At 40.4% G+C, this 41,570-nt stretch carries 49 protein-coding genes, 2 pseudogenes and 1 riboswitch; of the genes and pseudogenes, 10 read left to right on the plus strand and 41 right to left on the minus strand.

What is annotated here, in order from left to right; translation table 11 throughout:
* Positions 1-56: 56 nt before the first annotated feature.
* The gene (locus ACTNBF_RS12865) at positions 57-1,355 is read right to left on the minus strand and encodes an amidohydrolase family protein (RefSeq protein ID WP_427819936.1); all 1,299 of its coding nucleotides are present in this window, start codon (positions 1,353-1,355) and stop codon (positions 57-59) included.
* A 45-nt stretch (positions 1,356-1,400) separates the two neighbouring features.
* A riboswitch (purine riboswitch) is annotated at positions 1,401-1,496 on the minus strand.
* A 93-nt stretch (positions 1,497-1,589) separates the two neighbouring features.
* Here ACTNBF_RS12865 and ACTNBF_RS12870 point away from each other — a divergent pair.
* Positions 1,590-2,828, plus strand: coding sequence for a chloride channel protein (locus ACTNBF_RS12870; RefSeq protein WP_441018831.1), 1,239 nt, complete (start codon positions 1,590-1,592; stop codon positions 2,826-2,828).
* Positions 2,829-2,891: 63 nt separating this feature from the next.
* Here ACTNBF_RS12870 and ACTNBF_RS12875 read toward each other — a convergent pair whose 3' ends face one another.
* Positions 2,892-4,502, minus strand: a complete 1,611-nt coding sequence (locus tag ACTNBF_RS12875) for a PucR family transcriptional regulator (RefSeq protein ID WP_441089410.1) — start codon at positions 4,500-4,502, stop codon at positions 2,892-2,894.
* Between the two features lie 267 nt (positions 4,503-4,769).
* On the opposite strand from ACTNBF_RS12875, the gene ACTNBF_RS12880 reads away from it, so the two are divergent.
* Genes ACTNBF_RS12880 through ACTNBF_RS12890 form a run of 3 tightly spaced genes read left to right on the plus strand, consistent with a single transcriptional unit; the run spans position 4,770 to position 7,392 of the window.
* Complete coding sequence (locus tag ACTNBF_RS12880) at positions 4,770-5,480, plus strand: DUF5058 family protein (RefSeq protein WP_427819933.1); 711 nt, start codon at positions 4,770-4,772, stop codon at positions 5,478-5,480.
* A 24-nt stretch (positions 5,481-5,504) separates the two neighbouring features.
* The gene (locus ACTNBF_RS12885; RefSeq protein WP_427806921.1) at positions 5,505-6,188 is read left to right on the plus strand and encodes a hypothetical protein; all 684 of its coding nucleotides are present in this window, start codon (positions 5,505-5,507) and stop codon (positions 6,186-6,188) included.
* Between the two features lie 28 nt (positions 6,189-6,216).
* Positions 6,217-7,392 carry a M20 metallopeptidase family protein gene (locus ACTNBF_RS12890; RefSeq protein WP_427806936.1) on the plus strand — a complete coding sequence of 392 codons (1,176 nt, stop codon included), beginning with the start codon at positions 6,217-6,219 and terminating at the stop codon, positions 7,390-7,392.
* 31 nt (positions 7,393-7,423) lie between these two features.
* Here the strand turns inward: ACTNBF_RS12890 and ACTNBF_RS12895 are convergent, their stop codons facing one another.
* From ACTNBF_RS12895 to ACTNBF_RS13000, 22 genes and pseudogenes are all read right to left on the minus strand, one after another.
* On the minus strand, positions 7,424-7,774 hold the full coding sequence (locus ACTNBF_RS12895) for a hypothetical protein (RefSeq protein ID WP_441089411.1): 351 nt from the start codon (positions 7,772-7,774) through the stop codon (positions 7,424-7,426).
* Complete coding sequence (locus ACTNBF_RS12900; protein ID WP_427806924.1) at positions 7,764-8,375, minus strand: hypothetical protein; 612 nt, start codon at positions 8,373-8,375, stop codon at positions 7,764-7,766. Before ACTNBF_RS12900 ends, ACTNBF_RS12895 begins: the two co-directional genes overlap by 11 nt.
* An 11-nt stretch (positions 8,376-8,386) precedes the next feature.
* The gene (locus ACTNBF_RS12905; protein WP_441089412.1) at positions 8,387-8,863 is read right to left on the minus strand and encodes a hypothetical protein; all 477 of its coding nucleotides are present in this window, start codon (positions 8,861-8,863) and stop codon (positions 8,387-8,389) included.
* Between the two features lies 1 nt (position 8,864).
* Complete coding sequence (locus tag ACTNBF_RS12910; protein ID WP_441089413.1) at positions 8,865-11,375, minus strand: LPXTG cell wall anchor domain-containing protein; 2,511 nt, start codon at positions 11,373-11,375, stop codon at positions 8,865-8,867.
* Positions 11,329-12,447: a hypothetical protein gene (locus tag ACTNBF_RS12915; RefSeq protein WP_441089414.1), complete on the minus strand. Its 1,119-nt coding sequence runs from the start codon at positions 12,445-12,447 to the stop codon at positions 11,329-11,331. Before ACTNBF_RS12915 ends, ACTNBF_RS12910 begins: the two co-directional genes overlap by 47 nt.
* Positions 12,448-12,489: 42 nt before the next feature.
* Positions 12,490-13,854 (minus strand): hypothetical protein, encoded by a 1,365-nt coding sequence (locus tag ACTNBF_RS12920; RefSeq protein ID WP_441089415.1) that lies wholly within the window; start codon positions 13,852-13,854, stop codon positions 12,490-12,492.
* 76 nt (positions 13,855-13,930) lie between these two features.
* A pseudogene (locus ACTNBF_RS12925) lies at positions 13,931-14,120 on the minus strand (hypothetical protein); the annotation flags it as partial.
* A complete protein-coding gene (locus ACTNBF_RS12930) occupies positions 14,107-15,324 on the minus strand; it encodes a hypothetical protein (RefSeq protein WP_441089416.1) in 1,218 nt (405 codons plus the stop codon). The pseudogene ACTNBF_RS12925 and the gene ACTNBF_RS12930, both read right to left, overlap by 14 nt.
* 125 nt (positions 15,325-15,449) lie before the next feature.
* Entirely contained in the window at positions 15,450-15,584 is a 135-nt protein-coding gene (locus ACTNBF_RS12935; RefSeq protein WP_441089417.1) for a hypothetical protein, read from the minus strand.
* 290 nt (positions 15,585-15,874) lie between these two features.
* Positions 15,875-16,462, minus strand: coding sequence for an SOS response-associated peptidase (locus ACTNBF_RS12940; RefSeq protein ID WP_441089418.1), 588 nt, complete (start codon positions 16,460-16,462; stop codon positions 15,875-15,877).
* A gap of 29 nt (positions 16,463-16,491) precedes the next feature.
* Positions 16,492-17,226, minus strand: coding sequence for an 8-oxo-dGTP diphosphatase (locus tag ACTNBF_RS12945; RefSeq protein WP_441089419.1), 735 nt, complete (start codon positions 17,224-17,226; stop codon positions 16,492-16,494).
* Positions 17,227-17,469: 243 nt separating this feature from the next.
* Positions 17,470-17,649 (minus strand): hypothetical protein, encoded by a 180-nt coding sequence (locus tag ACTNBF_RS12950; RefSeq protein WP_441089420.1) that lies wholly within the window; start codon positions 17,647-17,649, stop codon positions 17,470-17,472.
* Position 17,650: 1 nt separating this feature from the next.
* Positions 17,651-17,791 (minus strand): hypothetical protein, encoded by a 141-nt coding sequence (locus ACTNBF_RS12955; protein WP_427819926.1) that lies wholly within the window; start codon positions 17,789-17,791, stop codon positions 17,651-17,653.
* Between the two features lie 185 nt (positions 17,792-17,976).
* Complete coding sequence (locus tag ACTNBF_RS12960) at positions 17,977-18,399, minus strand: transcriptional repressor (RefSeq protein ID WP_441026668.1); 423 nt, start codon at positions 18,397-18,399, stop codon at positions 17,977-17,979.
* Positions 18,386-18,532 (minus strand): FeoB-associated Cys-rich membrane protein, encoded by a 147-nt coding sequence (locus ACTNBF_RS12965; protein ID WP_441026670.1) that lies wholly within the window; start codon positions 18,530-18,532, stop codon positions 18,386-18,388. Before ACTNBF_RS12965 ends, ACTNBF_RS12960 begins: the two co-directional genes overlap by 14 nt.
* 41 nt (positions 18,533-18,573) lie before the next feature.
* Positions 18,574-20,748 carry a ferrous iron transport protein B gene (feoB, locus tag ACTNBF_RS12970; protein WP_441089421.1) on the minus strand — a complete coding sequence of 725 codons (2,175 nt, stop codon included), beginning with the start codon at positions 20,746-20,748 and terminating at the stop codon, positions 18,574-18,576.
* Positions 20,749-20,821: 73 nt separating this feature from the next.
* The gene (locus ACTNBF_RS12975) at positions 20,822-21,043 is read right to left on the minus strand and encodes a FeoA family protein (protein WP_427819924.1); all 222 of its coding nucleotides are present in this window, start codon (positions 21,041-21,043) and stop codon (positions 20,822-20,824) included.
* Positions 21,044-21,056: 13 nt separating this feature from the next.
* Positions 21,057-21,269 (minus strand): FeoA family protein, encoded by a 213-nt coding sequence (locus tag ACTNBF_RS12980; protein ID WP_427819923.1) that lies wholly within the window; start codon positions 21,267-21,269, stop codon positions 21,057-21,059.
* A gap of 347 nt (positions 21,270-21,616) precedes the next feature.
* Positions 21,617-22,081, minus strand: coding sequence for a hypothetical protein (locus ACTNBF_RS12985; protein ID WP_441089422.1), 465 nt, complete (start codon positions 22,079-22,081; stop codon positions 21,617-21,619).
* Positions 22,082-22,119: 38 nt separating this feature from the next.
* Positions 22,120-22,422 carry a hypothetical protein gene (locus ACTNBF_RS12990; RefSeq protein WP_441089423.1) on the minus strand — a complete coding sequence of 101 codons (303 nt, stop codon included), beginning with the start codon at positions 22,420-22,422 and terminating at the stop codon, positions 22,120-22,122.
* Positions 22,423-23,066: 644 nt separating this feature from the next.
* Entirely contained in the window at positions 23,067-23,777 is a 711-nt protein-coding gene (locus tag ACTNBF_RS12995) for a response regulator (protein WP_441089424.1), read from the minus strand.
* Positions 23,770-24,075, minus strand: a complete 306-nt coding sequence (locus ACTNBF_RS13000) for a sensor histidine kinase (protein WP_441089425.1) — start codon at positions 24,073-24,075, stop codon at positions 23,770-23,772. Before ACTNBF_RS13000 ends, ACTNBF_RS12995 begins: the two co-directional genes overlap by 8 nt.
* Between ACTNBF_RS13000 and ACTNBF_RS13005 the strand changes: the two are divergent.
* Positions 24,068-24,301: pseudogene (locus ACTNBF_RS13005) on the plus strand (Hsp20 family protein); the annotation flags it as partial. The gene ACTNBF_RS13000 and the pseudogene ACTNBF_RS13005 sit on opposite strands and share 8 nt — an antisense overlap.
* A 50-nt stretch (positions 24,302-24,351) precedes the next feature.
* Entirely contained in the window at positions 24,352-24,768 is a 417-nt protein-coding gene (locus ACTNBF_RS13010; protein ID WP_441089436.1) for an HdeD family acid-resistance protein, read from the plus strand.
* Positions 24,769-24,910: 142 nt separating this feature from the next.
* Here ACTNBF_RS13010 and ACTNBF_RS13015 read toward each other — a convergent pair whose 3' ends face one another.
* From ACTNBF_RS13015 to ACTNBF_RS13025, 3 genes are all read right to left on the minus strand, one after another.
* A complete protein-coding gene (locus ACTNBF_RS13015; protein ID WP_427806933.1) occupies positions 24,911-25,780 on the minus strand; it encodes a CorA family divalent cation transporter in 870 nt (289 codons plus the stop codon).
* Between the two features lie 282 nt (positions 25,781-26,062).
* Entirely contained in the window at positions 26,063-26,251 is a 189-nt protein-coding gene (locus ACTNBF_RS13020) for a helix-turn-helix domain-containing protein (RefSeq protein ID WP_427806934.1), read from the minus strand.
* Entirely contained in the window at positions 26,251-26,484 is a 234-nt protein-coding gene (locus tag ACTNBF_RS13025) for a hypothetical protein (RefSeq protein WP_427806935.1), read from the minus strand. Before ACTNBF_RS13025 ends, ACTNBF_RS13020 begins: the two co-directional genes overlap by 1 nt.
* 256 nt (positions 26,485-26,740) lie before the next feature.
* Between ACTNBF_RS13025 and ACTNBF_RS13030 the strand changes: the two genes are divergently transcribed.
* Together ACTNBF_RS13030 and ACTNBF_RS13035 are read left to right on the plus strand one after the other, a co-directional pair.
* Positions 26,741-26,935 carry a DUF3173 domain-containing protein gene (locus tag ACTNBF_RS13030; RefSeq protein WP_427819918.1) on the plus strand — a complete coding sequence of 65 codons (195 nt, stop codon included), beginning with the start codon at positions 26,741-26,743 and terminating at the stop codon, positions 26,933-26,935.
* Positions 26,936-26,967: 32 nt separating this feature from the next.
* Positions 26,968-28,014: an Arm DNA-binding domain-containing protein gene (locus ACTNBF_RS13035; protein ID WP_441089426.1), complete on the plus strand. Its 1,047-nt coding sequence runs from the start codon at positions 26,968-26,970 to the stop codon at positions 28,012-28,014.
* Positions 28,015-28,163: 149 nt separating this feature from the next.
* On the opposite strand, the gene ACTNBF_RS13040 is transcribed toward ACTNBF_RS13035, so the two are convergent.
* The 8 genes from ACTNBF_RS13040 to ACTNBF_RS13075 form a co-directional block, all read right to left on the minus strand.
* Entirely contained in the window at positions 28,164-28,751 is a 588-nt protein-coding gene (locus ACTNBF_RS13040) for an SGNH/GDSL hydrolase family protein (RefSeq protein ID WP_441089427.1), read from the minus strand.
* Positions 28,752-28,794: 43 nt separating this feature from the next.
* A complete protein-coding gene (gene nagA / locus ACTNBF_RS13045; RefSeq protein ID WP_118327269.1) occupies positions 28,795-29,946 on the minus strand; it encodes an N-acetylglucosamine-6-phosphate deacetylase in 1,152 nt (383 codons plus the stop codon).
* Between the two features lie 47 nt (positions 29,947-29,993).
* A complete protein-coding gene (locus ACTNBF_RS13050) occupies positions 29,994-30,830 on the minus strand; it encodes a MurR/RpiR family transcriptional regulator (RefSeq protein ID WP_441089428.1) in 837 nt (278 codons plus the stop codon).
* 38 nt (positions 30,831-30,868) lie between these two features.
* Positions 30,869-31,750: an ROK family protein gene (locus tag ACTNBF_RS13055; RefSeq protein ID WP_055157330.1), complete on the minus strand. Its 882-nt coding sequence runs from the start codon at positions 31,748-31,750 to the stop codon at positions 30,869-30,871.
* 93 nt (positions 31,751-31,843) lie between these two features.
* Positions 31,844-32,293: a YhcH/YjgK/YiaL family protein gene (locus ACTNBF_RS13060; protein ID WP_055284298.1), complete on the minus strand. Its 450-nt coding sequence runs from the start codon at positions 32,291-32,293 to the stop codon at positions 31,844-31,846.
* Positions 32,294-32,311: 18 nt separating this feature from the next.
* Complete coding sequence (locus ACTNBF_RS13065; protein WP_441089429.1) at positions 32,312-33,817, minus strand: sodium:solute symporter; 1,506 nt, start codon at positions 33,815-33,817, stop codon at positions 32,312-32,314.
* Between the two features lie 49 nt (positions 33,818-33,866).
* A complete protein-coding gene (locus tag ACTNBF_RS13070) occupies positions 33,867-34,784 on the minus strand; it encodes a dihydrodipicolinate synthase family protein (RefSeq protein ID WP_006427785.1) in 918 nt (305 codons plus the stop codon).
* Positions 34,785-34,846: 62 nt separating this feature from the next.
* Complete coding sequence (locus ACTNBF_RS13075) at positions 34,847-35,536, minus strand: N-acetylmannosamine-6-phosphate 2-epimerase (protein ID WP_441089430.1); 690 nt, start codon at positions 35,534-35,536, stop codon at positions 34,847-34,849.
* Between the two features lie 278 nt (positions 35,537-35,814).
* Between ACTNBF_RS13075 and nagB the strand changes: the two genes are divergently transcribed.
* Positions 35,815-36,546 (plus strand): glucosamine-6-phosphate deaminase, encoded by a 732-nt coding sequence (gene nagB / locus ACTNBF_RS13080; RefSeq protein WP_117685531.1) that lies wholly within the window; start codon positions 35,815-35,817, stop codon positions 36,544-36,546.
* 91 nt (positions 36,547-36,637) lie between these two features.
* Here the strand turns inward: nagB and lgt are convergent, their stop codons facing one another.
* Positions 36,638-37,555 (minus strand): prolipoprotein diacylglyceryl transferase, encoded by a 918-nt coding sequence (gene lgt / locus ACTNBF_RS13085; RefSeq protein WP_441089431.1) that lies wholly within the window; start codon positions 37,553-37,555, stop codon positions 36,638-36,640.
* A gap of 190 nt (positions 37,556-37,745) precedes the next feature.
* Here lgt and ACTNBF_RS13090 point away from each other — a divergent pair, with 190 nt between their 5' ends.
* Positions 37,746-38,330 (plus strand): hypothetical protein, encoded by a 585-nt coding sequence (locus ACTNBF_RS13090; RefSeq protein ID WP_291809291.1) that lies wholly within the window; start codon positions 37,746-37,748, stop codon positions 38,328-38,330.
* Positions 38,331-38,426: 96 nt separating this feature from the next.
* Here ACTNBF_RS13090 and ACTNBF_RS13095 read toward each other — a convergent pair whose 3' ends face one another.
* From ACTNBF_RS13095 to ACTNBF_RS13115, 5 genes are all read right to left on the minus strand, one after another.
* A complete protein-coding gene (locus ACTNBF_RS13095; protein WP_441089432.1) occupies positions 38,427-39,023 on the minus strand; it encodes a leucine-rich repeat domain-containing protein in 597 nt (198 codons plus the stop codon).
* On the minus strand, positions 38,906-40,009 hold the full coding sequence (locus ACTNBF_RS13100; protein ID WP_441089433.1) for a hypothetical protein: 1,104 nt from the start codon (positions 40,007-40,009) through the stop codon (positions 38,906-38,908). The genes ACTNBF_RS13095 and ACTNBF_RS13100 overlap by 118 nt, the downstream gene beginning before the upstream one ends.
* 35 nt (positions 40,010-40,044) lie before the next feature.
* Entirely contained in the window at positions 40,045-40,206 is a 162-nt protein-coding gene (locus ACTNBF_RS13105) for a hypothetical protein (protein WP_291809285.1), read from the minus strand.
* Positions 40,207-40,326: 120 nt separating this feature from the next.
* Complete coding sequence (locus tag ACTNBF_RS13110; protein ID WP_441089434.1) at positions 40,327-40,869, minus strand: hypothetical protein; 543 nt, start codon at positions 40,867-40,869, stop codon at positions 40,327-40,329.
* Between the two features lie 19 nt (positions 40,870-40,888).
* On the minus strand, positions 40,889-41,570 hold a 682-nt coding region (locus tag ACTNBF_RS13115; RefSeq protein WP_441089435.1), incomplete at its 5' end, for an Arm DNA-binding domain-containing protein.

A 41,570-nucleotide genomic window follows, 5' to 3' on the forward strand; every position in this document is an offset into this window, starting at 1 on the left:
AGTAAATATGAAGGAAAGTCCAGGTCAGGGTTGTTTCACGAAGTATTTTGAAACTACTAAGACCTCCACATTTTTTGGCAAGAAACACTTTTCCCTCTTATATATTTTTCCTTAATTTCTCTGTCATCCGCTAAATAAATCAGCCGTTCCAGCCTTTTTCCCACATCTAGTTTCTGCGGATGCTCCAGGCGGCTGTCATCCAGGACAACCGCATCAAATTCATATCCCGGTTCAAAACTTCCTACTCTTCCAAAGAATGCTCCGCCTCCTTTTGTGGCCATATAGAATACTTCATCAATTGTGAGTGGTTTTAAGGAAGAATCCAGCATTCTCCATCTGAGCTTGGAGACCTGAATTGCCTGTGTCATGGCATAAAAAATATTTTCTGATGAACCGGCAGCCACGTCACTCCCCAGCCCAACATGAATTCCTTCCTCCAGGAAACGACGCACAGGTGCTGCTCCCGATGCCAGATTTGCGTTAGATTCCGGACAATGAGCGACAAAAACGCCCCGCTCTTTTATCATTTTTATTTCTTTCTCATTACTATAAACACAATGCGCCATTATTGTAGGACATTCTCCACCAAACAAATCGAATCTGGCATATGCATCTGCATATACTTCTGCCCAGGGACATAATTCTTTCACCCATTCTCCTTCACTCGGATTTTCCGAAAGATGAGACTGTACTGGAAGCCTATAAAGCTTTTGTATCTTATTCAATTCATTCATAAGCTCATCTGTACAGCTTGGAGTAAAGCGTGGCGTAAGAATCGGAAGTGTATTTTGATATTTCCGGTTCTCCACTTGCATCAGCCATTTTACAGTTTCTTCCGCCGATACCCTGTAAGACTCCTCACGCAGATAATCCGGTGCATTCCTATCCATATTTACTTTACCCACCATAGTTACTAATCCACTTTCTTCCAACCGATCCATCAAAAGCATCGTTGCATCACGATGAACCGTCGCAAACACACACGCCCTTGTCGTTGCACTCTTTTTAAGATTATCGGTAAAAATTCTGTAAGCTTTATCTGCATATTCTAAGTCCTTAAATTTGGCTTCTTCCGGGAACGTATTTGTTTCCAGCCAATCCAAAAGTTCCAAGTCCATTCCAAGGCCACGGAATGAATACTGGGGTGCATGGATATGCAGATCCGTCAGCCCTGGAATAATGATGTGATCTCCATAGTCAATAACCGGCAGATTCTCATATGCATCCGGGATTTCTTTGAATACACCTTCGCTTCTACCTTCCACACAAATTACATATTGATTTTCTGCCACTTCAATATTATCACTCTTCCGGCTGTAGCAAATATTCCCTTTAAGAATAAAATCGGTTCCCATTTTATTTCTCCTCTCTCTGAACGTAGAAATTCCCACTGCTTTGATATAAAAGCAGCGGGAACTTATAGTCAACTATTATGGTAGTTTGTAGAAACGTTCAACCAATCTTGAACATATATAAGTTTTTTTGTTTTTATTTTACCATTTTTTCTTTATCATTTCAATAGGGGACAAACCGCCCAATTTATTATATAATTTACACACAACACTAATTATATTAACGGCGGTATACATATGGAAAAAACAAAGATTACAAACAAATTAAAACTGATTCTGTTTTGCGCCATCCTTGGTTCAGTCTCAGGTGCAGTTCTATGGCTCTTTCTGAGATTAGTTCACTTCGGAACGGAGTTTTTATGGAGCAAACTTCCGTCTGCTGTGGGAAGCCCTATCTGGTATCCTATTGTAGCCTGTACTGTGGGCGGTGCCATCATCGGCATATTTCGGAAATGCTTCGGTGACTATCCGCAATCGATGGTAACTGTCATCGGTACAGTAAAGAAAACCGGCACCTATCCTTATCGCAAAATTATAATCCTTCTGATTGCCGCAGCTCTTCCGCTTATTTTCGGAAGCAGTGTTGGTCCGGAAGCCGGAATGGTAGGTGTAATGGTAGCTCTGGGATGCTGGGTAAATGAAAATGTTAAATTTGCGAAAGACAATACGGATTTTTACTCCAAAGTCAGCGTGGCGGTTTCACTGTCTGCCCTCTTTTATTCCCCACTTTTCGGCTTCTTCTCCGCTGTAGAAAATGAGGATGTCTCCCAGACGGAAGAGAAAGAAAATATAGACTCTAATTCAAAGCTTCTGGTTTATGGGGTTTCCATTGCCTCTTCGCTTGGGATTCTGACCTTACTCAACCAGCTTTTCGGCAAAGTTTCCGAAGGTTTTCCTAGTTTTGAAAATGCCCAGCCCGACAAATGGGACATAGCAATGCTGCTCGTATATCTGATTTGCGGAATATTGCTTGGCCTTTTCTTCGAGAAATCAGAAATGTGGTTCGAAAAACTTGCCGAAAAAACTCCTCCGATCTTAAGTGAGCTTCTGGCCGGACTGGTTCTTGGCTGCGTAGTTGCTTATCTTCCGGTTATTCAATTTTCCGGGGAAAGTCAGATGGCAGTGCTTATGAACGATTACGCCAAATATGCACCTTTAGCAATGATTGGAATTGCTTTTTTGAAAATATTGATAACAAATATGTGCATCCAGATGGGCCTCAAAGGAGGGCATTTCTTTCCGGTGATTTTCTCGGCTGTCTGCCTGGGATACGGGATCTCCCTTTTTGTATTTCCACTAAGTGCTGCCCACGCAACCTTTGCAGCTGCAATAACCACGGCAGCCACTCTAAGCGTATCCATGAGAAAGCCTCTGGCAGTTACATGCCTTCTGTTTCTTTGCTTTCCCGTCAAGATGGGATTATGGATATTCCTTGCCGCTGTTCTGGCAGGCCAGGTGACAAAAAATAAATTATAGCTTCTAACGGGGTGCTCGCTTGATTGGCACCCCGCATCAACACACATACAGCTGCAATCTCTGCTAAAGAGTATTTCTTCTCATCTGATAAAGCTTCATAGCCAGTTCAACCTCTGTATGTAAAGTAACATCTTTCAAATCCATATCCAGTATTTCGCAAATTTTCTGAAATCTATACTTTGCGGAATTGTAATGAATAAACAATTTCTGTGATGCTTCTTTGATATTCCATCCACATTCTATAATCATGTCGAGAGTTTTCAGCAAATCCGCATGGTTTTTTGTATCATACAATTCCAGGGGCTCCATATATTTCTTGCAGAACACAACCGTTTCACTCTGATCGGAAATCGAAAAAAGCAACCTGTAAATCCCCATTTCATCATAAAACATGATGCAATCAAATTTTTCCATTTGATAGCCTAATTCCACTACCCGCTTCGCTTGCTCATAGCTTTTGTGAATATTAATGATTCTGTCAACATATTCCCCGACCGCCATTGTAATCGTGAACGGCACCACATTTGAAAGATACTTCTGTATCTGATGAAATGCTTCTTTCAATTTTCCTTTAACAGACGGAGTATAATCATCAGAAATTAAAAATGCAACCGTATCACTCTGCTTATAATATTTTGAATTAGGAAAAAACTGCTGCATATATTGAATGGACGCACGAAATATACAGTCTGTATAATTCTGTAATTTTGAATTCTCCTCCGGATCCAATTTCGTCAAATAATTCTTTTTGATATTATTGATGTCTACAAGAACCGCAAAACCTCCTTCTTTAAAATCCCATCCATACAGCTGAGCTCTTGTCCGAATTTCTTCTATCGTTTTAACATTATTGAAAAAAAGATCCTCCACAAACGAAGTTTTGTATTTTTCTTCAATCATTGTATTGCTGATTCTCATCTGCATCCTCAGAATGATAACAATGCTTGCATATTCGATAGCAGTTTTATAGATATTTATTTCCCAATCATTTTTCCCTGCCATTTTATTTCTTTCTGTGAGATCTACAAGATACCCATATTGTCTTTTTTTATCTTCCACAACAAAATATTCATATTCATCTGTATAATCCGAAATATTCTCACAATAATCTTCATACTTTTCATTTTCATCGGAAAAATAGTTTTTTTCAAACACCTTATCTATAAATAGCACAGGAGATTTAATCAAATCACTCAATGTATATAGAATCTCAGGTATACTGCTTCCTTTAATTGCCAATTCTATAAAACTTTTATGAATATGGCTGGATTCCTCCAATTCTGACGCCTGCACAGATATAATATTAGAAAGTACCGGGTTGATAATATCACAAAAGGCAAATTCTCCCGGACACGATATAAGCGGAAAATGTTCCTTATTAGCCAGTCCTATTGCTTCCTCCGGAATTTCTTTCAGATAACGATCTAATTTCACAACTAATGCACTGATTCCCTTATGAATTACTTCCTTTGTAAATTCAATAAATGTTTCCTCTTTATCACTTACCGCATATGCTGTAGTGATCACAACTTCATTTCCCCGAAGCCAGTTCAATCCGTCCGGAGTATCTATAACAGTAACTGATGATATTTTTCTGTCTAATCCTGATTCTCCTGCAATCACTTTCAAATTATTCTTCAATGAGGGAACCTGCAGCAACTCATATACTGTCATCCTATTCTCCTTTCTTCTGAAGTCTAAGGTTTTCTGGTATCTAACATTGATAGTATAATATTTTATTACAAAAACGTCTTTGTATCTTATGTATAAATAAGCATATATTATTTTGTATGTCAAACACAATTTTTGTTATTTCAATTCTGTTTTTTATTTCTTTTTTTGTACTTCAAACACATGTTTTTTTCATTTACAGAATGCTATACTTCTTAACATAACAAGTGTTAACACGAAAACAATCAAATGATTATAAGGAGTGAGATTATGGATTATGTAAAAATTTCAAATTCAGGCGTTCTTTGGCTGTTGTGTGGTGTTACGGTAATCATTTCTTTTGTTCAGGCACTTTTATATATGCGCATGGCAAAAAAAACTGCAGTAAAAGCAAATATTTCTAACGAAATTCCCAAAACCGCTTTTCGTGTCGGATTAATATCCGCTATCGGACCGGCTCTTGGTGTTTTCATTGTTATGGTCGGTTTAATGTCTTCGATCGGAGGTCCACTGGCATGGCTTAGGCTCTCCATCATCGGCGCAGCTCCCACTGAACTAACAGCAGCAACGCTCGGTGCGGAAGCTTGCGGTGTGGAGCTTGGCGGCGCAGGATTTACGTTAACTGTAATGGCTGTCAGTTGGTTTACAATGACATTAAATGGTGCCGGATGGCTCGTATCTACAGGCGTGATCACACCTGCTCTCGAAAAAGTCCGAAACAAAATAAGCGGCGGTGACGGAAAATGGCTGATTATTCTAAGTGGTGCCTGTTCTCTTGGTATCTTCGGTTATTTAAATGTAAATGAAATTTCCAAAGGATTTGGAAATACAGCTGCCGTATTAGGCGGAATTTTCAGTATGATGTTCCTTTCAAAATTTGTAGTACCAAAATTTCCAAAACTGCGTGAATATACTTTAGGTATTACCATGATAATCGGAATGGCCTGTGCAATTATTTTTGATTTGGCTGTCGGTTTATAGTGAGTTTACAGGAGGTAATAGAATATGGACAATAATCAACTTTTAAAAGAATGGAAACGAAATAGTATTCGAATCGGAAGCCCTACCAATCTTCTAGCAGCCATCACTTCATTCATCCCGGTTATCTGGCTCTGCACGAAATATAATTGCTGGCCAGATCCAAAACTGATTTTTTCTGCATGGGGAATGGTTGCCCTGTCTTTCGGTGCTTTCTATATAGTGGAGCCGGTTTCCTATTATGCTTCACTGGGTCTGACTGGTACATATCTAAGTTTCCTTTCAGGAAACATAGGAAACATGCGTGTTCCCAGCGCAACAATGGCTCTGGAAACAACAGGAAGTAAACCCGGAACTCTTCAGGCTGAAGTTGCATCTACCATGGCAATCTGCGGTTCCATCGTAACAAACCTGATTGCCACAACCAGTGCTGTATTAGTTGGTTCAGCTGTTGTATCTGTCCTTCCTGAATTTATTACAGCAGCCCTTACCAAATATGCTGCTGCCGCCATTTTCGGAGGAACATTCGGAACATATGCAGCCAAATACCCTAAAATAGCTGTATTTGGCATTGGACTTCCATTACTTTTAAAATTCACAATTGCTCCACCGACATGGATGCTTATCATCGTATCTGTATTCGGCAGCCTCGGATTTGGTAGATTTTTATATGTAAAAGAAAACAAAAGCACTGCATCAAAGAATGCATAAAAGAATAATAGGAGATGTTAAAATGAGCATGTGGGAAGAATGTAAAGAACTTCAAAATGACCTTGTAAAAATGAGAAGAGACCTTCATCAGATTCCGGAACTTGGCAAGATTCTTCCAAGGACCCAGGAATACATACTAAATGAATTAGAAAAGCTTGGAATTCCTTATAAATGTTCAAAAACAGATAGCAGCATTATTGCTGATATCGTAGGGGGAACTCCCGGCAAAACGATTGCGCTTCGAGCTGATATGGATGCGCTCCCGATCAAGGAGCTGAATGCTGTAGATTACGTTTCTAAAAATGAAGGGTGTATGCATGCCTGTGGACATGATACACATATGACTATGCTTCTTGGCGCTGCAAAAGTATTAAGTCAACATAAAAATGAATTAAAGGGTACTGTGCGTCTTCTGTTTCAGACCGCTGAAGAATTGTCCAAAGGGGCACAGATCATGATAGCTGACGGCGCTATGGCAGGTGTCGATGCTGTATTCGGGCAGCATATCGGAACAATTCTCAACAAAGACATCCCTGCCGGCAAATTCATCCTCACCCCAGGCTGTTGTATGGCTTCATTTGATCGATTCGTTATCAAAGTAGAGGGACATGGGTGTCATGGCTCTACTCCCGAAAAAGGTATTGATCCTATTAATATCGCTTCACATATTGTCATTTCTCTTCAAGAAGTAATTGCAAGAGAAATTTCCGCCACCAAACCGGCTGTTCTCACAATAGGTTCAATCCATGGTGGTAATGCATACAATGCGATTCCGGACACAGTTATGATTGAGGGTACCATACGTGCTCTTGAGGAACCTATAAGACGTAAATTAGCTCAGAGAATTGAAGAAATTGCAAATGGTGTCGCCTCTACCTTTGGCGGAACCATTGAATTTGAAATGGATTGGGGTGCGCCTCCGGTCATCAACAACGATGCTATGGCCCACCTCGCGATCGATGCGATTACGAAAGTAGCCGGCTCTGAAAATGTGATTACACAAGTACCTGCTCCAAACATGGGCGGTGAAGATTTTGCTTACTTTTTAAATGAAGTTCCGGGGGCATTTTTCTTTTTAAGTTCTTCTAATAAAGAAAAACATACGGATGTCGCACACCATAATCCGTTATTTAATATAGACGAAGATGTTTTATATCTTGGATCTGCTGCATTTGTTTCAATAGTAGAAGAGTTTTTGAAATAAACAAAGGGGGCCGTGCCCCCTTTTGTTCACTCTATTCTTTTTTTTCTAAACTTCTCCTGACCTCACACAGGAGTCCGGTTCCTGACAGTAGCAATATCATGATCCAGAATACTGCCTGACTCTGATCTCCTGTTTCCACCTTTGTTTCACTGCCATCCGGTGGCTGATCCTCATCTTTTGCATCATTCTCCGGAACATCTTCCGAAGCTGCTATCACATAGGCTTTGACTTTTGTGCTCCCGGCATAGTCCGGATCTTTCGCCTCCTCAGCCAGAGCTGTCTTGGAAAAACCCAGGAAGCAGATACAGCTAAGAAGAGCCAGGACCATAACTCTTCGTATCAAATTTCTCTTTGTAGAGATATGTTCTTTTCTACTGTGCATTCACGTTTACAATTCTTGTATAGAAGTTCAAAGTTCCGGAATATGCGCCACCCCAAACATCCAGATCTTTGCCATATAACTGGTTGCAGTTTAATCTCAACTGATTCGTGTGCTCCTGAACTGCACCGGTGAATGTTATAAACAGAAATCCATTCTGATACCACGTTCCATCCTGAACGTTCGAATTTTGGTCATACATCTCATATGTGAGGGAACAATCTGAATTTTCTCCCAGCAGTTTAAATGGATCATTCATTGATTCTGCAGTTTCATCTTTCACCAGAACAGCAATGCCCTGACCAGCTGCTAAGCCTTCAGCTTTTATACATTTGACTGTAATATCTACAGAAGAATAGGCATCTGCATCTGTTGTAGGCTGTTGCAGCGTTCCAAAGTCAACACTTTGCGGAATGGTAATAAGATAGTCAGGTTTATTATCATTATCCGTAACATTGGCGTGTACTTCCGTATCTCCCCTTTGCCTGGTCTCTTCTGACGGATCAAGCTCAATATCTGCTGCCAGAACGCCCATTGTGCAAGATACCAGCATTGCTGCTGTACATAACCCTGCCATCATTTTTTTCATTACTGCTTTTTTCATCTGAATTCCTCCTACTTCACATACAATTGAAACTCTGTGCTTCCGCCATTTAACGGACTGTTGTCCTCGATGGCGTAGCATTTATATTCTATAACCGCCTGATACTCTCCTGTTTCAAGTTCCTGTTCGATGGAAATTTCCTCCAGACCTTCTCCTGGTTTTAACTCCTCAGACTCAAAGAGTTTCGTTCCGTCTGCAAGCTTCAGTACGATTATAAAATTACATGTATTATCTGCCGGATTGCCGATACTTACGGTCTGCTCTTTCGTATTCGCTTTCATGACCATACTTGTATATCCCGGTATCATAATCTGTTTTCCCTCAGCGGGCTTTTCCGGTTCGATATCCACATCCCATGCAACGACCTGGGCAGATGTATGTTTTGCTTCTTCTTTCTTATGATTCATCATAAACCAGAAGATTCCTGGGGGTGCTATGGCAGCCCCAATAAAGATAATGATTATGATTGTTTTCGTTTTTCTTTTCATTTTATTTACTTGCTTTCTTTCTTCTCCAGTAAAGGATACCTGCCGATGCAGAACCTGCCAGGATGAAAATTCCTAACCAAAGGAGCAGATTACTGGTATCTCCTGTTTTTACCACCTGAGACAAGATGCTCTTTTTCGCCAATACGGCAAAAGGAGCAAGTTCTTCTACTTCTTTGGAAGCAATCATCTGCTGATTGATTGCCAGTTCTTCTACTTTATCGTTTCGGTAAACAAGGACTTTATAATCTTTTCCGCGGTATTTTGACAGATCCAGTTTCAGCTTCAGTGTTTCTTCATAGGCAGCCGGCTGTCCGTCTTCGTATACCAACGCCGGTTCTCCACAATAGAGGATCTGTCTGTCTGAATTCTCCACATACTTCTGGAAAGCCTTGTAAATTTCATTTTTCTTATCCAGTTCCGTCAGCTGAAGCTTGGTATCTTTGTGCATAAGGCCTTTTACCGTAAGTCCTTTCGATGCATTGATTAATTCTGTTTCCACTACCAGAGAAGATAAAATCTTCGGATAAGCAGAATTCTTGGAATCTGACCTTGTCCATCTGCAAAGTCCCTCTTTTCCTTCCGTCAGAGTATTCAGTTCATCCTTGAAAGCATCCGATCTCATCTCTTCTTTTGCCTTTGCTGTTCCCTGTTCTTCTCCTCCGAATAATGTATTCAGGTAGAACGTATCTGAGATTGCTCCTTCGCCACTTCGGGCAGACGCCGTTTCATTTTGCCCACAGACAGCCCCAACGGTCTTAGCTTCTATTGATGCAGAAGCACAGTATGCTATATGAATGATTCCGTTTCCTGTCAGTGTTCCGGTTATTCCGCCTGCGATTCCGTTTTCACCCGTTTTCAGTTTTCCCATACTCAGACAGTTTTCTATGGTTCCACTATTGATTACAGCAACTCCGCCGGCAATTCCGTCCGAAGAAGCTGCCGTAGCCTCTGCATAGTTTGCGGTATTTCGTATCACACCTTTATTTTCAACAACAACACCGCCCGCCATGGACTTACCTTTTACAAAGGTTGTTGTTTCGGATAACGGAAGGCTTTCTCCTGATAATTTGTCTACAAAACTTCCGGAAAGATTTGATCCGCTGATACATTCATCGATCAATCCATAATTGGTAAGGGCAATTCCTGCTGCCTTCTCTCCTTCAACAGTCTGGTAAAAGATACCGAGGTTCTTGACGGTTCCCATGGAACCAATGGTGTCAAAAAGTGCTGCGTCCCCATCAGTCGGCTTCATATCAAACCGATAGACGTAATATCCTTGTCCATCAAATGTACCATTGTATGGCAATTCCGCTGATCCGATCAATTCTGTTAATGTTTCACCATTTCCGAAAATGGTATTCATCAGTTTGAAATCAGCTCTGTTATTCTTCTTGACAATTTCCGGAATCTTCTTGAAATCTTCAAACGTGTAGATCTCATATGTTTCTTTCTCAGGCTCGGTATCATAGTTTGAATAGGTTCCGTCGCTCAAACGGTATACAGTACCATGCGTATTGTCAAGTACCGGGTAATCATCCGGTGTTTTTCCATTATCAATATTCTGATACCATACCTGTGTTCCATCAATCACTTCCCGGTTCAGAAGATATGCTTCCTCACCACTCTTAAACTCGCCTACCGTCTTCGCCAGTGCAAGTGTATTGTCATTTACAATATCCGAATCTCCCAAAAACGGCTTGCTTCCTATTGTGTCAAGATAATAGCAGTTCTCAATTCCATCTTTCTTCGCATGAATGGTTCCGGAGATTGTACCATAATAATCCATTCTCTGTGTAGAAACCTGTCCATAGTTATAACAATCCGACAGAATGATGTCTTTTCCGCTCATATTAATCAGACCGGCAATACCGCCTGAACATCCGGATCCGCCCACGTTTTCGGCCGTATAATAGTCAATTTCCCCATAGTTCGCACAGTTTTTAATGATTGTGCAGCCCGGATAGGAATCATCCTGATATACAACACCAACGATTCCACCTGCACCATAAAAGTCCATATTCAGAACAATACGTCCGGAATATGTACACTCCTGTATCGATGTCTGTGCATTGATCTGTCCTGCAATTCCACCTGCGCCATACAGCATTCCGGATATGATATTAACATGAGAATTTACTCTCTTGATCACACCGCCGGAAGTTGTTCCCACAACACCGCCTACAGCACTGCTTGTACTGCCCGTTGTAGTTAGATTTCCTTTCAAGGTAAAATTCTTCAGCGTCGCTTTTTCTGATTCCTCACTCACTTCCGGTGCCGTGACAAGGCTCTGGAAAAATCCGGTATCCGAATTCGCCTTAGTCATTCTATAATCAGAAATGGTATGTCCCTGTCCGTCAAAGTATCCTCTGAATTCTACGATTGCTTTCCATTCGTATTTCTCATCTGCCGGATTTTTAAGCGAAATATCGGATACAAGAACACCATGTGCATCCGGTCTGGCTTCCTCAATAATTGCCCGTTGATTTGTTATAAACTGCCGGCTGATACTCACCACAGGTCATACAGAATCCGTTGTCATAAGGATGATCCACACATACTGCTTCATAGTATAATGTGATATCATGTCCCGGCATTACAAAGCTTCCCTTTCTGTCGCCTTCATAATTTGTTTTTAACTGGATTTCCTTATAGGTGTCACCCTCATAATAGCCAACACTCTCCACGTTGTCCCTCACATAAAAAACAACGGTCTCTCCTTCTTTAAAAACATTGCTGTAAGAATCTAGCGTGATTGCATCATCAAATATCTGATTTGTGCCCTCCGTATACACTTTAAAGCCTTCGCATGTATTCAGCACAAACGTTGCGTTGGAGTAAGGAGCCGGATATGTATACGTAATATATCCGTCTGCATCCGGAATCAGATTGTTGATCTGCTCTTTTTTCAGGATGGTTTCCTCAGAGGTTACTTTCGTCGGATTATCGTAATCATTATGTCTTTGCAGTGTAAGGGATTCAAATGTCGTACGTTCTCCTATTTTAAATTTTAATGTTACTTCCTGCCCGGCAGAAACCGTAACCGCTTCACTTGTAGTAGTTCCATCTTCTGACAGCAATGCGATTTCTGCAATTCCCGACCCTGCTACAGCGGTATCGATTTTTGTTTTGTAGTATCCATCACCGTCACTTTCTCTGTCCTGCTTCAGGATGACCGAATATGCCGTTGTATCGTATAATCCATTTTCCCTATCCGGCTGAATATCACTTGCATTCAATTGCGTAATCTCAAGATCCGTTCCGGGGTGCTGACTTTTCGTATCTGCCAGATAGAAAATCGGATAGTCTGTGCCAAATGCGCCGCCAAGACTCATATCATACTGCGGGAAAACAAAATATGTTTTCGCATCGTCTGCCTGTAACAGATATTCCTGCAAATAGTTTGCCGGTATGCTGCCCAAAGCGCTGAATACCGGTGTCGCAAATAAACTGTGACAATCCGAATTCATCACTACACAACTGAAGTTCTGCAGACCGTCACTGTAGCTTCCTCTTGTTAAATTAAAGAAATCGCAGCTCGGCACATGGACATCCTTTGACGCAGCATAATCTTCTTTATGATCCATATTAATCAATCGCAGATTCTCCGGAACAGGGTCACCTGAAGTTCATGATGAATTGCCGTTTTGTGAAAGATCAAAAACATAGTAAATATCCATTCCTGACGGATTTGCTTCTGTTTTTTGAACGGGAACCGCTATCCTGTTAAATTTCATGTATGAACCGGTTACATTGGAAGATGATGAAACATCATCAAATAAGTTTGTATTATTCCCATCTGCCAAACCATAAGCGTCGCTTATAGTTTGCTCTGCCACATAGTCATCAGAAGTAAATTCACTTATGTAATCTTCGTTCTCCAGATTAACCGTTGCGAAATCTCCGGATTTAACAAACTCCTCCAGCTTAAGACGAATCGATCCGGCTGCGGATTCACTGAATACAACCTCCCTGTCCAACATGGAATTCATAGCTTTGGCAACATCATCATTCAGAGTATTTAGATCCTTAGCCCAATTCGCGTAATTGTTCCAGATCTCATCATCATCATCGTATTTCTCTTCAAAATAATCTCCACGCTGTGACAGGAACTCTTCATACATCAATTCCAGCTTAATGATTTCCATAAATTGTTTGTCAATGCTTGTAATAATGTAATTATACTGATCATCCGAAAATCCGTAAGCCTTGTATGCAAATTGTGCCGCGGCATCCGCGTAATTCTTCTCATTTCCAAGAGCATCGGTCATCTTCCTAATAACTGATTTGAATACTCCGTCAATCGTACGATCCCCGAATATGATTTCGCGAATCTCCTCTTCTTCTTCGTCTCCAAAGGCATATGCTTTCGCTTGATAAACCTCACTGAAAGCTTGATACAGGTCTTCTTTACTCTTATTCACCTCTTCAATCGCTATCGTACCATCATTATAGGCCTTTGCTTTTTCCATATACGCCATATAAGCTTCTAATGCACTATCGACATTATATAAAGATTCATATATTTCAACATCCTGGCGCCACTGCTGATTGAGTGCATTCTTTGCCGCTGTATAATCAGAATTCGCAAGCGTCTGTTCTATTTCCGCATTATAATCCGTAAGATGCTGGTCTATGACCTTTACCTCATTCAAGATCTCGTTGCAAAGTGCCTGAATCTCAGCCAGTGTCTGTCCGGTACTGCTTCCTCCGAAAACCCACGTATTCAGCATCGAAGCTACCTTCTTAAAATCTTCATCTCCGGTTGCGTTGGCCACTTTAACAAGCACCGTACCGCAAAGAGAAAGTCCGGTAGAGTATAGTTTATTAATACCAAAAGTGGTTCCCGTCTTTGCAAATACATTTTCCTTGACCGCCGGCGCACTCGCGGTATCTTCCGCGTCTTCGGCAATTGCTGAGAGAGGCATCGCTGAAAATGCAAGGCTCAGGCTCAGCAAAGCCGCCGTCATTTTTTTCAGAAATCTTTTTTTCATAACCGCTTCCTCCTCGTTATATAGGGGTAAATAACCGAATTGAACAAATAATCCTCAATCAAACACTTTTTTCAGCATCTCTAAAACTTCTTATCTGCCGCGTCACCTCTATCCCGTTCATATCGGGCAGTCGCCAGTCGATAATATACGCATGGAACGCGTCGTTTACCTCGATTGCCTGTTTTGCACGCAGAACCGCCTCTTTACCTGAGACAGTCCATTCCGACATGTATTAACATTTTTGTAACACTATCACAAGTATAAAACTGACTGCGATGATCTCATATTCAAATCCTTCGTAAATTCCGGAAACAGCAGGTGTAGCAAACACCATAATCTGTGGCTGACCGTAGGCAGGGAACCGCGGTTAAATGGTCGAAATCCCTCTTCAACTCCTTCAACACCGGATTTCAGATATTCCTTTAGCTTCGTTCCATCCATTTCACACTGGTATGCCTCCAGCGAATTCGGCATAATCATGTTGCCAACCATCTTCTCGGTATAATCCGCTTTGAATAAAGAGCCTGTAAAGCTGTACGCAGGTGCAATCAGTACATCGCTGCCATAAAATCCGCGCAAAGTATTTGCCATAGCGGAATAGGATTCATTGCCACCTTTTTTGTGGAATATGCGGGAATAACTTCGATTGATGGACAATACCGTCTCGGCAGTATCCTCCTTCGGCTGCTTCAGCTGTGCATCAAACGCCTCATAAGCCTGCTTTGCGTCATATTCCCCCTCTATCATCTTTGATACAACATCCTCTCCATTTGCAAAATGATTCTGACCTTCTTCTGAAAGCATAACCTCCAGCACCTGCATTGCTTTTTTCTGCCGTTTCGTATCCTTCTCCAGATCCGTAGGAAGAATGTTCACATCCTTTATAAATTGTTCCATACTCTCAAACGCTCCCGGCCATACATCTTGATCCAGTCCCACCGAATCTTCTGACGGATTTTCGTAATCGCTGCGCCACATACGCCCTTCCATAGATGTGATCTCCGGGATTGACAACCCCTGAAACACTTCCATACAGGTATAATCATAAGCAAAGTCCGCAACAAATCCACGGATCCCTTTCTCTTCAAATGACTGACAGGCAGAAACCATGCTGTCATAATCCGTTGGCAGCGGGATATCATATTCCTCAAATAGAGCCCGGTTGGCTACAAGACTGTCTACCGTACCACAGATTGTAAGCCAGTTGACCGTTCCGTCCGAATTGGTAAAATTGTCGATATAGGATTCATAGATCGCGCCTGCCTCCTCGGTCGTGGACAGATCCAACAGTTGATCCTTCAAGTCCGCCGCATCATGTAAGGAAAAGCGGTGGCAGGTGATGATATCGGGCAATTCTCCATTTTCATTCATAAATTTATAAAAATCCAGATCATTATTGCCCACAATAAATTCGATGTTCACATCCGGCAGCTGCGACTGGATATAGGGTGCGAAACGATCGTTTAACATATTCCCCCAGTCTCTCTATTTCTTTCCTCCAGATTCCAGCCCCAAAACTCTTCGAACAGGCTGTTCAAAGGCAATCATATCAATCGGCTCCACCAATCCCATCCGCGTTTTCGATAACCTCTTTTTCATTCAGTACCGGATTTCCCGCAGGCAGCTAAACTTAATACCATAACCGTTGCCAAAAACAGACTTATAAACTTCTTTGCTTTCATAGCTTTTTTCTCCTTCAAATAACTCTCATCTTTCGTTATCAGTAACACTGCACTTAGAATTATCACAAATTCCGAAAAACGCCGCGTTTAAACGACTTAAAAAACATAGATATTGATGTTCAGATCCGACAGGAACGTGAAATGCTTTCATTGACACGGGAAAGATTGACCGAAATATAAAATGACATAATAATCCATTTCATCAACACTCAACGTATTGTTTCATTATACTATTTTTTTGCGGAAAACAAGGCGTATTATCTATTTTTCTTAAATATACGATTGTTGTCACAGGAAATGTCACTATTTCATTTTTGTCACTTGAAATTACACTTTTTTTACATAAAACATAAACTCTGTTGTTCATATTCCTGCCTGCGCATTAGCGGCGGCATCGTCTTATGCAGGGCAAATTCCAGAAACGTATTTTCATATACCCAGTCTTCCAATTCAGATCTGTCCAGTATCAAAGGCATCCGATGATGCACAGGACTAACCGATTCATTTGCCTGAGTGGTTAAGATAATGAAATGATCTTCATCCTGAAATCGATTGTAAAATCCAGCCATGAATAAGACAGGCTGGTTTTCTCTAAGGAATGTCACTTTATTCTTATCCGGATCCCATTCATAGAACTGTTTTGCCGGAATGATGCAGCGTCTGTGCAGCACACTATCCCGGAACGTCTTTCTTTCCAAAACAGTCTCCGCTCTTGCATTGATCAGCAGCCCTTTTTTCTGATATTGCGGGAAGCCCCATGACATTTCTTCTGCCGTAAGATATGGCTTTCTTCCAATGATTACCGTGGCCAAGTGAGAGGGATAAATATCACCGGTCAGTTCTCTTCTAAGCTTCTCATCTACCTCCCGGACCACCTTTTCTATTTCTTTAGCTGTATCATTATCCACATAATATCGTCCACACATTATCTTTTTCCTCGTTATTAATGCACATCCTAATACAAAGTTCCCATATATTTCTCATCTTTCAGATGCATATAGCACTCATTGATCTGTTCAGACTCCATCATCTGCAGGACATAGTCCATTCCTGTGGCAAGTTCCTTTTCTTTGAACGCTTCTATCGGAATCCAGTAAACGCTTCCTTCCTCAGAGCTATGTAATGTTCCTGAATACCGATTCGTTTTATACAGGAATATCACATGATGAGTATTTGATTTATCCCAATGATATATGCCACAGAATATGGGATTTTCAATCGTAAGTCCAGTCTCTTCGAATATTTCACGAATAACAGCATCTGTAAAGCTTTCTCCTTGTTCTACATGCCCACCCGGGAACGTCGTTCCTGTATAACTGTCGTTTACTTTATCCAGCGCAAGTACATTTCCTTGCCCATCCTGCACCATACACATATTCATGAAGCAGACTGTTTCCGTTTTCTTCTCCTCATATTGGTTAAGGTCGCGTCTCACACGTTTATTAATATCAGACCTCTTTTTCTTATAGTGTTTTGCAACTTCGCCATATGGGATCCAGATATCCGCTTCTACGATCCGATCGTATACTTTGAAGATGACTTCCTCGATGTGCTTATCTCCGGGAAATGTATAATTCTTTTCGTAATATGCTTTTGTCTCCAGATACATCCATTCGGCTATTTTTTCTTTCTGTTTCAGCTTCAGATGCGAATATTTTTTATCCGTCTGAAGAAGTTTTCCATCAATCATCTCATGATTTTTCCGAGACAACGGTACCATCCCCTTCTATTCTTCCATCTTTTTTATAATTCCCTAAACACCTGATTTTATTTTACATTTTTTTGGTTCTCTTGCATACCATTATTTACCCCATAGAAATTCCACCCGGTACCCCGATTTTGGGGCTTTGCATTAAAAAAGGGGACTTGAATTCACAAGCACCCCAATCTGGTGTAAATCAATCCATTTTATAAAGAAAATTTTCGTAATCTTTTACGTAATATCTGATATTTTTTCGGCCTTTTTGAATAATGATATGTCCCTATCCATTTTCTCCTCAAAGTAATGCATCAATCTTATGTTAAAATCCCACTTGTTCTGAGGATATGATCCATATCTTTTCTTCACATCACTCATTCTCTTGTTGGTAACATAGATTATTCCTTCCTTCATTTTATGTTTGTATGTCTGTTTCAATGGCTTCCAGACCGGAAAGCCCATCCGCACAGTGATCCACCTCATAATTTTCAAGGCGCAGGATCTGACATAATGCCTGCGCCATCCTTTTTTCATCTTCAACAAGCAATATTTTCATACTGGTACACCTCCACTATTATTTGATTATAACATAAAAGTTTAAAGAAACATTGAAAAAACTCTCTCTGCTATTTCGTATGGTTTTAGCTGACTATTTGCATAAAAAATACGCGTCGAGAAAACATAATTATATGCTTTCGCAACGCGCATTTGATCAGAGTATTTCATTTCGATTGACTGGAATCACAAATTATCCTCCGCCTGCACCCACGTGATTCCTACTACTTTTTTCCCATTGGAAAGACCGCTGTTTTTCATTCCGCTCTTAATGATCTTTTCCATGGAGTTGCAATCCAGCTTAATCGTAGAACTGTCTTCCAGTTCTACCAGACAGCATTGGCATCCCCTGTTTTCATGATCACACAACTGATATGCGGCTCCACGTTTCAGAGCCCCGATTCTTTCAAGCGCATCAACCGTCCGATAGACTGTTGCGATCCCGATTCCCGGATCTTTCTTCGCGGCGAGAATATATACTTCTTTACAGCAGCTGCAGCATTCGTTCAGAATAATATCAATTAATATTTTCCTTTGCTTTGTAATCCGAAACCCCTGTTTTCTGAGACACTCTATCGCATAGTCTTTTTTTATTTTATGATCTTCCATGGCAATGTCCGCTGCAGTGATTGCAATTTTGTCCGCACTGTAAGGATTTCCCGGCTTTTTTATCCTTAATCATGCTTCGTATAATCATTCCTACTACTCCCACAAGTAAAACAAATACGACTGCTGTTCCCATAAACTCTGTGCCTCCTTATTATTTATTGCAAATGATTCCTGTTATGCTCTTACTTTACCGGCTACGCTTTTCGGCACAGTAAGATTCTGGCTTTCCTTATAAGGACGGAACAACAGATACAAAAAGCAGGCAATGATGATAAATGCCACAACTGTCCCGATTCCAAATGTACCTGCCGTGATTAAAGTTCCAACCTGGTATACACACAGGGATGCTGCATACGCGAGAATCGTCTGATATCCTATGGCAAACCAGAACCATTTTACATTGTTCATCTCTCTTTTGATTGCTCCCATCGCAGCAAAACAAGGTGCACACAGCAGATTAAAGATCAGGAATGAATACGCTGCCACTGCTGTCATAGATCCGGCAAGGCTTCCCCAGATCTCTGCTCCGTCTTCTGCCACTTCTCCAAATCCGTACAGAATACCGAATGTTCCGACTACATTTTCCTTCGCTACAAGTCCTGTAATTGCAGCCACTGCCGCTTTCCAGTCGCCCCATCCGAGCGGCGTAAAGATCCATGCAATGGCTGAGCCAAGGGCTGCCAGAATACTGTGATTCATATCCTCTACCATACCAAAGCTTCCGCTTTCGAATCCGAAGCTCTGCGCAAACCAGATAACAATCGTAGAGAGAAGAATAATCGTTCCTGCTTTTTTAATAAAGGACCAGCCACGCTCCCACGTACTTCTAAGTACATTCCCTACCGTCGGCAAATGATAAGCCGGAAGTTCCATCACAAACGGTGCCGGGTCCCCTGCGAACATTTTCGTTTTCTTCAAAATAATACCGGAACAGATAATCGCAGCAATTCCAACAAAATATGCACTTGGTGCCACCCATGCAGCTCCGTCAAACAATGCACCTGCGATCAAAGCAATGATCGGGAGTTTTGCACCGCACGGAATAAAGGTAGTTGTCATAATTGTCATTTTACGATCTCTGTCATTTTCAATGGTTCTGGAAGCCATAACACCCGGAACGCCACATCCCGTACCGATCAGCATCGGAATGAAGGATTTGCCGGATAAACCAAATTTTCTAAAAATCCTGTCCATAATAAATGCGATACGTGCCATATATCCACAGCCTTCCAGGAATGCAAGGAAAAGGAATAATACAAGCATCTGAGGAACAAATCCAAGCACCGCTCCAACGCCACTGACAATACCGTCGACTAAAAGACCTGTTAACCAGTCCGCACAGCCGATGGATTCCAGACCAGTCTGTGCCGCAGGGATGATCCATTCGCCAAACAACGTATCATTGGTCCAGTCTGTCAAAATGGTTCCCACGGTAGTAACAGACACATAATAAACAATAAACATCACAGCTGCAAAAATCGGAAGTGCAAAGAAACGATTGGTTACGACGCTGTCGATTTTATCTGACACCGACATCTGTTTTTTTACACGTTTTTTATAACAATCTTCAATCATACTTCCAATGTAGTTATAACGTTCTCCGGTAATGATACTTTCCGCATCATCCTCCATCTCTTTTTCGCAGCTTACAATGTCTTCTTCGATATGATCGAGAAGTTCTTTCGCAAGATTCAGGCTTTCGCGCACTTTTTCATCCCGTTCAAACAATTTCACAGCATACCAGCGTTCCATACTTTCATCTACATGTCCCGAGATCACTTCTTCAATATGCGCAATTGCATGTTCTACGCATCCCTCAAACTTATGCGCCGGCTGTACATTTTTCCCGCTTTTCGCAATTGCAACCGCCCTGCGAATCAGTTGGTCGATTCCTTCACCCTTAAGTGCGGAAATCTCAACGACCTTACAGCCGGTGTCTTTGGAAAGACGGTCGATGTCCAGTTCTTCTCCATTCTTTCTTACCAGATCCATCATATTTACAGCAATAATTACCGGGATTCCAATTTCCGTAAGCTGTGTGGTCAGATACAGGTTTCTCTCCAGATTCGTTCCATCGATGATATTGATGATCGCATCCGGTTTTTCACCGATCAGGAAATTTCTGGATACCACTTCTTCCAGCGTGTACGGTGACAAAGAATAGATACCCGGAAGATCCACCAGTATGGCTTCCTCGCCTTTCGTTGTATATCCTTTGATTTTTCCTTCTTTTTTCTCTACCGTTACTCCCGGCCAGTTACCTACAAACTGGTTTGAGCCGGTAAGTGCATTGAACAGCGTCGTTTTTCCACTGTTCGGGTTCCCTGCAAGTGCAATTTTGACTCTCATATTCTTCCCCTTTCCGATTATACACCGCAAATTATTTTTAGTTTTCCCTAACCTCTTCTCAAAAAAATAAGCACTATTGTACCTCTACCATTTCTGCATCCGCTTTTCTCAAGGACAGCTCATATCCCCGGACAGTAACCTCGATCGGATCTCCAAGCGGTGCCACTTTTCTTATGTAGATTTCCACATTCTTCGTAATTCCCATATCCATGATTCTGCGCTTCAGGGCACCCTCACCATGAATTTTCACGACCTTTACGGTCTGACCGCACTTTGCTTCTCTTAATGTAGCCACGTCTCATTCCCTCCTATATCATAATCTTCTTCGCCATTTCCCTGCTGATTGCCACCCTCGAATCTTTCACTTTCACAATCAGATTTCCATTAATCTCTGATATAACGGTGACGAATCCGCCCATCACAAATCCCAGACTTTCCAAAAAACGTCTTGTCTCATCCTTTCCTCCGATTTTTCTGATCCGGATCTCCCGACCGGTTTCAGCCATTGTTAACGGCATCATAATCCACCCGCTTTCACTGTCTAATAATAATTATCAGTTATCCCTTACGCAAGTTAGTATATGCTTACTCAGTTTTCATGTCAATACCTTTAATTGATAATTATTTTCATTTATGGATAGTGCCTTTTCCATTCTGAACTTCCTTGACAAAAAAGTATGGATGATTATAAGTGCCCTATACCATCACATTGGGAATCCCACAAAAACCACATCATACCATCGTTACAAGATATTACCCCAGACGAAAGAAAATACATCATAAGATTTGCTTTCTTTCTGGTTGCGAAGCGTTTTTGAGCGGCAATTGCTGATTTATCTCTCTGCTCAACCACCTACCAAACTAGAAGTTATCGCTCAACTCGCACTTGTTTTGCAATTATTATATACTCACCGCCCTCCACATTCTGAACGAAAGCAGCATAATCATCAATATTCTTACTGAAGTCGCCTAATACATCAAAGCAATTCAGCATATCATGTTCATCGTCTTCATCATAGTTGTAATCGCCTTCTAACAGAAACACTTCTTTTCGTCTATCAAAAATTCCTCTCGTGATAGATTCAATGAATCCTTTATCTCTAATACAGTACAATCCAAAGGCTTCAGCACCTATCATGCAGTCGAACAAATTGATTCTGAAATCAATTGCTGCAACATTACTAAAGTGAATTTTTACGGAAATTTTCTCTCCGTTCTCTTCATCATACATCTTTGATGAGAATACCACTTTTGAGTCAGTGTTCTTCGGCTTAATTTCTATTTTAGGAATTCTGGCATCGAAGTTTGCCAGAATCAGTTCTGCTTTTTTCACACTCTATGTTCTCCTTAAATTCCGATTATATAGTTCTGTCAATATCCCCAGGTCATCAATTTCCACTGACCACCATCCGTACGAGCCAGCCACCACTGCCAGTCGCTGTACTCTTCATCTGCATTCCACGCTCCGCCACCTTTTTTTGGTGAATGAAAATCACTTTTGAACATGATACATTGTGTAAATGTTGCCTTCGCATCATTAGCTTCTTCCAACTCGTTCATCCATGCAATGTTGGATTCACTACATTCATCATCGGATGAATAGGAAATACTATGCAGTTCGCAACCATCCCAAGTATTGAATTCCTTTTTAATCAGTTCTATAGCTGCATTCATATCCTCTTCTGTATAAATAGAAGAATTCCATCATACTGAAATTTTCCTGCTTCTGTATTATCAGCAAAAAAATCGGATAAGGCTTTTTCATATTTCAATCTCCGCCCTTCAAGTATGCTGTCGGCATTTCTCTACAGCTAATCTTCTATGGATTCTACTTTCCACATTGTTTTCGTTTTACCCATCTCATTTTAATGAGATGGGTGTACCTTTTGACACCCTAATCATTTTAATATAATTATTCAATTTTTCCACCTAACGACACCGAGCCGCCTGATAAATCAGACGGCTCCTTATGCAGAGCAAATTCCTAAAATGCATTTTTACAGTGCTACAGCACATGTCTTTCTTTTATCCCAATTATAAACATCCTTCCAACGGAAAACACCTTACTGGATTGCCCAGATATCTGGTTTATCCTATATACTACAAACTTTTCAATGAATGTATGCGTGCCGTAGAAAACAAAAGCTCTGTTCATTATGCTCCCAAAAACAAACGGAAAAACAAGTAAAAATCCATGTAAAACACGCAAAAAGCAGGAACCTAATTTCCCCGCGAAAAGCAATTGTTCCTGCTCTTTTTTCTACATACTTCCTCCATACTTCAAAATTAATTAACCAACTCTATCACGATTAGTGCAGTCAATTATTTTTTATCTGCTTTACCATACAATAGCCAATCCCTATATGTGTCTGGATACATTTATTAGAGCTATCTTTCTTTTCTATTTTCTTTCTTACAGTTGCCACATGAACCCTGAGTGAAGCAATGTCTCCTTCCAAAGAACTTCCCCATATTTCCTTCGCGATGTGGGTATGAGTCAGCACTCTTCCAAGGTTTTTCGCCAACAGGCATAAGATTTTATATTCAATTGGAGTTGCATGAATTTCTTCCTCTTTCACATATACTGTCTGCATTTGATAATCAATGGTCAAACTGCCATTATGAAAGACAGGATCTCCCCCCTGCTGATTATTTTGTATGTACTGAATTCTCCTATAGTTTCTTCTGATTCTTGCAAGAAGTTCCGCTGTTGAAAATGGCTTGGTAATATAATCATCAGCACCGGCATCCAAGGCATCAATCTTATCTTTATCTTCACTTCTGGCACTTATCACAGTAATTGGAACAGTTGACCAGGTACGTATTTTTCTTATTACATCAACCCCATCTATGTCAGGAAGTCCCAGATCCAACAGGATCAGTTCCGGTGTCTGTGTTGCAGCTTCCATAATCGCCTGATTCCCATTTTTTGCCACATGATATTTATAGTTTTCTGTCTCAAGGGCGGTTGTGATAAGACTGCGAATGGCAGCATCATCTTCTACCACTAATATATTTGAATTATTCATGAATCTCTACCTCCTCAGCAGGCACCGTAAAATCAAAAATGGCACCTTTCGGTTCATTATCATAAACCATTATTTTCCCACCATGTGCATTGATAATTGATTTACAAAGAGCAAGCCCAAGACCCAGACTCCGTTTCGAATCCGTTATTTCATTATTTGCCGTATAAAACATTTCAAAAATATGCGGTTTATCTTCATCCGGAATTCCCTTTCCATTATCTGCGATCTGCACATGTACAAAACTTTTTTCTTTCTTTGTAGATATCACGATCTCTCCGCCTGGAGGCGTATACTTCACCGCATTATCTGCAAAAGGTCTGGATAAAGATGAAAAAGATAAAGAAGGGAAATATATCCGCCGCGAGCGTTATGCCGGAAATGTAAGCAGGAGCTTTTATGTGGGAAATAACGTTCAGAGAGAAGACATCCATCCGAAATTTGAAAATGGTATTCTTTCCTTTACTGTTCCAAAAGAGCAGAAGGCAGTAGAAAACAGCTCCCATTATATTGCCATTGAAGGTTAATCTCAAACGGGCAGGGAATAAAACCCCTGCCTGTTTATGGTCTTCCTATTATCTTAGGAGTTGCCATGATGTTTTCCGGCATTATAGATATCGTGATATTTGCATCCGGTCATGATTATATGGCAGGATCTGGCTGGTTTCTTGCTGACGGCATTCTGACCGTACTGATGTCTTTATTCATTTTGGGAAATGGATGGTTTACAGCAATGACAATCTCCTTTATTTTAGGAATGTGGCTGATTTTTTCAGGTATCACCAAACTGGTTCATTCCTTTGACCTTCAAAAACTGGGAGTAAAGGGCTGGTTTACTGTACTTGGAATCCTGCTGACTGTGATTGGTTTTCTGTCATTCACACATCCATTTGCAAGTATTGCAGCTATGGCTTGGGTAATCGGATTTTTCCTGCTCCTTCAGGGTATTGTATCCGTTATGCGTGGATGCTTTTCCAACCGTTTCTGGTTGTAAAAATATAACAAAACCTAATATTGCCAAAGAGGAAAAAGGCACCTCTTCATATAGATTCGGCTGCATACAAAATTGTGTGCAGCCTTTTTAATGAATACCTAATTCTGAAAATAATCTTTTACTCTCTACGGATAATCTTATCCTACAACAATTTTTTCTTTTTAAAATAAATGAGTTCCAGAATAATTGTTATTACTGCAATTGCAATCACTGCAACATATCCGTATTTCCACTGTAGCTCTGGCATATTCACAAAATTCATACCATACCATCCAGTCAAAAGTGTAAGTGGCAGGAATAAGGTTGTCACAACTGTCAATATACACATAATTTTATTCTGTTGAGCATCCTGCTGAGATTGATACAATTCACGTAACTGCAGTATATTTTCTCTAAGCAAATGCACATGGTTATGCAATCGTTCTGTCCTGAGTGCATAACGATTCCACGATTCTGTATTACGGATAATAGGCAGTCCATCTTGAGACTGTAATAGATCACCAATCATAGCCAGCTGTTCATAATATGCATCCAGCTCAGAGAGTTTCTGTCGATACTTTGTAAGAACCGAAAAGAAATTATCCGCAACACCTTTTATAAGCTGATCTTCCATCTTTTCAATTTCTTTTTCCAAATGTAACAAATATAGAAGATCATTTTCAATCATCAATTCCATCATCTTAAGAAGAAACTGATCCGGTGATTTCAGCTCCTGAAACTGTTCTTCCTTTTTCTCTAACCAGTGTTTCAGTTCCCCACTCTCCTCAATTAAAAAAAGTTCTTTATCTGTCATGTAAAATCCACAGACAACATGCGGTGTACGTATTTCATTTTTTTCCGGTACTCGCAAGGTTCCCAGAATACAATCCCGAAACACTTCTGCTTTACAGTATCGGATTGATCTGATACTGTGTAATAATTCGTTATCATGCGGAAAATCTTTCTTCAACTCACGAAATTCATCTTCCCGTAAAATCGTAAGGAAATGTATATTCACCATAGAATCTCTCATTCTCCTTCCTTCCTAATATTCTTCTCTAGTAAATCAGAATACTCTTTATTTTTATGAAATGCAAATACGAAATGGCAGGAACTATCACATAATCCTCATTCCACTAAAATGCCTTATTCTTTATATTGCTGTTATCACAAGCACAATAACCAAATCCGACAAATACATCAGATAACAAATCTGCAAAACTCTGTGTATTAAAAATTACAGAGCAGAAACCTTATCTTTACATCGATAAAAATTACTGCTCTATCTTCATTATCATGCTAAGCTAATCAAAAGCTACTCCATTTCCTGATAATTTCTAATACACTTCAATACTTCAATTCTCAACTCCTGGTACAGATCCTCATCAAATCTTCCATTAATCAAAGAGTTCTTTATCAGCAACGGTCGGAACATCTCTACTATCTGTTCAGTAGCTACATGGTCTCCCATCTTCGCCCGGAACAACACTTCTTCAAAATTCATCACTTGACACCTCCCATCCATTTTCTGATCTTACGGATTGCATAATAATAAATTCCTTTCACCTTGTAAGGTGGCAAATCATTGATCCGGCTTATATCATCAAACGTCCGTTCTTCAAACACATGCTGATAGATCAGTTTTCTCTCATCCTCGCGCAATAAGAGTAATGCCTCGACAAGTTTTTGATCCCTTATCTCGTCCCATTCTGGATAGCACCCATCTAGCTCTCTCATTAACAGTTTGATAATTGCATACACCTCTCAGAAGATTGATATAGGTGCTGCAGATAGTGCCTGCGTTTATTGCGTGCCTGCAGCTTTAAGATTACATAGTAACGCCTTCTACGTGGCCGGGAAGGGCATAGGAACTGGCTTCTGGGAGATTTACACCATTTTTCGTCAGGCTATTTTACAATAGTAAAATTACTCTAAACTTGATATAATAATGGACAGGTATCGAAGTTTTATCCTGTCCGTAGAAAGGAGCAGAATGATCACAGTAACAAAAAGTGATTTGATAAAGTTAGGTTATGGTCCTTCTTTTTCAGCAGATATTATCCGAGAAGCGAAAAAGCTGATGATTGCCAAAGGCCATACTTATTATCAATCAAAGAAACTGAACAGGGTACCAAAGGAAGCGGTTGAGGAATTATTGGGAATCACTTTGCCAGATACTGAAAACTAAGTGTACTTCTTGCATTAGAGAAGGAGTGTAACATGGCAAAAGATCCAATCAAGAAAGCAACTAACGGAACCTATTATTTCAGAGCGAATTTAGGAAAACACCCTGTAACTGGGAAACAAATACAAAAATATCGCAGTGGATTTGCAACAAAGAAAGAGGCTCGGGCAGAATATTCAAAGCTTATTCTGTCTACACCAGATGAGCTTACGGAAAAGAAAGAGGAAGTGACTTTCAAAAAATTTATTCAGGAGATTTATCTTCCCTGGTATAAAACCCAGGTAAAAGAAAGTACATACAAGAATAGGTATGCTACCATTGAAAAACACTTTTCCTATTTCTATAAGATGAATACTGACAAAATTGAGCCAATTCATGTGCAAAACTGGCAATTAAAACTGGCAAAAAACTACAGCCCAAATTATGTGAGGATTATACAGGGAATGCTTGCAATCGCATTTGACAGAGCTATCGTTCTGGGCCTTGCAAAGAAAAATCCAGCCCGAATGATCGGAAATGTCAAGAGCAGAAAACCCAAAATTGATTTTTGGACATTGGAAGAATTCCAGAAAGTCATTTCTCTTCTGTATAAGGGCGATTACTATGAGCACTACTTGTTCATTTCTTACTGGTTGTTATTTATGACCGGAATGCGAATCAGAGAAGCGGCAGCACTGCAATGGTCAGATATTGATTTTGAAACAGGTGTTCTCAGCATCAACAAGAATCTTTATTACAAAACCATGACCGACTACAAATTTGTAGAGACAAAAACGCAAGCTAGCATACGGGATATCATTATATATGATGATACGCTTAAAGAGCTGAAAGAATGGAAAGAAGTTCAACAGAAAGTTCTACAGGAATGTATTTTTATATTAAGCTATAACGGAACGCCCACCAGCAAGACACCTCTGCCAAGAGCCTTGGAAAAGCTGGCAAAATTTCTGAGACGCTCTTGTGCCTCACCGCCCATTGATGTTATTGCTTTAATAGGTAGGGAATTAATTGCTGTAAGACCCGACAGGCGCAATCCCCGCTACTTAAGAGCAAGGACTGCAACTACATTCCAATACCGATAAAATATTCATATCTTGATATTTTTTCAGTAGGCAGATTCCCCAATCTGTCTGTTTGCCATGCCTGAATTATTTATCTAGAGACGCAATACGAGAACTGTATCAAGAAATTCATAATTTCCCGGCTCTTCTAGTATATCATAATTCTTATCTTAATGATAGCTACCTACCATTGGTGCCTGACACTTTGTATAACTTTTATCCGTTGTAACACTCTCATATCCTGCTTTTTCTGCTTTCAATATTATCATGTCCTGAAGCGTAAGAAAGTCCGCATGATATTTTTCTGCAATCTTTTTTTCGATTCTTTCTGTCTGTTTTATTCCCGGAATCCAGTTTTCATACATTCCGGGATATGGCACTATAAATGGCGACATACAGATAAGCTTTGCATCCGATTGCTCTGTAATTTCTTTCACAATGGCTTCATAACAGGCTTCAAACTGCTGTTCTTCCAGACTCTTTCCTGTATTCATCATAACTCCGACGTCATTGCATCCTATCAGAATGCTTACGACATCCGGTCGTTTTAAAATGCATTCCTTCTCCAATATACGTTTCACTCCATGAATCGTGAATCCATCATGTCCTCGATTCATAATGTCGTACTTCTTCCTTCCGCCGTCACTGTCATTCAACTTCTCAGCCACCATATTCACATAACCGTTTCCCAGTGGATTTTCTAAAAAGCAATGACTGGCATCTGTAATACTGTCACCTAAAAATATAATCTTTTTCATCTGTCCTTAACACCAAATAGCCTTATACTATAAATTGCATGAATTATAATTCCTGTCCGTCCTTAATTACCATCTTAAGCTCCAAATTCTCGTCTAATAATACGATATTCGCTTTCTTTCCCGGTGCGATCGAACCATATGTATCTTCAATTCCAAGACTCTTAGCCGGATTGATCGTCGCACATGCTACAGCCGTCTCAAGCGGGATCTCCATCTTCTTAACTACCGTACGCATACAGTCTGCAAGGTTTGTAACAGATCCTGCAAGTGCTCCATCAGATACCAGTGTTGCATGATTACCGACTACTTTTACATCCAATCCACCAAGTGTATACTGTCCGTCCGGCATTCCGGTCGCACGCATACTGTCGCTGATCAGGATCATACGGTCTGCTCCCATCATCTTGAACGCTGCTCTCACCATCGATGGATGGATATGTACACCGTCACAGATAATCTCTGCCATTACATGTGCACTGTCGGACACTGCTCCTACAACACCCGGTTCACGGTGAGTGAATGCAGGCATCGCATTAAAGAGATGTACGGCATGATTTGCTCCGGCATCGAATGCTGCTTTCGCATGTGCATAATCCGCATTGGTATGTGCAAGCGAAATGTTCACTTTATCTTTCATTGCTTCTACAAATGCAACTGCGTCCTCACTTTCTTCCGGCGCAAGTCCTACAAACTTCACAAGGCCTTCCGAAGCATCAAGGAATCTCTGACAAATGTCCGTATCACAAGGCATGATATTTCTTTCATCCTGCGCTCCTTTTTTCACCGGGCTGATGAACGGGCCTTCCATGTTCACGCCAACAAGATCCGCTCCCTTCGGATTCTGCTCTTTTTTGTATTCTGCTGCTGTTCTTAAGATATCTTCCAGTTCTTCTACCGGAAGTGTCATTGTTGCTGGTGCGATTGTTGTAACACCCACAGAAGCCTCATATTTTGCAATATTTTCAATAGCCTCTTTACTGTTATCACAGAAGTCATCTCCCATACACCCGTGGAAATGCAGATCGATCAGTCCCGGAATTGCGTATGCCCCCTGTCCGTCAACGACTTCTTCCCCCGGCATATCCGGTACGTTTTCTGTCGTGTAAATGCTTTCGATCTTGTCATCGTGAACAACAATGCCGCCTGCTGTAAATTTTTTGTCTTCTGTATAGACAATTACATTTTTGATTATCATTTTATATATCCTCCATTTTATTTTTTCCCAACATACCTCTTAACATTCTAAAAACTCCTGTGCATCCCTTCTCCTTCTTCCAGTGCACGCAGTGTATTATCATGCAGAACTTCTTTTTCATATTTATCCTGTTCCAAATAGTAAGAATAGATAATATCAAGCATGACCAAAATCGGGAACTGCGGTGAGATTACATTCCCATGATTCAGGTGTCTGAGTGATGGAATCAGAACAACTTCTGTGCAGAACTGCTCGAAGCCACCCCGGTTGTTCGCCGTAAAAAGAATCGTTTTCGCACCTTTCCGATATGCTTCTTTCAGAAGAAACAAGACCTCTTCCTTGGATCCGCTGATACTGATTCCGAATACGAGGCTTCTTCTGTCCTGGAATACCGCCTGCATACGCATCATATCTCTTTCTACCAGCGAATCAATATCCACACCAATTCGCATAAAACGCAGTTCCATCTCTCTTGCTGCCAGACCGGAACTTCCGGTTCCGCACACGAACACACGCTCCGACTGATTCAGATATCTGCTGATCCTTGCAATCTGCGCCTCATCCACCAGACTGTAAGTCCTATTCAGAAGTTCCTGATACGCATTCAGGATCATTCGCGTATTACCGGTAATGGATTCCTGCTTTTCTACAAATGTCTCTTCATACTGATAGATGAATTCTCTGTATCCGCGATATCCGCATTTCTTCGCAAATCTGGATAACGACGCTTCTGATACGAAGAGTCTCTCGGAAATGGATTTTGATGAAAAATCCACTTTCTTTCTGTTCTGTATAAAAAAATCTGCGATATTCCGTTCCACTGTCGTAAATTTATCATAATTCGATTCTATGATCGGAACGACTGATTTTACATAATATTCCATATCTTACTATTCCTGCTTCTTTATTTTATAACTCCAGACTATGCATGTCTTCCCTGAAAATGGTAGAATGCGCCTAACATACCGGCATTGTTCTGGTTTTTGGCAAATGCGATACTTGTATGCTCCCACATGCTGGACACCAGGTATTTTTCCACTGCTTTTTCAATCTTGTCCTTCAGGAATGCTTCCTGCGCCATGATTCCGCCGCCAAGTACGACAACTTCCGGATTCACTACATAACAGATATTGGCAATACCTTTCCCAAGTACATCCGTCATCTCATCAATTGCACGGTTACAGATCTTATCACCTTTTTTTGCCTCTTCAAAAATGCGATATCCGCTCCAATTTTCTGCCGGTTCTCCCTTCCATGCAGCAACCTTCTTCGTCAGAATACTGGCTGCTCCGAGTGTCTGGAAATCGCTGTCATCCATATGCATATATCCGACTTCACATGCGCTGTTACTGAATCCGTGGAACACCTCGCCATTCAGCAAAATACAGCCGCCGATTCCGGTTCCGATTGTCAGCATCACAGCCGCCTTACTTCCTGCCGCCGCTCCTGCTTTGTACTCAGCAAGTCCCGCACAATTCACATCATTTTCCACTTCACATGGAATTCCGAATCGTTCTTCTACCGTCTTTTTGAATGCCGTTCCGATATAATTCGGGATCAGCGGTGCCGAATAGAAGATTTCACCTTTCTCAATGTCAACCATACCGGCTGTAGAAATACACACACCTGCGTCTGCCTCTTCTTTTAATGCTTCTACGATACCGATGACTTTATCAAGGATCGCCGGTCCGCCTTTCTGCGCTTCTGTCTTCATTTCTTTCTTTAACAATACTTCTGCATCTTCGCTCACAATACCATATTTGATTGCTGTGCCGCCGATGTCAATACTAATATATTTTTTCATCTCTGCTTTGCCTCTTTCATTTTCCTTCATTATACTCGTTCAGCCAGAAAAGGGCAAACCGTTCTTTTATGGTTTGCCCTCGACTTTTTCTGATTAAATCTTTACTTTAAATATTGCCTTTTTAATGGTTTCCGGTTCCTGAACCTGAACCGCTGTTCTGTGTCCGTCACTCGGATAACAGATCAGGAAATCTCCATCTGTCAGGACTACGGAAGAATTCTTTTCCCCATCCATCGGAAGAAAATCATCTTTTTCCACAAAATCTTTTAATTCCATATTCTGAATGAAGTTCAGATCGATCTGTTCGTTTCCATGGATCATTACATGGACGTCCAGATAATTTTTATGTGCTTCCCAGAAACGTTCTTCCGGTGTTGTTGTTGTATATTCTACGATATTGACAAACAGTCTGTCACCATCGATTTCATGACTTCCCTTTTCATAAGATGCAAGGTCGTGTGTCTTTGCATATTCAAAGCACTCTTTTACCTGTTCTTCTAAGAATGGGAATTCTGATAAATTATTGATATTTCCAAAAATCACGAAAATCGTCACTCCTTCTTAGTTTTTGTAAATGGTTGTGTTAGGAGCAGGTACGGAATTGTCTCCTTTTGCCTTTCTCCAGATGATACTTGCCGGGATACCAATTACCAGTGATACTACAATTGAGATGATTGAGTATGACCAGATTGATACGTGATCAGCAGGTACGAAGTATTTGATGTATATCATTACGCCTGATGCAACGATGAATGCACATACTGCACCAAATGTATTGGCAACCTTTGTAAATGCTCCAAGGATAAATGTTCCGATCAGGATACCAAGTACCAGTCCCATGAATCCATTGAACCATTCGTATGCAGATTTTACTCCGCCGTTAGCCAGTACCATAGCAACTACGATTGCGAAGATACCAACGATCAGAGATACATACTGTCCGATCTTTGTCTGTTTCTCAAAGCTTAATTCTTTCTTAGAAAGTCTTGTCTGGATATCCAGTGTCCAGCTTGATGCTACAGAGTTCAGACCTGTAGAAAGTGTAGACTGTGCTGCTGCATAAATAGCTGCTAACAGAAGTCCTGTTACACCAACCGGAAGCTCAAATGCGATGTAAGATGCGAAGATCTGGTCCTGAGCCGCTGCCGGTGGAAGTGCATTCTGCTGATAGAATACGTATAATCCTGTACCGATCAGGTAGAATACTGTTGCGATGAAGATTGATAATCCTCCGTTTGTAAGCATCATTTTGTTCAGTTTCTTTGTATCAGTTGTTGTTGTAAAACGCTGTACAATATCCTGGCTTGATACGTAAGATGCCATTGTATTGAATCCGGCACCAACGATCATGATGAATACGCTGTCTTTAAAAATATTAACATTGAAAATTGGCTGATCTACAGCAAGGAACTTATGCTCTGTTGTCAGTGCATGTGCGATTGCTCCAAATCCACCATCTAAGTGTGCTAACAGGAAGATCAGTGCAAATGTAACACCGATCAGAAGTACAGATCCCTGGATGAAGTCTGTCCAAAGTACGGATTTAAGACCTCCTGTGTATGAGTAAATAATAGCAATGATACCCATGATAATGATCAGTAAGTTTACGCTGATTCCAGTCAGACTTCCAAGTACCATACATGGAAGGTACATGATGATTGACATACGTCCGATCTGGTAAATGATGAACATTACAGCTCCAAGTACACGAAGTCCTTTGCTTCCGAATCTCAGTTCCAGATAATGATATGCTGTATCAATATCCAGTTTGCTGTAGATTGGCAGGAAGAATTTAATCGTGATCGGGATAGCTAACAGCATACCAAGCTGTGCGAACCACATGATCCATGTTCCTGCGTATGAGTTTCCTGCTAATGACAGGAATGAAATCGGACTTAACAGTGTTGCGAAAATTGATACGGAAGTTACCCACCACGGTACAGTTCCGTCTCCTTTAAAATACTCTTTTCCTTTCATTTCTTTCTTTGCGAAATGAAGGCCGGCGAACAGTACAGCCGCGAGATAAACTACTAAAATGACTAAATCTACTACGGTAAACCCTTGCATCGTCTCTCTCCTTACAGATATTTTTCTTTCACGTATTTGTTATATAATCTTACAGATATTTAGCTTTTGCGTCGCGAACCATCTTAGCTGCTTCTTCAACGATAGCCATGTCTTCTTCTACTAATGCTGGCAGTGGCTCTCTTACTCCGCCAAGTTCCAGACCTTCGTTGATCTTTAACATAGCTTTGATCACTGCGTACATATTTCCGTGTGCAGAGCACATCTTATAGATAATCTCATCACAAGCATACTGGATTTCTCTTGCTTCTTCCATCTTTCCGGCTCTTACATACTCGTCTAATTTCAGATATAATTCCGGCATAACTCCGTATGTACCACCGATTGCTCCTTCAGCTCCGATGACACGTCCACTCATGAACTGCTCATCTGGTCCGTTGAAGATGATGTAGTCAGGGCCTGCTGCCTGTTTGAACATCTGGATATCCTGTACCGGCATAGAAGAGTTCTTAACACCAATTACGTTAGGATTCTTTCTCATCTCTGCGAAAAGTCCCTGTGTAAGAGCCACTCCTGCAAGCTGTGGAATGTTGTAGATTACGAAGTCTGTGTTTGGTGCTGCTGCACTGATGTCATTCCAGTACTGAGCGATTGCATACTCTGGCAGGTGGAAGTAGATCGGTGGGATTGCTGCGATTGCATCAACTCCAAGGCTTTCTGCATGTCTTGCAAGTTCCTGGCTATCTTTTGTGTTATTGCATGCAACGTGTGCGATAACTGTAAGCTTTCCTTCTGCTGCTTTCATAACGTTCTCAAGGATGATCTTACGGTCTTCTACGCTCTGATAAATACATTCTCCTGACGAACCGTTCACATATACACCTTTCACACCTTTTTCTACAAAGTATTTTGTCAGTGCCTGAACGCCTTCCGGGCTTACATTTCCTTCGTTGTCATAGCATGCATAGAATGCAGGGATTACGCCTTTGTACTTTTCAAGATTTCTCATGGTTTCTTTCTCCTTTTCTTTGTCTTTTTATATAAATTTAATTTAATAAGTTCCTTGCAGAATTATCTTTCCATTTCTTCTACAAATGATTTTGTGATCAGCTGCGGTCTTGTGATAATAGATCCTACAACAACACTGTACGCACCAAGCTCGATCACATGTTTTGCTTTTTCCGGTGTATTGATGTTACCTTCTGCGATCACTCTGTGTTTTGCTTTTGCGACAATCTTTCTTAAGATTTCGAAATCATTTGCCTCGATCTTATCGTCCTTGCTCTGCTCTGTGTAACCAACCATTGTAGTTCCGATGAAGTCAAATCCAAGTTCATCCGCATGCAGTGCTTCTTCCACTGTAGAACAGTCTGCCATGAATAACTGATCCGGATATTTTGCTTTTACTTCTTTAAAGAACTCATCTAATGTCTTTCCGCCAGGTCTCTTTGAAATAGTAGCGTCCATAGCGATGATTTCAGGTTTTACTTCCATCAGTTCTTCGATTTCTTTCATCGTTGGTGTAATGTAGATATCACTGTCATCATAATCTCTTTTTACGATTCCGATGATTGGCAGATCAACCTGTGACTGGATCTCCTTGATATCTTCTTTTGTATTTGCACGAATTCCGCTTGCACCTCCCTGTTTTGCAGCCAGTGCCATTCTTCCCATAATGAATGAAGAATGTAATGGTTCATCTGGTAATGCCTGACATGATACAATTAATTTACCCTTCAGATTTTCAACTTTCTGATTCATTTTTTGTTCCCTCCTTCGTTCTGCAATCAGTATAGTATTGTTCGATTTTATTTTCAAGTACCTTTGCAGTTCTTGAAACTTCTTTCATCTTTTTCAATACTTCTCTCTTTTTTGCCTATTTTAAAATCCGTTTTTTATGCAATATGCACAATTCCAGGCAATTTCTTTCCACTTTTGAAAGTATTTTCAGTTCATGCTATTTTACTTGAAAATTCATTTATAATGTATATACTAATATTCAGAAACAAAAAAACAATAGAATAAGGAGAGATTTTATTATGGTAATTTATAAAGCAAAAGACTATCAGGATATGAGCCGTAAGGCCGCAAACATCATTTCTGCACAGATTATTATGAAGCCAAACTGTGTACTTGGACTTGCAACCGGATCTTCACCGGTCGGTACATATAAACAGCTGATCGAATGGTATAAGAAAGGGGATCTTGATTTTTCCCAGGTTACAAGTGTAAACCTCGATGAATACAAAGGACTCAGTCCTGAAAATGATCAGAGCTACAGATATTTCATGAATACCAATCTCTTTGATCATGTAAACATCGACAAAACCCGTACTTTCGTTCCGGACGGACTGGAAGCAGATTCCGCGAAAGCCTGCAACGATTATAATGCAGTCATCCGTAAGCAGGGCGGTGTAGACCTCCAGCTTCTCGGTCTTGGACACAACGGACATATCGGATTCAACGAACCAGGTGCCGCTTTTGAGAAAGAGACACACTGCGTAGATCTGACAGAAAGTACAATTGAAGCCAATAAGCGTTTCTTCGAATCTGAAGATGATGTTCCGAGACAGGCTTATACAATGGGAATCAAGAATATCATGCAGGCCAAGAAAATTCTGGTTGTTGTAAGCGGAGAAGATAAGGCGGATATCTTAAAAGAGGTCTTATACGGACCAATTACTCCGAAAGTTCCTGCTTCTATTCTTCAGTTACATAATGATGTTACGATTGTAGCTGATGAAGCAGCACTCAGTAAGATTGATATGTAATATGAATAAAAAATCCCGGTATGTGAATCAGACATTTTTGAGCATCCAGCTCATTGTCCTTTCACATACCGGGATCTTTTTCTGTATTCGATTATATTTGCGGCAGCCGGACTATTTTTTGTAAAGCTGCTGCTTTTTTTCTTCCTGCAATGATCAGTATAGCGGATATCACTACAATCGTGCCTGCCAACAGCTGAGAGACCGGAAGTCCAACTTTTGGCAGCAACAGCTGATCGGTTCTAAGTCCTTCGATCCAGAATCTGCCAAGACCATACCCCAAGAGATAGATCAGGAAGACTTCCCCATCGAATTTCTTATGCTTGCGGTACAACAGCATGATGATCAGCACCATCAGACACCACAGGTATTCGTACAGGTAGGTCGGATGAACCTGAATATACATGACTCCTTTGACTGTCTCGGCATGATTCCACATCTTTGTTGTGATATCCGAACTTCTTACTGCATCCACCGGAAGTCTCATGGCAAATAAGCCATTTGTATATTCGCCGAATGCTTCTCGATTAAAAAAGTTCCCCCATCTTCCGATCATCTGTCCGGTGATCAGACCGAATCCGCCTGTGTCAAATAACAGGAACGGTGATGATACTTTTATTTTTGCAAATATAAATACTACAACAATTGCCGTGATCACACCGCCGTATATGGCAAGACCGCCCTCACGGATGTTAATGATGCTCTTAATATCGTCTTTATACATATCCCAGGAGAAAATCACATAATATGCCCTTGCTCCGATAATTGAAAAGATAACTCCATATATTGCCAGATCATTATAATCTTCTACGTTCTGATGCGTACGCTTTGCTTCCATTACCGCCATCATAAGTCCCGCAAGTATTCCGATTCCTATGACGATTCCATAATATGCGATATCGAATCCAAAGACTGTGATATGATCGCCGACAGATTTTAAATGAATTCCCAGATTAGGGAAATCTATGGTTCTGTACCGAAATTTAATAGTGCCTGACACCAATGTGGTCAACTTAAGAATTTTAGAAAAATTTTAGAATTCCTTCAGCCCTGATTTCATGGGCATTTGAAGGAATTCTTTTCTTTTTTTACAAAAAAGTACTTGACAAAACCTCCTGAAAGTGAGGTCGCTTCGCGACCTATTAATTAAGGAATTGTTCGTCTCGCCACGAACCTTAATTACACTTTAGGAGGTATATCATATGAATCGAATTGACATCTGCAAAAATATCATCCAATCCATTAAGGATTATATCACAACCCCAGAAAAACTGGAACCAAATCGTGCAAAAAATCATTTTGTTCGCAAACGAAAGCTTTCTCTTTTTCAGGTAATTATGTATCTGCTTTATACTTCAAAAGCCTCCATGTTTCAAAATCTTTCCCGTATCCGGGAAGATCTTGGATGCCTTGATTTCCCTGACATTTCAAAGCAGGCTCTGTCAAAGGCTCGCCAATTTATTAACCCTGCCTTATTTAAAGAACTCTACTATTTATCGGTTGATTTATTCTATAAGCAGCTCCCATCTCGTAAACTTTGGAATGGATATCATTTATTTGCCATTGATGGTTCCAAAATAGAATTGCCTAATTCCAAATCGAATTTTGAATTCTTCGGTGAAATGTTTGGATATCCTGATCCAAGCCGCCGTTTTACTATGGGACTTGGTTCCTTTGTTTATGATGTTCTTGATGATTATATCGTCCATGCTTCTTTTACTGAATTTCTTAAAGCGATAAATTCTAATGGTGGTTTAGATGAGTACTGTTGTTTGCCAGTACAATAAGAAAAATCCAGAATCAGAGAGAAGGTTCTATCATCCTCTGATTTTGGATTTTTTCTTATGTAGCATTATTCTGTTTAAGAGAGCCCTTTATGATTTCTAATCATATTCTATACAAACCTGTTTATTCAGATCTATCGCATATCGCTGTAAATATTTGTCCGCAAGACTATTTGGAACCACTTTAATATGTACGACCGGGCAATCCGCAAAAACTGCTTTATCTAAAGAAAGAATACTTGCAGGTAAATGAATTTCTGCCAGTTTATGGCAACCATAGAACGCATGGTTTTTGATTCTCTGGATTCCTGTTTCCATATACACTCTTTCAAGATTTGTACACTTGCAAAACGCATCTTCCTCAATAAGAAGAATATTCTCCGGTACAACAAGCTCATGTATTCTGGAACATCCACGGAAAACACCTCTTGATAATTTTGAAAGCCCCTTTCCTATCTTTATTTCTTTCAGTCCTACACAATTTGTAAATGCATAAGTTCCAAGTTCAGAAACTGAATCCGGAAGCACCAGACTATCGATGGAAGCGCATCCTGAAAACGCATCCCTGCAAATACATTTCAATGAATCTGGTAAAAAAAGGGTTCCTTCAAGATTCTTACATCCTGTAAAAGCATTCTCCTGGATCTCTTCCAGTTCTTTCCCCCATTCAGATCCTGTTTTGCTCCGACTATACATCGGATAATTTCACTTTTGTGATACACAGTCTCTGGATACTCCTGCCTCTTATTATAATACCGGTACTCAGGCAATCTCTGATTTCCTGCATCTAACAGACAATATTCCTTCGTTGAATCACTCAACAGGAATACTGCATCTCCGTTTTCAGCGCTGCAATTTGCAAGCAGATAAGTCTGCTGTGTGATTTTCCAGGGATCAGCCATAAGCTTTTCTGATTCATGTGGAAGAATATGCATACTTAAAATTAAGATGAACCAGAGCCTCAAATGGCAATCCGACAGATTGTTACGCCATTCTTCCAACAGATTCTTTGTAATATGTACGAAATAATCGTAAGAAAGCTCTGCAATGGTTTCCTCTGCACCTGATGCCAGCGATGGATCACTTACCATTGCTTTTATCAGCGGATGAAGGGAAACCGTATGATTCTCAATATGAATTACTCCTTCTTCCTGAAGCTGGAAAACAGCATTTCTCGCTGCAACCAATACCTCATCCGATGTGAACTGACCATCTCCTGTCAGTTTACAGATCACATTCATGTTATTCGTATACGGCTCCATCCTGATGATTGTTCCAAGAACCTGCCGTTCGATTTCTGTATACTTTCTCAAGATTAATTTTGCATGAAATAAGTGTTTCAGAATCTCATAAGGTGTATCAGAAATCCTTTTCCCATCCTTATTGACCGATACTTTTATTCCAAGTTTCAATGCATCCGGGATGCTTTTCTTAATCTTCTGACTGTACTTCTGAAGTGTCCAGCCGCTTCTCTTATAATGGAGCGCAATCAGCTTTACAGCCAGAGCATGGAATCCAACCGTCGAAATAATTTCTTCACATGCACTTTTATCCTCCTGCGACAATTTCTCATATACCGTTCCAGAGTACTGGCAAAACATATGACACGAAAATGCTTCTTTCTGCTCCACATTTTGATTGTCTACAGAATCTATGAAAAGAACCTTTCCATATTCGTTCATCTCTTCCGTATAATCCTACGCTGTTATAATCACTTTTACACAAGACAATCTTGCCAGCAGATGGAATACCGTAGGATTCGATCCCCTCCAAGGAAATTCATTCTTTCCCCGCATTTTGGACATTCCGGATGATCTGGATTTTCTTCTCCCCAATATACATCATGGGCTATTTGTTTCATTTTTGTTGTTACACTCATATGTAGTCCTCCCTTTGCTTAACCATTGTTACTTTAACTATACCGCTACTTTTGGAAAATCGCTAATCACAGTTTGTGATATCGGTTCGTTAAACAGTTCTTCTAATTTCTCCCAGAAATCTATAGCATAAGATCTAAGTTTTCTTTTAATTCAGGCACTGTTTTATCCTTGCTCCACCCTGAAATATATCCAAAAGAATATTCGGAAGTATCAAGTCCATTTCCAATCATTTCCGCCACCCAAAAAGCTACTGACTCTGCCTGTATCTCTTTGGTATTACGATCAAATTTATCTTCTTCACTTCCATGCTTTAACTCTACATGGCCAATTTCATGAATAAGTGTTTTGATTGTTTGAAGTTGTGGCATTCCTTCTCTTACTGCATTTTTTTCTTCTGCCGGACTATAATAACCATTTGCCGATCCTTCTATTGATTCAAAAGAAACCTGAACTGGACTAATCAATATAAGTGCTTCCTTTAATTGTTCATATCCCTCAACACTTTCTTCTAGCATCATCGCAAGTGTTGGAAGTGGCTCTCCACTGGTCTGCTGAACATCAAATACATACGCTGGCCGGAATGAATGAAATTCACGATTTACAATTTTTTTCTTTTGTTTCCCCATTTCATCTAAAACAGGTTTCGAATTTTCATCATACACAAGCTCTTCCACATCTGCTTTATGTCTTATTCGCCATGGTTGGGATAAACTTCATATACTCTTCCTTTGTCCAAAATTTCATTTCATCTGATTCATTCTGTCCCATTGATCCTGCAACCCTCACTGGATTATTCGGAAGTTCATAAAATCGTACAGCATGATTAAAAATACTCGAAAGTTGTGCTTGTACAGTTTTTAAATATGTTCCTGTATATTCTTTGCCTTTGTTGTTGATGGATTCTCTCATTGTGTTTTGCCATTTGATGATATCTCTCGGTGTAATATCTCGCATACTCAAATCTTTGAAATACGGAAATATCTTTGTTTTTATGATATGTTCTTTTGTACACCAGGTATTGTATCGGATTTTTGGTTTTACATCGGCTTCATAGATTCCGTAAAAATCTTCAAATGTCATATCTAGGCTATTTGCCTTTTGAAGCTTAAAATGATTTTCCCAATTCTGAGCCGCGTTTTTCGTCAAAAAACCGCGTTTTAGTTTTCGACAACGTTTTCCGGTCCAATCCACATATAGAAAAGAGGTATACCAAGTTCCACATTTTTTGTCCTTGTAAACAGCCATCCATTTTCTCCCTATTAAGTCAAGTCTTTTTTCCTTGAAAATCAAGGATTTTTTCAATATATCATCAATAAATATCTCAGAAGAAGAAGCCATAGGAATGAACATTTCTCTGTATCTG

The organism is Bariatricus sp. HCP28S3_A4 (assembly GCF_052066395.1).
Taxonomy (GTDB): domain Bacteria; phylum Bacillota; class Clostridia; order Lachnospirales; family Lachnospiraceae; genus Allocoprococcus.

What these genes read in the sequence shown, in the direction of transcription:
- ACTNBF_RS12890 (WP_427806936.1), top strand. Translation starts at nt 6,217, where the DNA reads ATGTGGGAAGAATGTAAAGAACTTCAAAATGACCTTGTAAAAATGAGA.
- ACTNBF_RS13055 (WP_055157330.1), bottom strand. Translation starts at nt 31,750, where the DNA reads ATGAAAAAATATATTAGTATTGACATCGGCGGCACAGCAATCAAATAT.
- ACTNBF_RS13035 (WP_441089426.1), top strand. Translation starts at nt 26,968, where the DNA reads ATGGCAAAAGATCCAATCAAGAAAGCAACTAACGGAACCTATTATTTC.
- ACTNBF_RS13090 (WP_291809291.1), top strand. Translation starts at nt 37,746, where the DNA reads ATGAATCGAATTGACATCTGCAAAAATATCATCCAATCCATTAAGGAT.
- ACTNBF_RS13030 (WP_427819918.1), top strand. Translation starts at nt 26,741, where the DNA reads ATGATCACAGTAACAAAAAGTGATTTGATAAAGTTAGGTTATGGTCCT.
- ACTNBF_RS12930 (WP_441089416.1), bottom strand. Translation starts at nt 15,324, where the DNA reads ATGTTAAACGATCGTTTCGCACCCTATATCCAGTCGCAGCTGCCGGAT.
- ACTNBF_RS12940 (WP_441089418.1), bottom strand. Translation starts at nt 16,462, where the DNA reads ATGTGTGGACGATATTATGTGGATAATGATACAGCTAAAGAAATAGAA.
- ACTNBF_RS13015 (WP_427806933.1), bottom strand. Translation starts at nt 25,780, where the DNA reads ATGAGAGATTCTATGGTGAATATACATTTCCTTACGATTTTACGGGAA.
- ACTNBF_RS12945 (WP_441089419.1), bottom strand. Translation starts at nt 17,226, where the DNA reads ATGATTGATGGAAAACTTCTTCAGACGGATAAAAAATATTCGCATCTG.
- ACTNBF_RS12955 (WP_427819926.1), bottom strand. Translation starts at nt 17,791, where the DNA reads ATGAAAATATTGCTTGTTGAAGATGAAAAAAGGATGGCGCAGGCATTA.
- ACTNBF_RS12885 (WP_427806921.1), top strand. Translation starts at nt 5,505, where the DNA reads ATGGACAATAATCAACTTTTAAAAGAATGGAAACGAAATAGTATTCGA.
- ACTNBF_RS13065 (WP_441089429.1), bottom strand. Translation starts at nt 33,817, where the DNA reads ATGCAAGGGTTTACCGTAGTAGATTTAGTCATTTTAGTAGTTTATCTC.
- ACTNBF_RS12990 (WP_441089423.1), bottom strand. Translation starts at nt 22,422, where the DNA reads ATGAATGCAGCTATAGAACTGATTAAAAAGGAATTCAATACTTGGGAT.
- ACTNBF_RS13040 (WP_441089427.1), bottom strand. Translation starts at nt 28,751, where the DNA reads ATGAAAAAGATTATATTTTTAGGTGACAGTATTACAGATGCCAGTCAT.
- ACTNBF_RS12880 (WP_427819933.1), top strand. Translation starts at nt 4,770, where the DNA reads ATGGATTATGTAAAAATTTCAAATTCAGGCGTTCTTTGGCTGTTGTGT.
- ACTNBF_RS13070 (WP_006427785.1), bottom strand. Translation starts at nt 34,784, where the DNA reads ATGAGAAATCTTGAAAAGTACAAAGGCGTAATCCCTGCATTCTATGCA.
- nagA (WP_118327269.1), bottom strand. Translation starts at nt 29,946, where the DNA reads ATGATAATCAAAAATGTAATTGTCTATACAGAAGACAAAAAATTTACA.
- ACTNBF_RS12950 (WP_441089420.1), bottom strand. Translation starts at nt 17,649, where the DNA reads ATGAAGGAAGGAATAATCTATGTTACCAACAAGAGAATGAGTGATGTG.
- ACTNBF_RS12875 (WP_441089410.1), bottom strand. Translation starts at nt 4,502, where the DNA reads ATGACAGTATATGAGTTGCTGCAGGTTCCCTCATTGAAGAATAATTTG.
- ACTNBF_RS12870 (WP_441018831.1), top strand. Translation starts at nt 1,590, where the DNA reads ATGGAAAAAACAAAGATTACAAACAAATTAAAACTGATTCTGTTTTGC.
- ACTNBF_RS13100 (WP_441089433.1), bottom strand. Translation starts at nt 40,009, where the DNA reads ATGAACGAATATGGAAAGGTTCTTTTCATAGATTCTGTAGACAATCAA.
- ACTNBF_RS12980 (WP_427819923.1), bottom strand. Translation starts at nt 21,269, where the DNA reads ATGATGCCGTTAACAATGGCTGAAACCGGTCGGGAGATCCGGATCAGA.
- ACTNBF_RS12920 (WP_441089415.1), bottom strand. Translation starts at nt 13,854, where the DNA reads ATGAAAAAAAGATTTCTGAAAAAAATGACGGCGGCTTTGCTGAGCCTG.
- ACTNBF_RS13105 (WP_291809285.1), bottom strand. Translation starts at nt 40,206, where the DNA reads ATGAGTGTAACAACAAAAATGAAACAAATAGCCCATGATGTATATTGG.
- ACTNBF_RS12960 (WP_441026668.1), bottom strand. Translation starts at nt 18,399, where the DNA reads ATGGAAGATCATAAAATAAAAAAAGACTATGCGATAGAGTGTCTCAGA.
- ACTNBF_RS13075 (WP_441089430.1), bottom strand. Translation starts at nt 35,536, where the DNA reads ATGAATCAGAAAGTTGAAAATCTGAAGGGTAAATTAATTGTATCATGT.
- ACTNBF_RS12905 (WP_441089412.1), bottom strand. Translation starts at nt 8,863, where the DNA reads ATGAAAAGAAAAACGAAAACAATCATAATCATTATCTTTATTGGGGCT.
- ACTNBF_RS13025 (WP_427806935.1), bottom strand. Translation starts at nt 26,484, where the DNA reads ATGAGAGAGCTAGATGGGTGCTATCCAGAATGGGACGAGATAAGGGAT.
- ACTNBF_RS13095 (WP_441089432.1), bottom strand. Translation starts at nt 39,023, where the DNA reads ATGTATAGTCGGAGCAAAACAGGATCTGAATGGGGGAAAGAACTGGAA.
- nagB (WP_117685531.1), top strand. Translation starts at nt 35,815, where the DNA reads ATGGTAATTTATAAAGCAAAAGACTATCAGGATATGAGCCGTAAGGCC.
- ACTNBF_RS12900 (WP_427806924.1), bottom strand. Translation starts at nt 8,375, where the DNA reads ATGAAAAAAGCAGTAATGAAAAAAATGATGGCAGGGTTATGTACAGCA.
- ACTNBF_RS12965 (WP_441026670.1), bottom strand. Translation starts at nt 18,532, where the DNA reads ATGGGAACAGCAGTCGTATTTGTTTTACTTGTGGGAGTAGTAGGAATG.
- ACTNBF_RS12915 (WP_441089414.1), bottom strand. Translation starts at nt 12,447, where the DNA reads ATGGATCATAAAGAAGATTATGCTGCGTCAAAGGATGTCCATGTGCCG.
- ACTNBF_RS13050 (WP_441089428.1), bottom strand. Translation starts at nt 30,830, where the DNA reads ATGGAATATTATGTAAAATCAGTCGTTCCGATCATAGAATCGAATTAT.
- ACTNBF_RS12865 (WP_427819936.1), bottom strand. Translation starts at nt 1,355, where the DNA reads ATGGGAACCGATTTTATTCTTAAAGGGAATATTTGCTACAGCCGGAAG.
- ACTNBF_RS13020 (WP_427806934.1), bottom strand. Translation starts at nt 26,251, where the DNA reads ATGAATTTTGAAGAAGTGTTGTTCCGGGCGAAGATGGGAGACCATGTA.
- feoB (WP_441089421.1), bottom strand. Translation starts at nt 20,748, where the DNA reads ATGAGAGTCAAAATTGCACTTGCAGGGAACCCGAACAGTGGAAAAACG.
- ACTNBF_RS12895 (WP_441089411.1), bottom strand. Translation starts at nt 7,774, where the DNA reads ATGCACAGTAGAAAAGAACATATCTCTACAAAGAGAAATTTGATACGA.
- ACTNBF_RS12995 (WP_441089424.1), bottom strand. Translation starts at nt 23,777, where the DNA reads ATGAATAATTCAAATATATTAGTGGTAGAAGATGATGCTGCCATTCGC.